The 54,616-nt window shown below is 66.8% G+C and carries 57 protein-coding genes, 1 tRNA gene and 1 rRNA gene (1 of these 59 cut by a window edge); 35 read left to right on the top strand and 24 right to left on the bottom strand.

Annotated features, from left to right (window positions below; translation table 11 throughout):
- On the top strand, positions 1–869 hold the 3' portion of the coding sequence (locus NK718_RS02585; RefSeq protein ID WP_254738343.1) for a DUF1259 domain-containing protein. It extends 16 nt beyond the left edge of the window; only the last 869 of its 885 coding nucleotides appear in the window; its start codon lies off the left edge, out of view; it ends in the stop codon at positions 867–869.
- A 13-nt stretch (positions 870–882) separates the two neighbouring features.
- Positions 883–1,857, top strand: a complete 975-nt coding sequence (locus tag NK718_RS02580; RefSeq protein WP_254738341.1) for a YncE family protein — start codon at positions 883–885, stop codon at positions 1,855–1,857.
- Positions 1,858–2,013: 156 nt separating this feature from the next.
- Here NK718_RS02580 and NK718_RS02575 read toward each other — a convergent pair whose 3' ends face one another.
- The 4 genes from NK718_RS02575 to NK718_RS21865 are packed head-to-tail and all read right to left on the bottom strand — an operon-like array spanning position 2,014 to position 3,209.
- On the bottom strand, positions 2,014–2,274 hold the full coding sequence (locus tag NK718_RS02575; RefSeq protein WP_254738339.1) for a hypothetical protein: 261 nt from the start codon (positions 2,272–2,274) through the stop codon (positions 2,014–2,016).
- Positions 2,275–2,320: 46 nt separating this feature from the next.
- Entirely contained in the window at positions 2,321–2,761 is a 441-nt protein-coding gene (locus NK718_RS02570) for a DUF6481 family protein (protein WP_254738337.1), read from the bottom strand.
- Positions 2,762–2,802: 41 nt separating this feature from the next.
- Complete coding sequence (locus tag NK718_RS02565) at positions 2,803–3,048, bottom strand: hypothetical protein (protein ID WP_254738335.1); 246 nt, start codon at positions 3,046–3,048, stop codon at positions 2,803–2,805.
- A 32-nt stretch (positions 3,049–3,080) separates the two neighbouring features.
- Positions 3,081–3,209, bottom strand: coding sequence for a hypothetical protein (locus tag NK718_RS21865; RefSeq protein WP_256515259.1), 129 nt, complete (start codon positions 3,207–3,209; stop codon positions 3,081–3,083).
- A gap of 369 nt (positions 3,210–3,578) precedes the next feature.
- Between NK718_RS21865 and NK718_RS02560 the strand changes: the two genes are divergently transcribed.
- From NK718_RS02560 to NK718_RS22055, 3 genes are all read left to right on the top strand, one after another.
- Positions 3,579–3,782: a hypothetical protein gene (locus NK718_RS02560; RefSeq protein ID WP_254738333.1), complete on the top strand. Its 204-nt coding sequence runs from the start codon at positions 3,579–3,581 to the stop codon at positions 3,780–3,782.
- Between the two features lie 699 nt (positions 3,783–4,481).
- Complete coding sequence (locus tag NK718_RS02555; protein ID WP_254738331.1) at positions 4,482–4,715, top strand: hypothetical protein; 234 nt, start codon at positions 4,482–4,484, stop codon at positions 4,713–4,715.
- Positions 4,716–6,966: 2,251 nt separating this feature from the next.
- Positions 6,967–8,016, top strand: coding sequence for a FecR family protein (locus NK718_RS22055; protein WP_371877201.1), 1,050 nt, complete (start codon positions 6,967–6,969; stop codon positions 8,014–8,016).
- 187 nt (positions 8,017–8,203) lie between these two features.
- Here the strand turns inward: NK718_RS22055 and NK718_RS02545 are convergent, their stop codons facing one another.
- Complete coding sequence (locus NK718_RS02545; protein WP_254738329.1) at positions 8,204–8,434, bottom strand: hypothetical protein; 231 nt, start codon at positions 8,432–8,434, stop codon at positions 8,204–8,206.
- A 312-nt stretch (positions 8,435–8,746) separates the two neighbouring features.
- On the opposite strand from NK718_RS02545, the gene NK718_RS02540 reads away from it, so the two are divergent.
- Positions 8,747–9,355, top strand: coding sequence for a CDP-archaeol synthase (locus NK718_RS02540; RefSeq protein ID WP_254738327.1), 609 nt, complete (start codon positions 8,747–8,749; stop codon positions 9,353–9,355).
- On the opposite strand, the gene NK718_RS02535 is transcribed toward NK718_RS02540, so the two are convergent.
- The 3 genes from NK718_RS02535 to NK718_RS02525 all read right to left on the bottom strand — a co-directional run bounded on the left by NK718_RS02535 (position 9,349) and on the right by NK718_RS02525 (position 11,646).
- The gene (locus NK718_RS02535) at positions 9,349–10,299 is read right to left on the bottom strand and encodes a metallophosphoesterase (protein WP_254738325.1); all 951 of its coding nucleotides are present in this window, start codon (positions 10,297–10,299) and stop codon (positions 9,349–9,351) included. The two genes, NK718_RS02540 and NK718_RS02535, sit on opposite strands and share 7 nt — an antisense overlap.
- Positions 10,300–10,381: 82 nt before the next feature.
- On the bottom strand, positions 10,382–11,026 hold the full coding sequence (locus tag NK718_RS02530) for a DedA family protein (protein WP_254738323.1): 645 nt from the start codon (positions 11,024–11,026) through the stop codon (positions 10,382–10,384).
- Positions 11,023–11,646, bottom strand: a complete 624-nt coding sequence (locus NK718_RS02525; RefSeq protein ID WP_254738321.1) for an undecaprenyl-diphosphatase — start codon at positions 11,644–11,646, stop codon at positions 11,023–11,025. Before NK718_RS02525 ends, NK718_RS02530 begins: the two co-directional genes overlap by 4 nt.
- Positions 11,647–11,700: 54 nt before the next feature.
- Between NK718_RS02525 and NK718_RS02520 the strand changes: the two genes are divergently transcribed.
- The 3 genes from NK718_RS02520 to NK718_RS02510 all read left to right on the top strand — a co-directional run bounded on the left by NK718_RS02520 (position 11,701) and on the right by NK718_RS02510 (position 14,067).
- The gene (locus tag NK718_RS02520; protein WP_254738319.1) at positions 11,701–12,441 is read left to right on the top strand and encodes a phosphatase PAP2 family protein; all 741 of its coding nucleotides are present in this window, start codon (positions 11,701–11,703) and stop codon (positions 12,439–12,441) included.
- Between the two features lie 310 nt (positions 12,442–12,751).
- Positions 12,752–13,693, top strand: coding sequence for a DUF535 family protein (locus tag NK718_RS02515; protein ID WP_254738317.1), 942 nt, complete (start codon positions 12,752–12,754; stop codon positions 13,691–13,693).
- Positions 13,690–14,067: a hypothetical protein gene (locus NK718_RS02510; protein ID WP_254738315.1), complete on the top strand. Its 378-nt coding sequence runs from the start codon at positions 13,690–13,692 to the stop codon at positions 14,065–14,067. Before NK718_RS02515 ends, NK718_RS02510 begins: the two co-directional genes overlap by 4 nt.
- A 140-nt stretch (positions 14,068–14,207) precedes the next feature.
- Here NK718_RS02510 and NK718_RS02505 read toward each other — a convergent pair whose 3' ends face one another.
- Positions 14,208–15,530: a cytochrome c peroxidase gene (locus NK718_RS02505; protein ID WP_254738313.1), complete on the bottom strand. Its 1,323-nt coding sequence runs from the start codon at positions 15,528–15,530 to the stop codon at positions 14,208–14,210.
- A gap of 9 nt (positions 15,531–15,539) precedes the next feature.
- The gene (locus tag NK718_RS02500) at positions 15,540–16,358 is read right to left on the bottom strand and encodes a 4-helix bundle domain-containing protein (protein ID WP_254738311.1); all 819 of its coding nucleotides are present in this window, start codon (positions 16,356–16,358) and stop codon (positions 15,540–15,542) included.
- Positions 16,359–16,530: 172 nt separating this feature from the next.
- On the opposite strand from NK718_RS02500, the gene NK718_RS02495 reads away from it, so the two are divergent.
- Together NK718_RS02495 and NK718_RS02490 are read left to right on the top strand one after the other, a co-directional pair.
- Complete coding sequence (locus NK718_RS02495) at positions 16,531–17,190, top strand: Fe2+-dependent dioxygenase (RefSeq protein ID WP_254738309.1); 660 nt, start codon at positions 16,531–16,533, stop codon at positions 17,188–17,190.
- 427 nt (positions 17,191–17,617) lie between these two features.
- On the top strand, positions 17,618–18,736 hold the full coding sequence (locus NK718_RS02490; protein WP_254738307.1) for a glycosyltransferase family 4 protein: 1,119 nt from the start codon (positions 17,618–17,620) through the stop codon (positions 18,734–18,736).
- 1 nt (position 18,737) lies between these two features.
- Here the strand turns inward: NK718_RS02490 and NK718_RS02485 are convergent, their stop codons facing one another.
- Complete coding sequence (locus tag NK718_RS02485) at positions 18,738–19,538, bottom strand: UDP-2,3-diacylglucosamine diphosphatase (protein ID WP_254738305.1); 801 nt, start codon at positions 19,536–19,538, stop codon at positions 18,738–18,740.
- Between the two features lie 121 nt (positions 19,539–19,659).
- Here NK718_RS02485 and NK718_RS02480 point away from each other — a divergent pair, with 121 nt between their 5' ends.
- Both NK718_RS02480 and NK718_RS02475 read left to right on the top strand, forming a co-directional pair.
- The gene (locus NK718_RS02480; RefSeq protein WP_254738303.1) at positions 19,660–20,808 is read left to right on the top strand and encodes a glycosyltransferase; all 1,149 of its coding nucleotides are present in this window, start codon (positions 19,660–19,662) and stop codon (positions 20,806–20,808) included.
- Between the two features lie 177 nt (positions 20,809–20,985).
- Complete coding sequence (locus NK718_RS02475; protein WP_254738301.1) at positions 20,986–21,375, top strand: hypothetical protein; 390 nt, start codon at positions 20,986–20,988, stop codon at positions 21,373–21,375.
- Here NK718_RS02475 and NK718_RS02470 read toward each other — a convergent pair whose 3' ends face one another.
- The 3 genes from NK718_RS02470 to NK718_RS02460 all read right to left on the bottom strand — a co-directional run bounded on the left by NK718_RS02470 (position 21,376) and on the right by NK718_RS02460 (position 23,845).
- Positions 21,376–22,404: an alpha/beta fold hydrolase gene (locus tag NK718_RS02470; RefSeq protein WP_254738299.1), complete on the bottom strand. Its 1,029-nt coding sequence runs from the start codon at positions 22,402–22,404 to the stop codon at positions 21,376–21,378. It abuts the gene before it with no gap.
- 114 nt (positions 22,405–22,518) lie between these two features.
- Positions 22,519–23,217 (bottom strand): DUF1045 domain-containing protein, encoded by a 699-nt coding sequence (locus tag NK718_RS02465; RefSeq protein WP_254738297.1) that lies wholly within the window; start codon positions 23,215–23,217, stop codon positions 22,519–22,521.
- A gap of 13 nt (positions 23,218–23,230) precedes the next feature.
- Entirely contained in the window at positions 23,231–23,845 is a 615-nt protein-coding gene (locus NK718_RS02460; RefSeq protein WP_254738295.1) for an LbetaH domain-containing protein, read from the bottom strand.
- A 174-nt stretch (positions 23,846–24,019) separates the two neighbouring features.
- Here NK718_RS02460 and phnC point away from each other — a divergent pair, with 174 nt between their 5' ends.
- The 12 genes from phnC (at position 24,020) to phnN (ending at position 34,103) form a co-directional block, all read left to right on the top strand.
- Positions 24,020–24,823, top strand: a complete 804-nt coding sequence (gene phnC / locus NK718_RS02455; protein ID WP_254738293.1) for a phosphonate ABC transporter ATP-binding protein — start codon at positions 24,020–24,022, stop codon at positions 24,821–24,823.
- 68 nt (positions 24,824–24,891) lie between these two features.
- The gene (gene phnD / locus NK718_RS02450) at positions 24,892–25,830 is read left to right on the top strand and encodes a phosphonate ABC transporter substrate-binding protein (RefSeq protein WP_254738291.1); all 939 of its coding nucleotides are present in this window, start codon (positions 24,892–24,894) and stop codon (positions 25,828–25,830) included.
- 71 nt (positions 25,831–25,901) lie between these two features.
- Positions 25,902–26,786 (top strand): phosphonate ABC transporter, permease protein PhnE, encoded by an 885-nt coding sequence (gene phnE, locus NK718_RS02445; protein ID WP_254738805.1) that lies wholly within the window; start codon positions 25,902–25,904, stop codon positions 26,784–26,786.
- A 29-nt stretch (positions 26,787–26,815) separates the two neighbouring features.
- Positions 26,816–27,673 (top strand): phosphonate ABC transporter, permease protein PhnE, encoded by an 858-nt coding sequence (phnE, locus tag NK718_RS02440; protein ID WP_371877208.1) that lies wholly within the window; start codon positions 26,816–26,818, stop codon positions 27,671–27,673.
- A gap of 51 nt (positions 27,674–27,724) precedes the next feature.
- On the top strand, positions 27,725–28,201 hold the full coding sequence (phnG, locus tag NK718_RS02435; protein WP_254738287.1) for a phosphonate C-P lyase system protein PhnG: 477 nt from the start codon (positions 27,725–27,727) through the stop codon (positions 28,199–28,201).
- Positions 28,201–28,794 carry a phosphonate C-P lyase system protein PhnH gene (gene phnH, locus NK718_RS02430; RefSeq protein WP_254738285.1) on the top strand — a complete coding sequence of 198 codons (594 nt, stop codon included), beginning with the start codon at positions 28,201–28,203 and terminating at the stop codon, positions 28,792–28,794. The genes phnG and phnH overlap by 1 nt, the downstream gene beginning before the upstream one ends.
- A 13-nt stretch (positions 28,795–28,807) precedes the next feature.
- Positions 28,808–29,914 carry a carbon-phosphorus lyase complex subunit gene (locus NK718_RS02425; RefSeq protein WP_254738283.1) on the top strand — a complete coding sequence of 369 codons (1,107 nt, stop codon included), beginning with the start codon at positions 28,808–28,810 and terminating at the stop codon, positions 29,912–29,914.
- Positions 29,911–30,798 (top strand): alpha-D-ribose 1-methylphosphonate 5-phosphate C-P-lyase PhnJ, encoded by an 888-nt coding sequence (locus tag NK718_RS02420; protein WP_254738281.1) that lies wholly within the window; start codon positions 29,911–29,913, stop codon positions 30,796–30,798. Before NK718_RS02425 ends, NK718_RS02420 begins: the two co-directional genes overlap by 4 nt.
- A 29-nt stretch (positions 30,799–30,827) precedes the next feature.
- On the top strand, positions 30,828–31,604 hold the full coding sequence (phnK, locus tag NK718_RS02415) for a phosphonate C-P lyase system protein PhnK (protein WP_254738804.1): 777 nt from the start codon (positions 30,828–30,830) through the stop codon (positions 31,602–31,604).
- A gap of 2 nt (positions 31,605–31,606) precedes the next feature.
- On the top strand, positions 31,607–32,329 hold the full coding sequence (phnL, locus tag NK718_RS02410; RefSeq protein WP_254738279.1) for a phosphonate C-P lyase system protein PhnL: 723 nt from the start codon (positions 31,607–31,609) through the stop codon (positions 32,327–32,329).
- A 9-nt stretch (positions 32,330–32,338) separates the two neighbouring features.
- The gene (locus tag NK718_RS02405) at positions 32,339–33,484 is read left to right on the top strand and encodes an alpha-D-ribose 1-methylphosphonate 5-triphosphate diphosphatase (protein ID WP_254738277.1); all 1,146 of its coding nucleotides are present in this window, start codon (positions 32,339–32,341) and stop codon (positions 33,482–33,484) included.
- Positions 33,477–34,103, top strand: coding sequence for a phosphonate metabolism protein/1,5-bisphosphokinase (PRPP-forming) PhnN (phnN, locus tag NK718_RS02400; protein WP_254738274.1), 627 nt, complete (start codon positions 33,477–33,479; stop codon positions 34,101–34,103). Before NK718_RS02405 ends, phnN begins: the two co-directional genes overlap by 8 nt.
- Here the strand turns inward: phnN and NK718_RS02395 are convergent.
- Positions 34,089–34,646, bottom strand: coding sequence for a CorA family divalent cation transporter (locus NK718_RS02395; RefSeq protein ID WP_254738272.1), 558 nt, complete (start codon positions 34,644–34,646; stop codon positions 34,089–34,091). The genes phnN and NK718_RS02395 overlap by 15 nt on opposite strands.
- A 1,027-nt stretch (positions 34,647–35,673) precedes the next feature.
- On the opposite strand from NK718_RS02395, the gene NK718_RS02390 reads away from it, so the two are divergent.
- Entirely contained in the window at positions 35,674–36,504 is an 831-nt protein-coding gene (locus NK718_RS02390; RefSeq protein ID WP_254738270.1) for an RMD1 family protein, read from the top strand.
- Between the two features lie 191 nt (positions 36,505–36,695).
- Here the strand turns inward: NK718_RS02390 and NK718_RS02380 are convergent, their stop codons facing one another.
- From NK718_RS02380 to NK718_RS02370, 3 genes are all read right to left on the bottom strand, one after another.
- Entirely contained in the window at positions 36,696–37,088 is a 393-nt protein-coding gene (locus tag NK718_RS02380) for a hypothetical protein (RefSeq protein WP_254738268.1), read from the bottom strand.
- Positions 37,089–37,498: 410 nt separating this feature from the next.
- Positions 37,499–39,142 (bottom strand): copper resistance CopC/CopD family protein, encoded by a 1,644-nt coding sequence (locus NK718_RS02375; protein ID WP_254738266.1) that lies wholly within the window; start codon positions 39,140–39,142, stop codon positions 37,499–37,501.
- Between the two features lie 3 nt (positions 39,143–39,145).
- Positions 39,146–39,682, bottom strand: coding sequence for a YcnI family copper-binding membrane protein (locus tag NK718_RS02370; RefSeq protein WP_254738264.1), 537 nt, complete (start codon positions 39,680–39,682; stop codon positions 39,146–39,148).
- A gap of 245 nt (positions 39,683–39,927) precedes the next feature.
- Between NK718_RS02370 and NK718_RS02365 the strand changes: the two genes are divergently transcribed.
- The 6 genes from NK718_RS02365 to NK718_RS02345 all read left to right on the top strand — a co-directional run bounded on the left by NK718_RS02365 (position 39,928) and on the right by NK718_RS02345 (position 46,074).
- A complete protein-coding gene (locus NK718_RS02365; RefSeq protein ID WP_254738262.1) occupies positions 39,928–40,566 on the top strand; it encodes a DUF1007 family protein in 639 nt (212 codons plus the stop codon).
- On the top strand, positions 40,557–41,606 hold the full coding sequence (locus NK718_RS02360) for a nickel/cobalt transporter (protein ID WP_254738260.1): 1,050 nt from the start codon (positions 40,557–40,559) through the stop codon (positions 41,604–41,606). Before NK718_RS02365 ends, NK718_RS02360 begins: the two co-directional genes overlap by 10 nt.
- A 642-nt stretch (positions 41,607–42,248) precedes the next feature.
- Positions 42,249–42,455: a helix-turn-helix domain-containing protein gene (locus tag NK718_RS22125; RefSeq protein ID WP_371877199.1), complete on the top strand. Its 207-nt coding sequence runs from the start codon at positions 42,249–42,251 to the stop codon at positions 42,453–42,455.
- A 142-nt stretch (positions 42,456–42,597) separates the two neighbouring features.
- Positions 42,598–44,373, top strand: coding sequence for a site-specific integrase (locus NK718_RS02355; RefSeq protein WP_254738258.1), 1,776 nt, complete (start codon positions 42,598–42,600; stop codon positions 44,371–44,373).
- Between the two features lie 44 nt (positions 44,374–44,417).
- Complete coding sequence (locus NK718_RS02350) at positions 44,418–45,464, top strand: tyrosine-type recombinase/integrase (protein ID WP_254738256.1); 1,047 nt, start codon at positions 44,418–44,420, stop codon at positions 45,462–45,464.
- A 127-nt stretch (positions 45,465–45,591) separates the two neighbouring features.
- Positions 45,592–46,074 (top strand): Ros/MucR family transcriptional regulator, encoded by a 483-nt coding sequence (locus NK718_RS02345; RefSeq protein WP_254738254.1) that lies wholly within the window; start codon positions 45,592–45,594, stop codon positions 46,072–46,074.
- A gap of 49 nt (positions 46,075–46,123) precedes the next feature.
- On the opposite strand, the gene NK718_RS02340 is transcribed toward NK718_RS02345, so the two are convergent.
- Genes NK718_RS02340 through NK718_RS02330 form a run of 3 tightly spaced genes read right to left on the bottom strand, consistent with a single transcriptional unit; the run spans position 46,124 to position 48,773 of the window.
- The gene (locus tag NK718_RS02340) at positions 46,124–46,912 is read right to left on the bottom strand and encodes a MetQ/NlpA family ABC transporter substrate-binding protein (protein WP_254738252.1); all 789 of its coding nucleotides are present in this window, start codon (positions 46,910–46,912) and stop codon (positions 46,124–46,126) included.
- A 33-nt stretch (positions 46,913–46,945) separates the two neighbouring features.
- Positions 46,946–47,611 carry a methionine ABC transporter permease gene (locus NK718_RS02335; RefSeq protein WP_254738250.1) on the bottom strand — a complete coding sequence of 222 codons (666 nt, stop codon included), beginning with the start codon at positions 47,609–47,611 and terminating at the stop codon, positions 46,946–46,948.
- The gene (locus NK718_RS02330; RefSeq protein ID WP_254738248.1) at positions 47,601–48,773 is read right to left on the bottom strand and encodes a methionine ABC transporter ATP-binding protein; all 1,173 of its coding nucleotides are present in this window, start codon (positions 48,771–48,773) and stop codon (positions 47,601–47,603) included. The genes NK718_RS02335 and NK718_RS02330 overlap by 11 nt, the downstream gene beginning before the upstream one ends.
- A gap of 549 nt (positions 48,774–49,322) precedes the next feature.
- Between NK718_RS02330 and NK718_RS02325 the strand changes: the two genes are divergently transcribed.
- Complete coding sequence (locus NK718_RS02325) at positions 49,323–50,048, top strand: hypothetical protein (RefSeq protein ID WP_254738246.1); 726 nt, start codon at positions 49,323–49,325, stop codon at positions 50,046–50,048.
- Positions 50,049–50,468: 420 nt separating this feature from the next.
- Entirely contained in the window at positions 50,469–51,242 is a 774-nt protein-coding gene (xth, locus tag NK718_RS02320; protein ID WP_254738244.1) for an exodeoxyribonuclease III, read from the top strand.
- Positions 51,243–51,302: 60 nt separating this feature from the next.
- Here xth and NK718_RS02315 read toward each other — a convergent pair whose 3' ends face one another.
- Positions 51,303–52,520 carry a DUF763 domain-containing protein gene (locus tag NK718_RS02315; RefSeq protein WP_254738242.1) on the bottom strand — a complete coding sequence of 406 codons (1,218 nt, stop codon included), beginning with the start codon at positions 52,518–52,520 and terminating at the stop codon, positions 51,303–51,305.
- Positions 52,521–52,758: 238 nt separating this feature from the next.
- Here NK718_RS02315 and NK718_RS22120 point away from each other — a divergent pair, with 238 nt between their 5' ends.
- A complete protein-coding gene (locus NK718_RS22120) occupies positions 52,759–54,408 on the top strand; it encodes a recombinase family protein (protein ID WP_371877207.1) in 1,650 nt (549 codons plus the stop codon).
- Here the strand turns inward: NK718_RS22120 and NK718_RS02305 are convergent.
- Together NK718_RS02305 and rrf are read right to left on the bottom strand one after the other, a co-directional pair.
- A tRNA-Met gene (locus NK718_RS02305) sits at positions 54,365–54,441 on the bottom strand. The genes NK718_RS22120 and NK718_RS02305 overlap by 44 nt on opposite strands.
- 99 nt (positions 54,442–54,540) lie before the next feature.
- A 5S ribosomal RNA gene (gene rrf / locus NK718_RS22235) occupies positions 54,541–54,616 on the bottom strand; the annotation flags it as partial.

Raw genomic sequence — 54,616 nt, 5'->3', positions numbered from 1 at the left:
CAATCCTTGTAGCGTCCGCATCCCTTACCCTGGGGCCTGCCGCGCTCGCTCAGACCGACTGGACGCCAGTGGGGCAGGCCCTCGGGCGCGACGGAACCTTGCAGGGCGACATCTACCGCGTCGGCCTGCCGAGGACCGATCTCAAGGTCAGCGTGGACGGCGTCGACATCAAGCCGACGCTGGCGCTCGGCGGTTGGCTCGCCTTCCGGTCCATGGGCGCCGACGCCATGGTGATGGGCGACCTCGTGCTGACCCAGCAGGAGTTGAACCCCGTGATGGCGAGGCTCGCCCAGGACGGCATCGAGATCACCGCCATCCACAACCATCTGCTGCGAGCCGAACCCTTCACCCTCTACATGCACGTTTCGGGGCGCGGCGACCCGGTCATGCTCGCGACCCACCTGCACGACGCGCTGTCGCTCAGCGCCACCCCGCTCACCCTCACCACGGCGTCGTCGCCGCCCGCCACGCTCGACCTCGACCAGAACGGCATCGAACGGGCGCTCGGTCGAAAGGGCAAGGTCAATGGCGGGGTGCTGCAGTTTGGGATAGCGCGCGGCGAACCGGTCAAGGACGAGGGAATGGAGGTGCCCGAGGCCATGGGCTCCGCCATATCCATCAACATGCAGCCCACCGGCGGCGGCAAGGTCGCAGCGACCGGCGATTTCGTGCTGACCGCAGGCGAAGTGAATCCGGTGCTCAGGGAGTTGCGAAGCCACGGGATTGAGGTGACGGCACTGCACAACCACATGCTCGCCGACGAACCGCGACTGTTCTTCATGCACTTCTGGGCGCACGACGACGCGGCGAAGGTGGCCGCTGGCCTGCGGGCGGGGCTCGACAAGGTCAGCCTCGCACCAGCTCGCTGAAATGGATCACCACATGCGCGAGGCAACGTCCACCGTCCTGGCTCTCGCCGCAGCGCTGGCCTGTGCCCCCCTGCCGGCTCCAGCCGCCGAACTCACAGTGGAAGCGCATATGCCACTCGGCGCGGTCAAGGGGCGTATCGACCACCTCGCGGTTGACGTGGAGGGTCGCCGCCTCTTCGTAGCGGAACTCGGGAACGACAGTGTGAGCGTGGTGGACCTTCGCGCCGGCAAGGTGGTCCATCGGATCGAAGGGTTGGCCGAACCGCAGGGCGTCGGCTGGGAACCTGGCGCTCGCACTCTGTGGATCGCCAATGCTCGGGATGGGTCCGTGCGCGTCTTTGAGGGAGCGAACCTGGCCCCTCTTGGCCGGGTCGACCTGGGCGATGACGCCGATAATGTCCGGATCAGCGAAGGCCGGATTTTCGTCGGATATGGATCAGGAGCCATTGCCATCGTCGACAAGTCCTCGCGCAAAGTGATCGAGACGTTGCCCTTGAGCACCCATCCGGAAGGCTTCCAGATCGCGCCTGGCGCCGGGCAGGCGTTCGTCAACCTGGCAGATGCGGGTTCTATCGCCGTCCTCGACATCGCGAGCCACAGGACGCTCGCAAGCTGGCGAACGGACGGCGTTCGCGGAAATTTTCCGCTGGCGCTCGCACCTCAAGGAGAGTGGCTCGTCGTGGCGTCGCGCCGACCCGCGACCCTCCTGCGCTACAGTTCGGACGGGGCTCTGCGCTGGCGCGCACAGACCTGCGAGGACGCCGATGACGTGTTCATCGATCCACGTCGCCCGCTGATCTACGTCGTGTGCGGAGAGGGGCTGGTGGCCGTTCACAACGCCGGTGATGGCAACACATTGGAGCGCGTGAAGACGTCGCCGGGCGCGCGCACCGGGCTTTACGTCCCTGAAATGGACAGGCTATTCGTGGCGGCGCCGACGCGCGAGCGCGAGGCCGAGATCCTCGTGCTGAAGCTGGCAGACAAATAAACGGCCGGTCCGCCGCTTCGACCTACCGAATGGTTCCGCCGGGCAGGTTTCGCCTGATGGCCACGCCAGCCACCCTGAGATCGTCGCTGGCTGCAATCGGATCCAGAGTGACCTTGCTCGAAGCCGGGCAGCCGTGCGACCGGGGACCAACCCGGGTCAGCCCGGCGTGGATTTCTTCTTAGGGCCCGCCGACGTGGTTTCCGCGGCCCTCCGCTCTGCCGCCTCCCGGACCAGAAGCTCGTCTCGTTCGAGCCGGAGCGAGCGCAATCGCTCCGTCTTGGCGGCGAACTGCCGCTCGGCGACGCGCTGTGCCTCGACGCGCCGGTCGGCTTCGAGCTGGCGCTGCGCAGACTTGTCGAAGAAGGCGGACGCCTTGCGGCGGGCGCTCCGTTGCGCTTCGGTTCCTGTACTCGACATCGGATGTCTCCTCCCCGGGCGTCGACAACGCCCTGTTCGTGTCCGTTCAGCGGGCTCGCGCCTTGCGGGCGCTGTAGCGAGCGTCGCGTGCGGCCTTTTGCTTGGCTGCAAGCTCCACTGCGTCGGCTGCCCTCGCTTCGGCCAGCAGCGCGGTCTCGCGCTCGCGGCTGGCCTTCTGCTCGGCTTCCTCGGTCTCGCGGATCGCGCGCAGGCGCGCCTTTTCCTCGGCGCGGAGGGCGCGTGCCTGTTCCCGCTCACGCAGAACGGCCCCGCGCGCTTCCACCGCGGCCGGATCGCGGGCCGGGTTGTGCTGGAACGCGGAGAGGGTCTGCTTGCGCGCGGCCGCGGCCTGATTGGCGCGGGCTTGGTGGTTCGGTTCCTTGAAAGAGGGCATTCTGATTCCTTGCAGTTTCGTCAGATCGTTCTTGAAGGGAACGGCCGTGTCGCACAGAGAGATCCTGTCGCGTTTGGACAGGCCTTGGTGCAACGCGTTGCCTCCGGCGCGTCAGGGTGCCGGGTCTACCCGGGCTACTCGTTCCCCGAGCCTGCCTTTCGCCGGCAGACACCGCGCGTGCGTCGTTCGATGGCCGCGAGCGCATCGTCCACCGACACATACGGTCCCGGCGTGAGCCCGGCCATGGCCTCAATGGCGAAGCCCTCGGGCCGAATCGTGAAGGCGCCAGGCTTGTTTTCGACAATCACCCCCATCGTCCGCCCGAGCAGGTCGGTGAGGCGCCACTGTCGTTCCTCGCCGCGGGCGACAATCAGGTCCATGGCGGGCGCTCCGCCGTTCTGGGTCCGGTCACCTATGGCTTTCCGCCGGATGGCTTCTGGATGACCAGGCCCTTGGTCGAAGGCGCCGCCGCGATGGTCTTCGGCTTTTCCTTCTTCGGTTTCTTGGCTTCGCGATTGCCGCGCTGCTGGCCATTTGCCATGTGGTCCTCCGGATTGCGCCGCGTGCGGCGACGCTGGTTTAGATCGACAGATGACTCATTTGTCCGGGAATTCGCGCGCGCCCGCTAGCGGGGGGCAGCGCGCATCGCGGCTTCAATGATCTTGCGGGCCTGCCCGGCGTGATGTGTGAGCACCGAAAAGCGCTCTGGAACACGGGCTGCACTGCTGCCGAAAATAGGCTGCCCATTGGCTGCGCTTTTCGCAACCTTCCTCTTCATATCAGAACCGGCTTCTGAACGAACGATATATTTCGATCGCAACCGGCAGCAAACGCGTCAACACCTCAAGATCCACCAGGAGATCAACGCGACGCGGGCCGACGCCACGATCGAGCGCCAGCGCAAAGGCGAGTGCAGCGGCAGCTCGATGGCCTCATCACGGCGGTGGCCGAGGGTTACCGCGCGCCCGGCCTGCAGGCGCGCCTCGACACGCTGGAGGTCGAGAAGACGCAGCTGGAGCGAACTCGCGGGCCCCGCCTCCCTCGCCTGTCCGCCTGCACCCCAACCTCGCCGACCTGTACCGCCGCAAGGTGGAAGCGCTGCACGAGGCCCTGAACCGCGACGAGACCCGCGCCGAGGCCTGCGAGCACCTGCGCAGTCTGATCGACGGGGTCGCGGTGCGCCCGCGCGCGGGCGGCGGCTACGAGGTGGAGGTGGTGGGCGAAGACCGCCGCAATGGTGGAGGCGGCGCAGGCGTCCACAAACGCCAACGCCGCCCGGGAGGGGGCGGCGCTGGGTGAACGCGAGGCGTTCGGTCGTTTGGTTGCGGGGACGCGAAACCACCGAGAGTTGACTCTTCACTGTGCGGTTTGACGCTCGGAGAAGGTGGCTGCGAACCGTTGTCGCCGCGCTCAACGAGGCCGGCGACGGACATTTTGTGAGCGCCCCCGCCTTCTCTTGTGGAAATGACGACCGCTCCTCGTCTTGGTCGGCGACGTCTCCTTAGTGCCGAAGTAGGTTTCATCGGCTTCGACGCTCGGGCCTTCCCCACCCAGCGGGCCGGTAGGCGCGTCGCCGCGCAATGGCCTCACGGATGTGATGGATCCCGTCCACTTCGGATCCGAACTCCCCTCTCGGGGCAACTAAGGCCGCCGCCCGTCGGCGGCCTTTTCTTTCGACCGCTCGGACACCTGACGTCCATCCCGAGTAATGTGTAGGTGCCGGCCTGTGTCTTACCGAAATTTGAGCTCGACCATCCTCGTTTCTGCCCAATCCCGCGTTAGGTGTCCTCCATCGTTCATCTCGGAGGCCATCATGAACCGGAATCTCGTCGCGCTCGTTTCCTCGATCGGCTTTGCCGTGCTGCTGACACCGAGTCTCGCCTCGGCGCAGTCTCCGCTGGCGCTCCAGGCTGCCGACATCATCATCCAGAACCGCCTGTATGACGCCGTCTGCGACGACGGCGACGCGATCGCTCCGCTCAAGGGATTCGATCTTGCGACGACCGCTCAGGCATGCCAGCTCATTGATGACGGTGATGAGGACTGAGCGGCGTGCGCCCTCTCCTTTCCGTGTAATGCCGTTACTGGGTCACCTTTGGCGCAAGCGGCGCTATCGGTCGCAGGTCGAGGCTCGGGGAGAGAGGCAGTGCTAGCGTGGTGCGGCGCCTTGCCCGCCATTAAGCGGCCCGCCTGTTGTCAGAACGAGCCCCCACACGAGTGCAACCGTGATGTGAGGCTTCTAGGGCTTTGCCGGCGCCGGGTTCCGCGACAAAGTAGACGCGTATTGGGCGAGTCGCCCGATTCGTTCGTATACTCTCTAGGTTGACTTACGGCGGCTTCGGCCGCCGTCTTCGTTTCCCCCTTGGCCGATTGCGTTCCGGCTGCGGCCGGGCAACAGGTCTAGGAGGGGACTGTGGATGAGCGTTAGTGCTGGACAAGTGCCCCCCTGCTAATCAAGCTCGGCAGCAACGGCAGTTTGTCGTGAGGGGCCCGATGACTTGGCTGATTCTCGCGCCGTTCGGCGTTGCCGCGCTCGTCTTAAACCTTCTCATGCTTGTTGCCGCACTCGTGAGACTGGCAGCAGGTGAGATCGTCCAAGGCGACGTCGGGGTTCGGCTAATCAGTAAGCCGTCCACAGATTGATCCCGGCCCCCGCCCGCCCGGCTGCACTGTCCCATGGGACACGCGTAAGAGACGTCGCGCGGGACATTCTTCGAGGGACGAGCGGTCTGGCGCGGCCGTCGATCGCCAGCCCAATGGCAACCCTTCTCAGAATTGCACGTTTTCGCACCATCCGGCCCACTTGGGTTGCGCTTGTCCTGACCAAACCTTGCGGCGGCTCCCTGGCTTGTGGGGCCGCCGCTTTTCTTGGTGAAGGAGCACCGTGAACCTTCCGAGTGCAGCCGCCGTTTCGATTTCGCCGATCAAATCAGATCGGCGCGAATGGCCATGACTTGACGGCGGTCCGCGTCCCCTGGCCGCCGTACTTTCGGCGACTGGCGCGCAAGGCATCCGGCGCTAGACACCAGTGGAACCATGGCGCCCTTTCTTGGTTCTCCGGTCATCGAGGATGCTTGTCCCGATGGCCTGACCACTGGCCCAGACGGCGGTCGCGACGAGGCGGCCGCCGTCCTCTTTTCCACCCAGCCGCGATCCTAGCGTCGGAACAACATCCGACGACCAGCATTTCCGAACTCTTGGCTCACGGGGAAGCCGAGCCTTTCGAGTTCGGCCTCATTGGTAGTGTGGACTAGGTCGCTGGCCGAACGAGTGTTGCTGCACGCCATGGCGGCCAAGGACGCCGCCGAGCGCGATCGTTTGATGCGGATAGCCTCCCAGCTCGAGGAATTCGCTGCAAATGCGGAGGCGGCTTGCACTCGGCAATCAGTCGCGGAACACGAGTATGGACCGAGCAGCCCGAACGCATGCGCCCGCTTGTGGGGCCCCGGATTCCAAAGGGCGTTTTCACGGACATTGGAAGAACCGCTGCCTGAAGCCCTTCTCCAGGCGTTGAGCCGACTCGAACGGGTCGAACGTGAGCGACGCCGTGATTTTAATCAATTCTAGCCATCACCATGCCGGTGCGTCGGATCAGTTGATCACCCCGAGTTCATCTCTGCGCTTACTTCGTGCGATTGCACTCCCCGACTTTTTCGGAAGACGCGTCCGATGGTCTTGGCAGGTCGCAGCTTCCATGTGCACGAGGCTTCTCCTCTCCGCGAAGTTGGTCGTCAGGAGGAGCCAACAGCTCGTCCTGATCGAATTGGTTCAGAAAGAACTGCCCGAACTGCTGCTGAACCAAGTCAGCCGACGCCACGCCATCTCCGATGACCATCGCGACGCAAACGCACGGGATGAAGATCGCGGACATCATGGGAATGCCCTCTCAGGAACGGAGAGCGTAGTTCAGGCTGGCGAGGTCCGGCATGCGAAGCAGCACGTCGCAATGCACAGGAAGGCAATTCCATCATGGACGGCGAAGGTCCGGACAGGGGCGCCGAGGCATCCCGAGGCGGCGCGGGAAGAGGCGCGGTATCGTCACCCCGGAACGCCGAACAGGTGGGATGAGGGACCAAACGCCCCGGTCTTGCGCGCCAGCAACCGCACCGCTGGGCTTCGTTCATGATTGGGTCGTCGCAGGTCTAAAGCGCTGAATTGCATTCTGTCATTGAACGCGACGAATTTATGACACTGAACGGGTGCGCTAGTGCACCTATTCGAACTGAATCATGCCTCGGCAAGGCCAGTACAATGTGCTAACGAAAGTTAACATTGTTAAACATGAGCGGAGTGGGTCTGTGGGCGGGAGTGGGCACAGGCTGCGCGCCGGACTGCTGGGCGCGGCCTTCCTCGGGCTGGCGGGAACGGCGGTCCAGGCGCAGGACGTGAGCGGGCGCGCCGTCGAGGTGCTGCCGGACGTCGCCGCCGCGCGGGCGGGCAACGTCCGCAACGTCGTGGCGATGCAGCCGGTGTACATGGGCGACCGCATTCAGACGGGTCCGGTCGGCCAGGCGCAACTGCTCTTCAGCGACGAGACCCGGCTGGTGGTCGGCCCGGGCTCCAGCCTGATGCTCGAGCAGTATCTGCTCCAGAGCGCCAGCACCAACACGGTGAGCCGCTTCTCGATCAACGCGCTGCGCGGCACCTTCCGGTTCATCACCGGCGACAGCCCCAAGCCCTCCTACGCCATCAAGACGCCGACGGCGACGATCGGCATCCGCGGCACGGAATTCGATCTCAACGTCCGACCCAACGGCCAGACGCAGTTCGTGCTGCTCAGCGGCGCGGCGACGATCTGCGGCGCGGGCTCCTGCATCGAGGCGACGCAGGCCTGCAGCATGGTCGAGATCCCGCGCGGCGGCGCGCCGCGCCAGATCACCTCGATGGAAGACCGCGACCGGCGGTTGAAGGCGGACTTCCCCTACGTCAGCAACCAGAACGCCACGGTCCGCCAGGATTTCCGGGCGCAGACCTCCTCGTGCTCAGACCAGCGCGCTGTGCTCGAAGGCAAGCCGATCGCCCCGCCGGCCCCGGTCGTGGCGGCCGTGCGCGTGCCTCCGCCCCCGCCGCCTCCGCCGCCGCCCGTGGTGACACCGCCGGGAAATCCGGGAAATGGAAAGCCGGTGGGAAACTCCGGTGAGAATCCGGGGAAAGGCAATTTCGGCAATGATGGCGTCAAGGGAAAGGGTGGCGGGGGTACCGGGGGCGGTGGCAATGCCGGCGCATCGATCGGACTGGACGCCGGAGGCGGGGCTGGAGGATCCAGCAACCCTGATGCCGGCAACAATGGCCGCGGTGGCGGGAACGGGAACGCCGGCGGAAACGGAAATGGAAATGGTCGGAAATAAAGTTCCGCGACGGTGCCCCGCTTACAAGTGCCGAGGACACGCGTAACCGACAATTGTGCAGGCGTCCGTGAATTGTGGCAGACACAGCTCGGCACCGGCGCGACTTTGGCTCAACCTCGGATCCGCTTGGGGCACACTTGCTCAAGCGGCTACCGATGGTCTGATCTCGTCGAACGGCCCGACCGCCTCATGCCAAGAGGTTCGGAAGCGCTAAAGCCCAGACCACGATTGCGATAATGGATAGCGCCGCTGCTGCCCCGATGGCGATTCGATCAGCGGGCGACCACTGGCGCCAAGCGCGCAAGGCGCCAGCGAGCACCACATCGAAAGACGCCCCTTCGGCGGCCTTGGATTTCGGCAACGCAAACGTCGAACGCGTAAGCGGGATATTTGTTTGAGCAGGGGCGACCTTCGCCATGATCAATCTCCTCGTCGCGCAACTAATTAATGTAGTCAAAAGTACCCGCATTTAAATCACTACTCCGCATTAACGTTTATAACCACAAACTAAATCTCGTCTTTTTTTATTTCAATCAATTAGCATTTACATACCACGCATAATCCATATTTTTATCTATAAAATACTCTGTATTATCTGCCACTCAATAAAGTCGACTACAAGGCCCGTACATCTTGTGGTCGAGGCGGAACTCGAAACTCGGTTCTATGCTGATTAGGCAACCGCGACGATCGCGTCCTTATAGGGTCGGCTCATCCGCCTGATCTCCCCATGTCGGGCACCCACCGCATTCACGCCGGCCCATTAGACTGTGATCTCGCTCAAGAACGCTCGAAACTCAGATTGGTTGTGGTTTCAAAATGTTTCTCAGGGCTGCTCGGAATGGAGAATGTTCACCTCACTCAACTCTTCCAAGGGCTCCTCCTGGCGGCTGTGGCCAACGGAACGCCGATTTTAACGAAGTGGGTGCTCGGCGACCGCTGGGCGCAATCGCTCGACGGAGGCGTTCTCCTCTGGGACGGGGCGCCGCTGCTCGGGCGGTCGAAGACGATCCGCGGGCTCGTGTTGGCGGTCGTCATGACCGCGCTTGCGTCCAGTCTCATGGGGCTGCAGCTCACGACTGGTGCAATTGCGGGGGCAGCCGCAATGGTTGGTGACCTGATTTCCAGCTTCACAAAGCGCAGGCTTGGACTTCCTCCCAGCAGCAGGGCCCCGGGGCTTGACCAGATCCCCGAGGTGTTTCTTCCGTTGGTGACCATCGCGGGCAGGCTCGGATTAAGCGTGGTGGACATCACGGTTGGCGTCGTGGTCTTTTGGATCGGCGAGATGATCCTGTCTCGTCTCCTGTTCGCCATGAAGATCAGGGACCGTCCTTACTGAGCAGGGCCGCAACGCAACTCGTGAAGCGTGATCTCAGGCAGGCAATTGAGACGCACCGCGACCACGCTGGAGCCGGCCCCGACAGAGGTGTAGCCCGCCATCCCGTGATAGCGCCACGCCCCCGCTCCGAAGCGGCGTGGCAGGTCGGAACTCAGGGTCAACGGAACTTGCCCAGGCAGGCAAATCTGGCCGCCGTGGGTATGGCCGGCCAACATGAGATCAAAGCCTGCATGGGCCGCCTGACGGTAGATTTCTGGCGTGTGCGCAAGCAGGATCGAAAAGGCTTCGTCCGGGATGTCGGCCGCCGCCTTCTCGATGTTGTCAGCCCGGAAGAAGTGCGGGTCATCAACGCCGGCGACGTGGATGCGCGCGTTGCCACGCTCGACGAGGGCGCATTCGTTCATGAGCATGCGCACCCCCATTGCCTCCAGACGAGGCACCATGCGCACCGTGTCGTGGTTGCCAAGGACGCCGAAGATCGGCGGTCTCAGCGCGGCCACGACCTCCTCGACCGTGTCGAGGGCGGCCTTGAAGGGCCCGAAGGTCTTGCCGCGGTAGTCGCCCGTGAGCACGCATAGATCATAGGGCAGGTCGCAAACCAACTGCCGGACGCGCTTCATGGCGCCCCCACTCATGTCGGCATGAAGGTCGGAGAGGTGCAGAATGCGAAACCCGTCGAAGTCGGACGGCAGTCTATGAGACGCGACCCTGTTCGTGGTCAGTCGAACGTGGGCGGCGTTGCGACGTCCGCGGCCGTAAAGACCCGTCAGCTGTAGCACCGCCCGGATCACGGCGTGGGATGAATACCAGTTCTCGATGTGGAAGAAGTTCAGCCCTTGCCCGAAGACCTGCGCTTCGTGCGCATCCTCGATGCCCAGGCGCTGTCGGGCATGCACCTTGCCCAGACGCCGCTCCAAGGCAGCCACGTCAGTGTCTTTGCTCATCGCGGGCCTTCATCCGAGCCGCACGTTTTTGAAGCGTGCGTGTGAGCGGGAGCTGGCCAACATCGCCATCTGCCGGGCACGATCAAGGCCTTGGCAGAGGGCCGGGCAGAGCGCGCACGGCCTCCTCCTCCAATGCTTGTTCGCGTTTCTTCAATACCATGGCCGACGCGACCAGAGCGGCGGCGGCGAAGACCACAGCAGCCAGTCCCACCGGCCGGGCCACGCGGTGGACGGCTTCTCCCAACGCAAAGGCAGCCATTCCATAGGCGGAAGCCCACAGGACCGCCCCGAAGAGGTTGGCGACGACGAACCGGCCCCAGGGCATGCGGTTCACGCCAGCCATGAGGGCCGCAAGTGCACGCAGCACGGCCACGAACCGACCGAAGAACACCACCTTGCCGCCATGACGGAGGAACAGATATTGCCCCAATTTGATCTTGCGTTCCGACAGGCCAAAGCGGTCGCCGTAGCGAAACAGCAGGCGGTACCCGACCTTATCGCCAACCCAGTACCCGATATTGTCGCCAATCACGGCCCCCGCCACTGTGGACGCGATCACCAAGACGATGTCCAGCTCGTGGGTCGCGCCCGCATAGGCGCTGGCGCCAAGAAGGATGGTCTCTCCCGGCAAGGGAATCCCCATGCTCTCCAGCAGAACCACGGCCGCTATCAGCCAGTAGCCATAGGCGTGCAGCAGATCTGGCAGCTGCTCGAAAAGCTGCGTCACGCCCGGTTCCGTGTCCGCGGGAACCAGGCGGGGGGGAACCGAAGGAGATCGAGGCTCTGGTCGTAGATCCGGTTCGCAAAGGGGGCGAAGTGGCCCACGGGACGCCGGAAGGCAGCGGCCAGACCCGAACAGGCGCCGGCCACCACGGCCGAGGACAGCATGTCGATGGGAAAATGCAAACCGAGGTAGATGCGCGCCCAGGCGACGGCTACTCCGACGGCGGACACCAGGACGCCCCAGCGCCACGAGGCGCCCGTCGCAATCAGGGCGAGGCCGACGGTGAACACGAAGGTGCCGTGGTCGCTCGGGAACGAGTTCTCGGGCGCGTGCGCGGCGAGCGTGTGGCCCAGCCCGACCATAAACGGTCGCGGTTCGTACCAAAGTTGGCCCAACAGCTGGTTGACGCCGAGGGCCACGACGGTGGCCGCTGCGGTCGCGAGGAGTGCCGCCCTTTTGTCGTGATTTCCCCAGGCCCACAGTGCGACCAGCAACAGCGCGACGCCGAGCACCAGATCGGATGACACGAAGTTGGCGAGCGAAACCGTAGCGCCCTGCGGGTGGGCGCTCGCGTTGAGAAGGAGGAATATCCGCTCGTTCAATGCCAACATCGTCACCGTCACCTTGTGGGGCGCCGCTGCGGAACGTGCGTTCGCCGGCGGTCGTGAGGATATCTGATGAGCATCATGGCTGAAGTGAGAAGCAGCGCCGCCGCTCTTCGCGGCCGTTTGGAAGAGATCGCACCGCTCTGGCTCCTGCTGGTCGGCCCGGTCCTGCTGCTTGCCTTCATGAAACTCGCCGTCGACGTGGAGGAGGGTGACACCAAAGCCTTCGACCGCTACGTCCTGCTTCTGTTTCGGCGACCAGGCGACCCGTCAACGCCTATCGGGCCTGCCTGGCTCCAGGAAATGGCCCGCGACGTCACGAGCCTCGGCAGCGTCGCCATGCTTGGCTTCGTCTTTTTCGCTGTGCTGGGCTATCTCGTCTTGGCTCGCAGGCGGGCAGCCGCACTTCTCATGATGGTCGCTGTCGGCGGCGGGCAGGTACTGAGCTCAGTGCTGAAAGTGAGCTTCGAACGCGCCCGCCCGGAGATCGTCCCTCATGCCGCACGCGTATTCACAGCGAGCTTTCCAAGCGGTCACGCCATGCTCTCGGCGGTCACCTACCTCACCATCGGCGCGCTCTTGACGCGATTGCTGAAAAATCGACGCGAACGGATCTACGTGCTCTCGCTCGCAGTCTTGCTCACCGTTTTGGTTGGGACGAGCCGAGTTTATCTGGGCGTCCACTGGCCAACCGACGTTCTTGCCGGCTGGTTCGTCGGAGCTTCGTGGGCCTTAATCTGCTGGACGATGGCGCTTTGGCTTCAATCGCGCGGCAAGATCGAAAACCCGGCGCGGGATTCTGACCGCAATTGAGACCAGATACATCTCGCAGCTGAGGTACTCGGCAGACTCAGTTTTCAGTGACTTCCACCGGCCGGTGGCGACGGGTCGATTGTAACAGCTTAGCGTTCGCACTCTGCTGAGTCAGAATCAAGCAGGGTGAGTTCTCGCCGATCTCAAGGGCGAGTATGCGCCTTACAAGATCGTGACGTTACTACAATGTAATTCTGCAATCGTGATACAAATAAGTAATTTACGTAGATGTATGCGCAAGTGACGGTAACCGAACATAGTATGCACCGCTGACGCGCCAACATGATTGGCAGCGCGCAGCGAGGATTATATGCTCGATCTTGTCTCCCAAGTTGCCGCGCCGATGTGGCGCGCCTATTCTTCTTTCCGCGCCGAGCTGACCCCCGGAAAGGCATGGTTCGTGGTGAGCCGGGCCTGCCTTCGCCCCGGGCCGACTGCCGAGTGGATCCGCTACCTGGAAACCGCGCACGAACGGCGGGCCCTGCCCTATCCCAGCCGCGCACTACTACAGAAACCACTGCAACCTTATCTCCGGCACAAACTGCCCACGCGCGAGCGCGTACGTCTGCTGGTGTCGCACTACGACGCCCTCGCCGACCTCCCGACCGATATCGCGAAGGCGCTCTGGGCGCTCGATCGGCCCATCTGCCTGGCCATGCTGTCGGGCCGCGAGGCGGAGTACGGGCTGATGCTGGGCCGGTCCAATCGGACGCGGCAGGAAGGCGAAGCGTGCCTCTGGCTGGAGGACCTGGCCGATGGCGTCGTGCTCGCGCGGCTGACCTTCTCCATCGTCGACCTGGACGGCGCGCGGGTCATCGCGATCGGCGGGTTGCAGGGCCAGCAACGCGGGGAAGACAAGGCGCGGATCGTCCGTGCGACGCGCCGCCTGAGCGGACTGCGGCCCAAGGCGGCGCTGCTGGCGGCGACGCAGGCCCTGACTGTCAACGTCGGCGCATGCGAGATTCATGCTGTGTCGCGCGCCACCCATGTGCTCAACGCCAAGAGCCGGGCCTATCAGCGCGGCGTCCATGCCGACTACGACGGCTTCTGGCGCGAACGCGGCGGCGCTCCCCACGCCGCCCTTGGATTCTCACTGCCCGTGGACCCGTTGCCGCGCACGAAACCCTCGTCGGCGCAGGATGCCCGAAAGGCCGCCCATCTGGAGGCGATCGTTCAGGCCCTGAACCGCCGCTTCGGACACGGAGCCGATCACGCCGACGGCGATGCGACATTCCGTGACCTGGCGGCATGAGAAATCAGGTGCGGCGTCGAGATTTGGCGTTTGCTCCGATCGTCCTTCTCGTGGGTGGATGGCAATTCATCGGCGGGCTCATGATGGGATCGGCGTCGGCAGGCCAGCCGCCCGACTGGCGCTATTGCCTGGGCGTCGCCGCGGACGACGGCGAGGTGTTCGTATCGGACGTTTACACCTCCAATGCCGGTCTCGATGCTCAGGAGAAGGCGTTCTCGGATTGGCTGGAGGCCAGAAATAGCCCGGCGAAGCGTACGCTATGCCCGCGCGCCGACAATCGCGACGCGGTCAACCGGGCGCGCGACGAGGCGATACGCTACAACGTGTCCCGGGGTCTCCATGCCGTTCCAGTCGCCTGGCGCTACTCCCCGTAGCCACCTTAGGGCCAGATTTGCGGGGCGCGCGTCGACGCGCGGTCTCGTCGGGCCAGCCGATTTTCTTCAGCGGCTCTGAATCCCGCAGCCCGGAAATCGGTCGGGAAGTCGCGTCACCGGCGAAGTGCTGCGCAGGAGCGTCAGGGCATCACTTCGACCGCGAGTTGCATCGCCGGGTGGATGCCGCAGTAGACGCGATAGCTCCCGGAGTGGCGGAAGTGAATTTCGGCCGACTGGCCCGGCTCTTGCGCGCCGGTGTCGAAGGCACCGTCGGATCCGTCCATCCGAACGTTGTGAGTGCGACGGTCGTCGTTGACGACCGTCAGCGTCTCGCCTTCCCTGATCCTTACGGCGAGCGGGCTGAACTGCTTGTCCTTCTGCGTCACCCGCAGCACGGCCTCTCCGACGACGGCTGGTTGTTCGCGGAGACGCTCCAGGGGTGTCGGAACCGGCGGCGTTTCACTCGACAGCGTGTCGAGGAAGGCGAGCAGCGCGTCGCGCTCGTCGGCCGAGAGGTGGATACGCGGCAGATCGGCCGACACAGACGGCCGTTCCACGATGCCGTTCTCATAATGGTCGAGGACGCGCTCCAGCGTGTGGAGCGAGCCGTCGTGCATGTACGGCGCGGTCCAGGTGAGTTCGCGCAGGCTGGGCGTCTTGAAGGCGTGGTCCGCCGCGCCGAGGCCGAGCTGCCCGAAGCGACCCCAGTCGTCGCCGGGCAATCCGATGTCATGGTAGGCGCGGTCGGAGAACGCCCAGCCGCTATGGCAATTGGAGCATCCCGCCTTGCCGGTGAACAGGGCGAAACCGGCCTTCTCCTCGGGGCTCAGCGCGGCGGCGTCACCGGCGACCCACTTGTCGAAGCGGGTACGCGGGGAGACGAGCGTCCGTTCGTAGCTGGCAAGCGCGCGGACAAGCTGGTCCGCCGTCATGCCGCGCTCACGAGGAAAAGCCTGCCGGAACCTGGCCGCCATCTCCGCGTCGGCGCCGAGCCGCGCGGTCGCCTCGGCGACCGAGCCGGCCATCTCGAGCGGGTGCTCGATGGGCCCGCGCGCCTGCTGCTCCAGCGTGTCGGCGCGACCGTCCCAGAAATAGCTCTCGCCCCAGGCGAGATTCCATAGCGCCGGCGTGTGCCGCGCGAGCGGCTTGCCCGCCGCTCCGCGCCCCAACGGAACGCCGTCGGTGAACGCGAGCGAAGGGTCATGGCAGGTCGCGCAGGAGATGGTTCCCGGCCCGGACAGGCGGGTGTCGCGGAACAGCGCCTCGCCGAGCGCGATACGCTGGGTATTGGGCAGGTCCGGGTCGTAGGGCAGCGCATCCGGCCGGCGGAAAGCCTGGGCCTGCGCCCATAGCGCATCGTCTCCCGCCCGGCTGGCGTCGCCGGCGCCGAACGCGAGCAGCGCGGCAGCGGCCGCGGCGCAGCCCAGGGCGGCGGCATAGAGCGCTTTTGCCGAACGGTTCATGCGTGGGTCTCAGAGAAAACGGCCGGCGTGAAGCTCGACGCGGGCAACGTCGCCCAGCACGCCGCCGAGATCCTTGACGGGCTTGGCGGGCGGCATCGCCGACGGCCAGGCCGCCTTCAGCGCCGTCATGTCCGCCCTCAACGACTCCAGCGCCTCGGCGTCCTTCGCCTTCAGCGCGTCCGCGATACTTTCGATGAGCCTGTCGGCCTCCCACACGAAGCCGCGCGCGTCCTGGTACTCGACGACCTTGGCGAACCGGCCCCCCTCGATCGCCTCGCCATACTCGTCAGTCGCCTGGCGCAGCACCTCAAGCGCCGTCTCGACGACGAACCGCGTCCAGTCCTTCTCCATCTTGCGCAGGCCCTCGTCGGCCGGGGCGATCTGTCCGCGCACCAGCTCGATGGCCGCACCGTAGGGCTCGGCGCGCTTGGCCTTCACCGTCTGGGCCAACGACTTCAGCCCGCTCTCGAAGGGGCGCAGACCGTAGGCGCGGAGGTCGCCCTTGATCGTCGGGTAGATCTCCTCCCCGGGGTGCAGGAAGTGCGGCAGGGCCTCGGCCCAGCGCCCCGCCTTCACCAACTCATCACCGACCAGCAGGTGGCCGCGGATCAGTGCGATAGCGCGATAGAACTTCAGATTGGCGGACAGCGATTGCGCACGGGCGGCACCAGCTTCCCCGCCTTCCCCGCCCTCGCCCCCGGCGGTTGGCTTGGCGGGCGCGTCATGAGCGTGGGGAGCGGGCTTGGTCTGCGCTTGCGCCAGCGGCGCGATGGCCGCGCCGGCCGCGAACGTGCTGAGACCCATCCAGACTGTGCGTCGTGTCTTCATCGTGTCCTCGTTGCAGTTCAAGGCTGCAAGTTCGGGAAGGGGGAACCGAGCCGGGCGTTGCCTGACCCTGCCGCTCCGCGTACAACCAGCGCCACCCGGCCGTCAATACGATGGCCGAACATTGGAACATTTACAAACTGAGACCAAAGCCAAGCAGCTCAGCGGTATTCATATGATCATCACCATCCAGGACGTGCTCAATACTGACGATCTCCAGACCATCATGGGCGTTGTCCCCCAATTGGCCTATGAAGACGGCCGCGCGACCGCCGGTTGGGCGGCGCGAGAGGTCAAGGACAACGAGCAGGCGTCCCCTGGACGCGCCCTGGATGCGCTGCGGTGCATGATCTCCCAGCGCATATTGGCCAACGAAGTCTTCGCGCTGGCCGTGCGGCCCAAGGCCCTGACGCCCCTCATCATCAGCCGCTACGGAGCGGGACGGCGCTATGGCGCGCATGTCGACGACGCTTTGATGAATGGCATGCGGACCGACGTGTCTTTCACGCTCTTCCTGGTCGACCCCGATGCCTACGACGGCGGCGAACTGGTCATCGAAACGACGTCGGGCGAGGAGAGCTTCAAGCTCCCGGCCGGCTCGATGGTCACCTATCCTTCGACCACCTTGCATCGCGTCGAGCCTGTCATCCGGGGGGAGCGCTGCGCCGTCGTGGGATGGGCGCGCAGTTACGTCCGCTCGCCGGAGAAGCGCGAACTGCTGTTCGACCTTGACCGTGCCCGGCGCGCGCTCCACGAACGAGAGGGACCTTCGACCGAGTTCTCGCTGCTGTCCAAAACGCACGCGAACCTGCTCCGCATGTGGGCGGAGGATTGACGCGAGTCGATTTGCAACGAGGGGAAAAACAAGGCGCTGAACGTCGGCGCGAGGCGTCGGCTGGGCGGATGTCCCCCAGGTCCTCTGCTCGTGGAGGCGCAGGGCCTGGAGGGGAACGTTAGGGCGAGCCAGTCTCATACGGGCTCGTGGGCCACGGATATGCCCAGCGCCAAAGGCCGGACCTATCGGCGGGCCGCCCGAGGCTACTACGTTGGCTTTTGGCGCGAACCCGGTGCAGTGTCCCGCCGCCCTTGGGTCCCGTTGGACGTGGAGCAGCTGCCGCGCACGGAGCCGTCGTTTGCGCAGGATGTCCGGAAGGGGGCCTTCTGGACCGATTTCGCAGCCGTCGACGCGCCGCGTCGCCGGCGAAAGTCATCGAACTGCAGCATGAATGTGGTTGATGCTCTTGCATCCGCAAGAGGCCGCCATGACTGCAGCGCAGACCGTCGACGCCTTCCCCTACTGGCGGCTGTCGCGCCGGGCGGGTCCGCCCGGAGATCGCGAGATCGACGCACGGCCGTTTCGCGTGCTCGTCGCCACCGACGCCTGGCGCCCGCAGGTGAACGGCGTCGTGCGGACGCTGGAGGCGCTGGCCGGCGAGGCGCCCTGGCATGGCGCCGAGCTGCGCTTCCTGACGCCGCAGGGCTTTCGGACCCTGCCGATGCCGAGCTACCCCGAGATCCGCCTGGCGATGGCGACGCCCGCTTCCGTCGCCCGCGCGATCGAAGCCGCGCGGCCGAACGCCATCCACGTCGCCACCGAAGGACCGATCGGGGCGATGACGCGGCGCTACTGCCTGCGGCATCGCCTGCCGTTCACCACCTGCTACCACACGCGTTATCCGGAATATCTGGCCGCGCGCGCGCCCATTCCGCTCTCTGCGGCCTATGCCGTGCTGCGCCGCTTCCACAATGCCGCGGCCGCCACCATGGTCGCGACCGACACGCTCCGGCAGGAACTCGCGGGCCGCGGTTTCGACCGGCTGGTGCGCTGGCGGCGCGGCATCGACGTCGACGCCTTCACCGGCGGCCGCTCGGACGCGCTGGAAGGTTTGGCGCGCCCGATTTTCCTGTGCGTCGCGCGGGTCGCAGTCGAGAAGAACATCGAGGCGTTCCTGAAGCTCGACCTTCCGGGCACGAAGGTGGTGGTGGGCGACGGCCCCGCGCGGGCGGAGCTGGCGGCGCGCTACCCTCGGGCGCGCTTCCTCGGCTTCCTGTCCGGCGCGGCACTGGCGGACGCCTACGCCTCCGCCGACGCTTTCGTGTTCCCCAGCCTCACCGATACGTTCGGGCTCGTGGTGCTGGAAGCGCTCGCGGCGGGCCTGCCCGTCGCCGCCTATCCGGTCGCCGGCCCTCGGGACATCCTGGCCGGGTCGGGTTGCGGGGCGCTTGATAAGGACCTCGCCGCCGCGGCGATGGCGGCGCTCGCCATTCCCCGGAGCCGCTGCCGAAACTTCGCGGCGGGCCATTCGCTGGCCGACAGCGTGCGCTCGTTCCTCGACAACGTCCGCGCCGCGCAAGGAGCGGCGGCGCTCCCGGCCGGCTGAGTCAGGCTGCCGTGGCCAGCCGGCGCGGCGGGCGCAGCGTCGCTTCGACATGCGCTGGAGACGTCCAGCGGATCAGCTCCAGCCGCCCGTCATGATGCTCGGCGACGGCGGTGCACGATTCCACCCAGTCGCCGGTGTTGATGTACTCGACGCCGCGAATGCGCTCCATGGCGGGCTGGTGGATGTGGCCGCAAAGCACGGAGGTGACGCCGTGGCGCTCGGCATCCGCCACGACGGCGTCCTGGAACGCGCTGATGAAGTTGACGGCGCGCTTCACCTTGCCCTTGCTCCAGGCGGAGAACGACCAGTAGGGCAACCCCATGCGCCGGCGCGCGCGGCTGACATGGGCGCTCAGCCAGATGGCGAGGTCGTACGCCACGTCGCCGAACTTCGCCAGCCACGGCGCGTGGCGGATCACCATGTCGAACTTGTCGCCGTGCAGCACCAGGATGCGTTGTCCCGCCGCCGTGACGTGGACCGCCTCCTCGACGATTTCGATGCCGCCGAAATTCGAGCCGACATAGTCACGCAGGAATTCGTCGTGGTTGCCCGGCACGTAGATCACGCGCGCGCCCTTGCGCACCTTGCGCAGCAGCTTCTGCACGACGTCGTTGTGCGACTGCGGCCAGTACCAGCCCGCCTTGAGCCGCCAGCCGTCCACGATGTCTCCCACGAGATAGATCGTGTCGGCGTCGTGGTGCTTGAGGAAATCCAGCAGAAGATCGGGCTGGCAGCCGCGCGTGCCGAGATGGATGTCGGACACGAAGAGGGTCCTCACGTGGCGGGTGGCGGTGTCGTCCATGCCGGTTCCTTTCGCCGTGCGCGACATGGATGTCCTTTGGGCAGAGTCGCGTTGCACCTTTATGACAGGACGCCGGCGGATGCGTCGCCGCATTGTCACGCGAAGCAGCTAAGGCCGCTGCATGACCTTCCTCGCCGCATCGGCGGGCGCGTTCGCCGCGCTCGCGCTCCTCGCCCATCTCGGTTCCTGCGCGGCCGTGGCGCTGCGCTTTCGGCGCGCTCGCGGAGCCCTGCCGCCTCCCCTCGACGCGCCGGAGATCGTCCTCGTGCGGCCTGTGTGCGGCCGCGACCACCGCATCGACGAAACGCTGGGGTCGAGCTTCGACCTCGATTACCCGAACTACGAGATCGTGTTCTGCGCGGCGTCCGAGAGCGACGAAGCGGCGGTCGTCGTCCGGCGGCTGATGGCGACGCACGGCGGGCCGAAGGCGAGGCTGCTCGTCAGCAATGACAGGCTGAACGGCAATCCGAAACTCAACAACATGGCCAAGGCCTGGGGAGCGACGGAGGCCGCGCGCGTGGTCTTCGCCGACAGCAATCTCCTCCTGCCCCGCGACTATCTGCAGCGCCTGCTCGCCGTCGAGACTGACGGTGTCGGCATGGTGTCCGCCCCGCCCGTCGGAGTGGCGCCGGCCAACTTCGGGGGCGAGCTGGAATGCGCCTTCCTCAACACTTGGCAGGCGCGGGTGCAATACACGGTGGATCTGCTCGGCGCGGGCTTCGCGCAGGGCAAGACGCTGATGTTCCGTCGCGACGTGCTCGATCGCGAGGGCGGCATGGCCGCGCTGGCGCGCGAGCCGGCCGAGGACGCGGCCGCGACCAAGGCAACCCGCCGGCAAGGACTCGCCGTGGCGCTCGCCACGGGAGAGTTCGCGCAGCCGATCGGCCCGCGCAGCCTGCGCGCGGTGTGGTCCCGGCAGTTGCGCTGGGCGCGCCTGCGCCGCGCCACCTTCCCCCTGCTCTACCTCCCGGAGGCGCTTGCGGGAGCTGTCCCGCCGGCCCTAGCGGCGGGTTGGGCCGGCGCCGCGGCCGAGCTCGATCCCGCTGCGCTCATGCTGGCGAGCCTCGGACTTTGGTACGCCGCCGAAGCCGGTCTCGCGCGCGCGGCGGGCTGGCCCCTGACCTGGGCAAGCCCGATCGCCTTACTCTTGCGGGATCTCCTGCTGCTGCCCTTGTGGCTCGGCGGCTGGGGAACGGGCGCCGCCAGATGGCGGGGGAACGCCGTTCCAGTGACGCTCGAGGCGTCGTCCCCAGCCGGCGGCGGGACCTAGCCTGGCCTCGCGGGCATTCGGCCCGCCAGCGAACCCTGCCCGTGCCCCGTCGAACCGACGGCCCCTCCCGGACTGTCACGAGAGTGTCGCAGGGGACGCCTATGGCTCGGGCGAAGCTGAGCATTTCCGTTGTCGCGCGGGGCGCGCCATGCGGGGGATCGGGGTGGAGACGAGACGATGGCGAACGCCGACGTGAAACAGTTCGACCTGCTGCGGAAGGCCTACAAGGACGCCGGCAAGGCCCGCAAGGAAGCCGCGCGGGCGGTGAAGGCCGTGAAGGGTCTCGGCGGACCGCGCAGCGGCATGGAAGCCATCGCCTCCAGTCCCGGCAAGCGCGCCGTCAACGCCGAACTCGATGCGCTCCGTGACCAGGCTCTGGCGCTCGAGAAGATGCTGGCCTTCGCCATCGCCCGCGTGAATGACACGGCGGACGAGCCCGAAGGCGGGAGGGCTCTCTCCAAGGGCAAGAAGGCAAAGGCCGAGGAGATCAAGGACGTCGGCAAGAGCCCAAGCGGGCCAGGGTCGAAGAAGAAGAAGAAGAAGAAGAAGGCCGGCAAGGCCGTCTGATCACAGGTCGGCGACGAACCGGTCGAAGGCTTGCCAGAAGCGCGCGCGGAGCCCATCGCGCTCCATCAGCACGTCATGCGCGCAACCCGGCAGAACGAGCATCTCGCCGCACGGCAGGCGCGCGACAAATCGCGCCGCGGCTTGCGTGTGCGTGACGCGGTCGTCCTCGCCGGCGACGCAGAGCAGCGGGGTGGCGAGCGCGGCGGCAAGGGCCGGGTCGCGCAGACCGGCCATGCCCGCGAACGCCGCGTGCAGCCAGCCGATGGTGGGCTTGCCGACGGCGAGTTGCGGCCGGGCGGCGAGCACATGGTGCGAGCGCAGATAGCGTCGCGCGTCGGACGTGAGCAGATTGTCGGGCGTGAAGACCGCGCCCGGCATGCCCTTGGCCGAGGGGCCCGGGATGGTCCGCGCGCCAAATCCGGCCGCGTGCGCAAGCCGCGTGAGGCCGGCGGCGAAGGGCGGGCGCAGCTGCGGCGCGATGGCGATCATCGGCGCGGTGACGACCGCGCGCTCCACGAGGCCCGGCTCGCGCGCCAGCGCGGTCAGCAGAACGGCCGCTCCCATGGAATGGGCGAGGCCGATCGCGGGGCCGGGCAGATCGAGGCGGTGCAGCTCCGCCCGTAGGGCGGCGAGGTCGAGCCCAAACGCAGCGAAGCCGCTCGCGTGATTGCGCAGCGGGTCCGGCAGCAGGCGCTGCGAGCCGCCCTGCCCGCGCCAGTCGAACGCGAGGACGGCGAAGCCGCGCGCATTCAGCTCCGCGATCACCTCAGCGTATTTCTCGATGAAGTCGGCGCGTCCCTGCAGCAGCAGCACGCTGCCGCGCGGGCGGCCGGCGGGCCGGCTCGCCGCGATCCGAAGTCCGACGCCATCGGCCGTGCGCAGCACGCCTGCGGACAGCCCCGGCGGCAGCGGGTTCTCGGGGACGGCGACCAGCTCGCCGAAGGCAGGACGGCAGGCGGCGGCCCGCGCCGGAGCGCGGCCCCTCTGCCATGTTCTGTCCAAGCGCCCGAAGGCGAGCGGCGACGCCATCGCGACCCATCCTGCGTCCCGCACCATGCGGGGGCAGGCAAAATCGCAGTCGCGACGCTGTCATACAAGCGTAATCAGCGTCATACAGGATGAAGAGTTTCGTGACACGGCGCGTCAGCCGGCCAGCTCGACACTCGCCAGGATGCGGAAGCGGTCTTGCGGCGTCTCCTGCCGGAACACGGCGATCCGGTCGATGCGGGCCGGCCTCGCCGGAACGGCGTGGCGGAAGGCGCGGTCCAGCACGTCGGCAAGCGCGCCCGCCCCCTCGCCCACGGGGCCGGAGAGCGTCATGTGGAAGCGGAAGCGCTCCCGCACATAGGGGTAGCCGTAGCGCGCAAGGTACTCCTGCTCCCGTGGCGAAAGGCCAGCGGCGAGGCGCCTGGCCAGCTCGGCCTCCGTCGGCGGCGCGCGGAAGGGCTCGAACGCCTCGACCACCTCCGCCGCCAGTTGCTGCAGCGCCTCGGACGGGGCGGCGGGAATGAGCGCGACGAAACGCCCCAGCGGGCGAGCGGCGAGCCCGTCCAGCGTCACGGCCGACCGGCGCGCGGCGAAGGCCGCGACGGCGGCGAGCAGGGCCGCCTCGTCCTGCCCGGCGGCGAGGCGCATCGGGGCCTTCAGCGTGGCGTGGAAACCGTAGCGGCGCGGCTCGTCCGACGCGGCGCGCCAGCTGGGCTCGTCCCACCCCGCGGGGACGGCGAGCGGCACATCCGCGCCTGTCGCCGCGTCATAGCCGATCACGGACGATCCGAAGCGCCAGAGCGGCGCCTCCGGCGCGGGGGCGTAGTAGAGCGCGTAGCGCGGCGCGGAGGTCATCGCGGCCTCCATCTCAGCCCCCGTGCTTCTCGAGGAAGGCCTCGACGGACAGCGCGCGGAAATCCGGCAGGGCGGCGCGCAGACGCTCGTGGTCCCAGTCCCACCAGGCCAGCGCCTGCAACCGTTCGGCGATGCGCGGCGCGAAGCGCGGGCGCACGGGGCGCGCCGGGTTTCCGGCGACGATCGTGTAGGGCGCGACGTCCTTCGTGACGATCGCGCCCGCCGCGACCACCGCGCCCGTGCCGATGCTTCGGCCCGGCAGGATCACCGCCCCATGGCCGATCCACACATCGTGGCCGATGGCGACGGCGTGGGAGCGCCGCCAGTCGAAGAAGGCGTCGTCGTCCTCCACGCCCTCGAAATAGGACGCGGCGCGATAGGTGAAATGCGCCTGGCTGGCGCGCTGCATCGGGTGGTTGCCGGGGTTGATGCGCGTCATCGCGGCGATGGAGGTGAATTTGCCCACGGTCGTGTAGATGATGTCGCCGTCGTTCACGACATAGGAGTAGTCGCCCATGCACGTCTCCACCACCTTGGTGCGCGCGCCGACCTCCGTGTAGTAGCCCAGCACGCTGTCCTTCACATGGGCGGTGGGGTGGATGAGCGGCTCCGGGCCGAGCTTGGTCATGCGCAAAGACTCCCTCGAGAAAGGCGAGCCCGCCGCCTCGCACGCGCCGATGACGCGGCTGTGACAAACCCCTTCGCGCCGTCCACCGCTGTCACACACAAGTTGGCGGCGCGTCACGAAACCGTTGCGCGGGATTGGTAGCGACTCCGGCGAAGTCACCACCCGGAGTTGGCCATGCTCGTCGTCGAAGACCTGTCCCGCCGGTTCGGCGCCAAGACTGCCGTCGACCGGGTGTCGCTGGAGGTCGCGCCCGGCTCGTTCGTCGGCGTCATCGGGCGGTCCGGCGCGGGCAAGTCGACGCTGCTGCGCATGATCAACCGGCTGCAGGAGCCCTCCTCCGGCCGCATCATCGCCGACGGCGTGGACGTGACCGCGCTCAAGGGCCAGGAGCTGCGCGACTGGCGCGCCTCCTGCGCCATGATCTTCCAGCAGTTCAACCTGGTGGGCCGGCTCGACGTGCTCACCAACGTGCTGATGGGCCGGCTCAACCGCGTCGGCACGCTGAGCTCCGTCCTGCGCCTGTGGAGCGAGCAGGACCGCGCCGTCGCGCTCTCGGCGCTGGAGATGCTCGACATCGCGCCGCTGGCGGCCCAGCGGGCGGACAGCCTCTCCGGCGGCCAGCAGCAGCGCGTGGCCATCGCCCGCGCGCTGGTGCAGGAGCCGCGCATCATCCTGGCCGACGAGCCCATCGCCTCGCTCGACCCGCGCAACACCAAGGTGGTGATGGACGCGCTGCTGCGCATCAATCGTCATTTCGGCATCACCGTGCTGTGCAACCTGCACTCGCTCGATCTCGCCCGCACCTATTGCGACCGCCTCGTCGGCATGGCTGCCGGCAAGGTCGTGTTCGACGACGCGCCCGCCGCCCTCACCGGGGACGCTGCGCGCGACCTCTACGGCTTCGAGGCCGGCGAGGTGATGGAGCTTCCCGAAACTTCGCCGGAGCCCGCCTTCGCGGCTTCCGTCGCAGCCGCCTGACCGCCCGCCTCCCCGGGCCGGTCAGGCCCCACTCCCCGAACCCGATCCCCACCGAACGGAGCAGTCCCATGTTGTCCCGTCGTTCCATGATCGCCGCCTGCGCTTCGCTCGCGGCCATCGGTGCCACCGGTTCCGCCTTCGCGCAGGACTGGAAGGCGAAGTATCCGGAGCTCACCTTCGCCGTCGTCCCCTCCGAGAACGCCTCCGGCGTTCAGGAGCGTTTCGCGCCCTTCCTGTCCTACCTCACCAAGCAGCTCGGCGTGCCGGTGAAGCTGCGCATCGCGCAGGACTACGCGGCCGTCATCGAGGGCCAGCGCGCCGGCAACGTCCACATCGCCAATTACGGCTCGGCCTCCTTCGCCCGCGCCCGCATGACCGGCGTGAACACGGAAGCCTTCGCCACGGACGTCAGCGGCAATGGCTCGAAGGGCTATTACTCGGTGTTCTTCGTGCTCGCCAAGAGCCCGTACCAGAAGGTCGAGGATCTGAAGGGCAAGAATCTCGGCCTCGTCGATCCGAACTCGACCTCGGGCAACAACGTGCCGCGCTTCCTGCTCGACAGGAAGGGGATCAACCCTGACCAGTACTTCTCGAAGGTCGTCTATGCCGGCAGCCATGAGAACGCGATCCTCGCGCTCGTCCAGGGCCAGGTCGACGTCGCCGCCAACCAGTGGACCTCCGACACGGATTCCACGCTGCAGCAGATGCTCACCAAGGGCATGCTGAAGAACGCCGACGGCACGGCGATGAAGAAGGAAGATTTCCGCATCATCGGCAAGTCGGACGAAATCACCAACGGGCCGTACACCGTGCTCGCCGACATGCCGGCCGACCTGAAGGCGGCGATCGCCAGGGCGTTCCTCGACGCGCCGAAGAACGACAAGGCCGCCTTCGACAAGCTGTCCGACGGCCAGCGCCCGTCCTTCGCGCCGGCGGAGACGAAGGACTACGACAGCTACATCGAGCTCATCAAGTTCGTCGACAGCCTGCGCAAGAAGTCGTCCTGATCGGACGGAAGGGGAGCGCCCGCGCGGCGCTCCCTTTTTTTGCGCCTTTCCGCAACCAGCTGTCGGACGCGATCTTGGCCGCCATTCCCCACCTGCCCGAGCACCAGCTCGCCGCCCATGCGGCCGCCTACGCCGCGGCCGTCGTTGAGAAGCGCCGCCGCCTCGTCGGCGGGCTGATCCTGCTGGTCGCGCTCGTCTGGGCCGCGGGGTGGATGGGCGACGTGCGCCCGGCGGTCTTCGTCGACAATCTGGGACGCTTCGCCAGCTATTTCGGACGCCTCGCCCATCTCGACAGCGGCGCGCTGGTGCTGAGCGATCCGGCCGAATGGTTCTGGGGCGCGAAGAAATGGCTGCGCCTCATCGGCGAGACCGTCCTCATCGCCTATCTCGGCACCATGCTGGGCGGCGTCGGCGCGTTCCTGCTGTGCTTCCATGCGGCGCGCAATGTCGCGCGGACGCGCTGGAGCGCGTTCCTCGCCCGCCGCTTCCTCGAATTCTGCCGCACCGTTCCCGAACTCGTCTTCGCGCTGATTTTCGTCGTGGCCTGGGGCCTCGGCCCGCTGCCGGGCGTGCTGGCGCTGGCCATCCACACCATGGGCGCGCTCGGGAAGCTCTTCGCCGAGGTCTTCGAGAACATCGACATGAAGCCGGTGGACGGCATCGTCGCGTCGGGCGGAAACTGGGTGCAGGCGATGCGCTTCGGCGTGCTGCCGCAAGTCACCTCCAACCTCGCTTCGTACGCGCTGCTGCGCTTCGAGATCAACGTGCGCGGCGCGGCCATCATGGGCTTCGTCGGCGCGGGCGGGATCGGGCAGGACCTGCTCGAAGCCGTGCGAAAATTCTACTACTCGGACGTCAGCGCCATCCTCGTGCTGATCCTCGTCACGGTCGCCCTCATCGACATCGCCACCGAGCGCCTGCGCCACGCCCTGATCGGACGGGAGACCCGCGCATGAGCACGCCCGTTGCCACCGGCATCGCCGCCATGCTGGCCGGAACCGCCGAGTCGCGCGCCGCGCTCGTCGCGCGCTACCCGGCGCAGTTCCGCGCCGATGTGAAGGCTCGCGCCGCCGCGATCGGCTTCGTAGTCATCCTCGTCGCGCTGTTCTTCGGCGGCTTCGCCCTGCTCGACATTTCCTGGGTGCGCGTGGTCGGCGGCATGGGCCGGCTCGGCGAGTTCGTCGAACTGATGCTGCCGCCCTCGTTCGGCGCCACCGCGCGGCTCCTCGCCTGGCTGCATTCGCTGGCCGAGACGCTGGCCATCGCCTTCCTCGGGACGCTGCTCGCCGCGACGCTGGCGCTCCCCTTCGGGTTCCTGGCGGCGCGCAACGTCATCCCGTCCTGGGCGATGCGCTTCGTGACGCGCCGCTTCCTCGATTCGGTCCGTTCCATCGACACGCTGATCTGGGCGCTCATCTGGATCAATGTCGTCGGGCTCGGTCCCTTCGCCGGCATCCTCGCCATCATGACCTCGGATTTCGGGGCGTTCGGCAAGCTGTTCTCCGAGGCCATCGAAGCGGCCGACGGCAAGGCCGTGGAGGGCGTGCGCTCGACCGGCGGCCATGCCATGCACGGCGTGCGCTTCGGCCTGGTGCCGCAGGTGCTGCCTGTGATGGCGAGCCAGGTGCTGTACTTCTTCGAGTCCAACACGCGCTCGGCCACCATCATCGGCATTGTCGGCGCGGGCGGCATCGGCACGCATCTCTACGAGCAGATCAAGGTGCTCGACTGGCAGGCCGTGTCCTTCCTCGTCCTCATGGTGCTCGTCACCGTGACGCTGATCGACCAGATCTCCTCGCGCCTGCGCTTCGCCGTTATCGGCCGCGCACACGGTTCACACTGACGTCGGCGAAACGTCATTCGCCCGTCATCCAGCTTGCCTAGGTCCAACGTCATGACACACGCATCCCCTTCGCCGGGCCGCGCGGACGCAGAGCCCGTTGTCGTCGCCCGCCGCCGCGCCGTGATGGCGCTCACCAGCCGCGCGACCGAGGCCGAACTGGCCGCCGCCCTGGACCGCGTGGGGCGCCCCGCCTTCGACGACATCCGCGCGCCGCAGACCGGGCTCGTCATGCTGCGCGGACGCACCGGCGGCGACGGCGCGCCCTTCAACCTGGGCGAAGCCACCGTGACGCGCTCGGCCGTGCGCCTCGCCTCCGGCGAGGTCGGCATCGCCTACGCGCTGGGCCGCGACGCCGCCAAGGTGCGCCTGGCCGCCGTGCTCGACGCGCTGGCCCAGCAGGACGCGCCGGGCCTGGACGAGGCGCTCGCGCCCGTCGCCACGCGCCTCGCCGGCCAGCAGGACCTCGCGGAAGCCCGCTCGGCCGCGACCCGCGTCGACTTCTTCACCCTGGTGCGCGGAGAAGACTGATGTCAGCCGCTTTGAAGATCGGTTTCGAGAACCCCGTGGCGCAGTCGCAGGCCGTGTTCCGCGCCGTCATGATGGCGCTCGCCCGGCCGGGCACGGTGCGCAGGCTGGACGTGCCGGTCGATGCGGTCCCCGCGCTAGATCCCGCCGCCGCCGCCGTGGCGCTGGCGCTGTGCGACTACGAGACGCCCGTCTGGCTGGACCCGGCGCTCGCCGCCGACTTGCAGGTGCAGGAATTCCTGCGCTTCCACACCGGCGCGCCGGTGACGGAGGCGCGGGCGCTGGCGAGCTTCGCCTTCGTGCCGCTCGGCGGCGAGGTTCCGGCGCTGGACGACTTCGCGCAGGGCTCGCTCGACTATCCCGACCGCTCCACCACGCTCGTGGTCGCGGTGGAGGCGCTGGCCGAGGGAGAGGGCTGGCGGCTGACCGGACCCGGCGTGGCCGGCGAAGGCCGCTTCATCGCCCGCCCCCTGCCCGCCGACATGCTCGACCGGCTGCAGCGCAACCACGCCCTGTTCCCGCGCGGGGTCGACCTCGTTCTCACCTGCGGCGACCGCTTCGCCGCGATCCCGCGATCGACGCAGGTCGACGCCTGAGGAGACACAGCCCGTGTATGTCGCCGTCAAGGGTGGCGAAGCCGCCATCGACAACGCCCACGCCCTGCTCGCCCATGAGCGGCGGGGCGATCCGTCTATCCCTGAGATCACGCCCGACCAGATCCGCGAGCAACTGGCGCTGGCCGTGGACCGCGTCATGGCCGAAGGCTCGCTGCACGACCGCGACATCGCGGCCCTCGCCATCAAGCAGGCGCGCGGCGACCTGATCGAGGCGATCTTCCTGGTGCGCGCCTTCCGCACCACCCTGCCGCGCTTCGGCGCTTCGGAACCGCTCGACACCAGCGCCATGAGCGTCCGCCGCCGCATCTCGGCCACCTACAAGGACCTGCCCGGCGGCCAGGTGCTCGGCCCCACCTTCGACTACACGCACCGCCTGATCGACTTCACGCTGGCCGGTGGCGCCGCGCCGCCGGCGCCGGCGACCGCGACGCAAGGCGAGGCCGCGCCACACGTCACGACGCTGCTGGACGACGAAGGGCTGATCGAGCGCAACCCGTCCGCCGCGCCCGACGCCCCGGTCGGCGACCTGACGCGCGAGCCGCTGGCCTTCCCCGCCTCGCGCGACCTGAGGCTGCAGAACCTGGCGCGCGGCGACGAGGGGTTCCTGCTGGCGCTCGGCTACTCCACCCAGCGCGGCTATGGCCGCACGCACCCCTTCGTTGGAGAAATCCGTTTCGGCACGGTTCAGGTCGGATTCCACGCCGAAGATCTCGGTTTCTGCGTCGATCTCGGGACGATTTCCGTCACCGAGTGCGAGATGGTGACGCAGTTCAAGGGCTCGGCCGAGGCCGCCCCGCATTTCACCCGCGGCTATGGTCTGGTCTTCGGCCAGTCCGAGCGCAAGGCCATGTCCATGGCCCTCATCGACCGGGCCCTGCGCACGGCCGAGTTCGGCGAGGATGTCGTCGCCCCCGCCCAGGACGAGGAATTCGTCCTGTCCCACTCCGACAACGTCCAGGCGACCGGCTTCGTCGAGCACCTGAAGCTGCCGCATTACGTGGACTTCCAGGCCGAACTCGGCCTTGTCCGCCAGCTGCGCAGCGAATTCGCGGCCAGGCAGGCCGATCTGGACGCCATGCGCAAGGAGGCCGCGGAATGAACGCGCCCCTCACCTCCGGCTACAACTTCGCCTATCTGGACGAGCAGACGAAGCGGATGATCCGCCGGGCCATCCTGAAGGCCATCGCGATCCCCGGCTACCAGGTGCCGTTCGCCTCGCGCGAAATGCCCATGCCCTATGGCTGGGGCACCGGCGGCGTGCAGGTCACTGCCGCCGTGCTGGGCGCCGACGATACCCTGAAGGTGATCGACCAGGGCTCCGACGACACCACCAACGCGGTGTCGATCCGCAAATTCTTCGAGAAGACGGCGGGCGTCGCCACCACCACGGTCACCTCCGAAGCGACCGTGATCCAGACTCGCCACCGCATCCCGGAGACGCCCCTGAAGGAGGACCAGATCCTCGTCTACCAGGTGCCGATCCCCGAGCCGCTGCGCTTCCTCGAGCCGCGCGAGACCGAGACGCGCACCATGCACGCGCTCGAGGAATACGGGCTCATGCATGTGAAGCTCTACGAGGACATTGCCCGCCACGGCCACATCGCGACCACCTACGCCTATCCGGTGAAGGTCGCCGGCCGCTACCTGATGGACCCCTCGCCCACCCCGAGATTCGACAATCCCAAGATGCACCAGTCGCCCGCCCTGCAGCTCTTCGGCGCGGGCCGCGAGAAGCGCATCTACGCCGTGCCGCCCTACACGGACGTCGTGTCGCTCGACTTCGAGGACCACCCCTTCGAGGTGAACAAGTTCGACAAGCCCTGCGCGCTGTGCGGCGCGGAGGGCGTCTATCTCGACGAAGTGATCCTCGATGACCGGGGCGGACGCATGTTCGTGTGCTCCGACACGGACCATTGCGAAACCCGCCGCGCCGACGGGAATCGCGGCGAGATGTCTCCCGACAGCTCGGAGAACCGGCCATGAGCGCCGCACGCGAACTCCCGGCCGCCGAGATGCCGGAACTGCCGCTCCTCTCCGTCGACGGGCTGAGCAAATTCTACGGCGCGCGGCTCGGCTGCATCGACGTCGGCTTCGACCTCTATCCCGGCGAAGTGCTCGCCATCGTGGGCGAATCCGGCTCCGGCAAGTCGACGCTTCTGTCGCTCCTGTCGGGCCGTCTCGCCCCGTCCGCCGGCCGCATCCGCTACCGCATGCGGGATGGCGAACTGCGCAATGTGCTTGGCCTCACCGAGGCCGAGCGCCGTCTGCTGATGCGCACGGACTGGGGCTTCGTGCACCAGGACCCGGCGCAGGGCCTGCGCATGGCCGTCTCCGCCGGCGCCAATGTCGGCGAGCGGCTGATGGCCGTGGGACAGCGTCACTACGGGGATATCCGCGCCACCGCGACCGACTGGCTCGGCCGGGTCGAGATCGACTCCGACCGCATCGACGACGCGCCGCGCGCCTTCTCCGGCGGCATGCGCCAGCGCCTTCAGATCGCGCGCAATCTCGTCACCCATCCGCGCCTCGTCTTCATGGATGAGCCGACCGGCGGCCTCGACGTGTCGGTGCAGGCGCGCCTGCTCGATCTGCTGCGCGGGCTGGTGGACGACCTCGGCCTGTCGGTCGTCATTGTGACGCACGACCTGGCCGTCGCGCGGCTGATCTCCCATCGCCTCATGGTCATGCGCCAGGGTCGCGTCATCGAAGCCGGCCTCACCGACCAGGTGCTCGACGATCCGCGCGAGCCCTACACCCAGCTCCTCGTCTCCTCCGTCCTGCAGGTCTGATCATGGCCGCCGCGCACGCTTCCCCCGCCGCCCCCGCCCTGGTCCTCGACCGGATCGGCAAGACCTTCACCATGCATCTGCAGGGAGGCGCCCGCCTGCCCGTGGTGCGCGACGTCTCCTTCTCCGTCGCACCCGGCGAGTGCGTGGTGCTGGGCGGCCCGTCGGGCGCCGGCAAGTCTTCCGTGCTCAAGATGATCTACGGGAACTATCGCTGCGACCAGGGCGCCATCCTCGTGCGGGACGGGTCCGAGCTGGTCGACGCGGCCGCGGCCGAACCGCGCCGCATCATTCGGCTGCGCCGCCAGCGCGTCGGCTATGTCAGCCAATTCCTGCGCGTCATCCCCCGCGTGTCGGCGCTCGCCGTGGTCGCCCAGGCGGCCGTCGCGTTCGGGCTTCCGGAGGGCCTTGCCGGAGCGCGGGCCCGCGACCTGCTGGCCCGCCTGAATTTGCCGGAGCGCCTCTGGTCCCTGCCGCCTGCCACCTTCTCGGGGGGCGAGCAGCAGCGCGTGAACATCGCGCGCGGCTTCGTCGCCACTCACGACATCCTCCTGCTCGACGAGCCGACGGCGTCGCTCGACGCGAAGAACCGCGCCGCCGTGGTGGACCTCATCCACGAGCGCAAGCGCGCCGGCAGCGCCATCGTCGGCATCTTCCACGACGACGACGTGCGCGAGCGCGTCGCCGACCGCATCGTCGACATCACCCGCTTCGCAGCCGCCGCCTGAGGCCCGCTAATGAACCCCAAGGATTTCCTCATCCACAACGCCCGCCTCGTCTTGCGCGACCGCGTGATCGAGCAGGGCTGGATCGCGGTCGCCGACAGACGCATCGCGGAAATCGGCGATGGCGCGGCGCCCGAGAGCGGTCTCGATGCCGGCGGCGCCACCCTGGCCCCGGGGCTGGTCGAACTGCACACGGACCACCTGGAGCTGCACTACACGCCCCGCCCCGCCGTGAAGTGGCCGGCCCTCTCCGCCGTGCTCGCCTATGACGCGCAGATCGCCGCGTCGGGCATCACCACCGTGTTCGACTCGCTGCGCGCCGGCCTCGAGGATCGGCGCGACGCGGTGACCAGCAGCCTCGACGTGCTCGCCGAGGCGATCGACGAAGCCCGCGAGAAGGACCTGCTGCGCGTCGAGCACCTCACCCATCTGCGCTGCGAGCTCTCGACCGAGGACGTGCTGGAGGTGACGGAGCGCTTCCTGACGAAGCGGCCCGTGCATTTGATGTCCCTGATGGACCACACGCCCGGCCAGCGGCAGTTCCAGGATATCGAGAAGTTCCTCGTCTACTACCGCGGCAAGACGAACCTCACGGAAGAGCAGTTGCAGGCGCTGATCGAAAGGCGCCTGCGCGACCACGCCCTGCGCGCCGGGCCCAATCGGCGGCGTCTGGTCGACATCGCGCGCGACAAGGGAATCGCTCTGGCCAGCCATGACGACGCCACGGCGGAGCATGTGGCCGAGTCCCTTGCCGACGGCGTGTCCATCGCCGAGTTCCCGACCACGCTGGAGGCCGCCCGCGCGTCGCACGAGGCCGGCATCGGCGTGCTCATGGGCGCTCCCAATCTCGTGCGCGGCGGCTCCCATTCCGGCAATGTCGCGGCCGAGGATCTCGCCCGCCAGGGCACGCTCGACATCTTCTCGTCCGACTACGTGCCCGCGAGCCTGCTGCAGGCGGCCTTCGACCTGCCCCGCCGCGTGCCGTCCATCAGCCTGCCCGACGCGCTGGCGACCGTGACCGACAACCCGGCCCGGGCCGCCGGCCTGAATGACCGCGGCCGGCTCGAGCCCGGCCTTCGCGCCGACCTCGTCTGCCTCACCGAGGGCGCCGTCCCGGCCGTGCGCGCCGTGTGGCGGGAGGGCCTTCGGGTTGTCTGAGGCGTCCGCACCGATCCGGTCGGCGGCCTCGATCGGCCCGGGCGCGCTGGTCCTCGTCGTCGGGCCGAGCGGGGCCGGGAAGGACACGCTGATCTCGGTGGCGCGCTCGCGGCTTTCCGGCGCGCCCCGCTTCGTGTTCGCCCGCCGGATCGTGACCCGGCCGTCGAGCGCGTGGGAAGAGCACGACACGCTGACGCCGGAGGCCTTCGCGGCGGCCGAGCAAGCGGGGCGGTTCTGCCTGTCCTGGCGGGCGCACGAGCTGAGCTACGGCCTGCCGGCGCGCCTTGAGGACGATGTCCGCGCCGGCCGCGTCGTCGTCGCCAACGTGTCCCGGTCTGTGGTGGGGGCGGCCCGCGCGCGGTTCGCCCGGGTGATCTGCGTGGCCGTGACGGCCCCCCTGGAAATCCTCGCGGCGCGGCTCGCGGCACGGACGCGGGGCGACTCCGTTGGGGACCGCCTAGCGCGGGCCGATTCAGTGGCGCTGGCGGGTCTCGCCGACGAGGTGATCGAGAATGTCGGCGAGCCAGCGTCCGGCGGCGCCATGCTCGTCGAAATCCTGCAACGGGCGGCGTGGCCCGCCGAGCGGCCCGCGCCGGATCGCCTCTCAGCCCTGTCGTGACGACCGTCGAAGCGCCAGCGCGAGCAACAGGTAGACCGAGGCGGCTGCCGCCACCGCGACGATACAGGCCAGCCAGAAGCCCCAGCCGCTGCCGGCAAAGGGCAGCCCGTCGGTATTCATGCCGAATAGGCCGGTGACGAGCGTCGCGGGCAGGAACACCGCGGTCAGCATCGACAGCACGTAGAGCTGCCTGTTCGTCTGGGCCGCGCTGCGTGCGGCGACCTCGTCCTGCAGAAGGCGCGCGCGTTCCTGCGACGAATGCACTTCCTGGTGGATGGATTCGAGCCGCTGCGCCATGCGGCCCCCCGCCTCGCGGACGTCGCTCGGCAGGCGGATCCCCGGGGCGAGCTCGACTCGCCGGAACAGGCCCAGCAGCCTCGCGAGCTGGCGGTTCAGCTTCACCGCCTGGCGACGCAACGCGCCGATATCCGCGCCGGCTTCCGTCGCATATCCCTCCAGCACGCGGTCCTCGACCACGTCGACGGCATGGCCCAGGTCCGTGGCGGCAAAGGCGCGTCTGGCCATCGAAGACAGCCTCGTCATTCGTCTTTCTCCTGTTTTCCTAGCGCCCGCCAGCCCTGGCGTGGCAATAACCCCGCACTCGTAGGAGCCATGAATGACAGGCGCATGACGAGAGCCCCTCGCCCAATCGAGCTTCTCGACAGGACGTGGACTCAGTCCCGCATCGGTTGCGTGGGCGACTGGGTCAATGCGACCAGCGCCGGTAAGAGTCCCGCGAGTCCTCCGGCCGCCAAGACTAAGAGCATCGCCGCCCCGTCCGCCGTCACAAACGCCACGGGCAGCGGGAAGCTCCCGTTTGGGCGATGACCCGCGACAGCACCTTAACCACCACCAGCCCACGCATGGCCGAGAACGAGGCCGAGCGCCATCAGGCCGATGACCTCGAGCCAGACGGAGACTGCGATCGCGGGACGGGAGCGCCAAGCGCGCGCAAAGCGCCAATCTGTGGACGGCGTTGGAGGACATGCGCGGCGACCAGTAGAGGAGGGCGGCGCCGACAAGCGTGTGCGCGCCAAAGGCGACAGTGGAAGGATCGATGCGCTCATCGCTCAGCGTCCCGTAGAGCCGCGTCAGCACCTCCGCCTGGAAGGCCCAGTCTGTCCCCGCAGTGGAACCCGACCGGCGCGACAAAGGCGACAACGCGGTTTGTTCGGAGCGCGCCCGTACATCCCCCTTGAGCAGCCGCAGGCGAGCCCTGGAGAAACACCGCCGAAAGCACGAGTAGAGGCTCGCTGCCCGGAGCGCCGATCAAGAGATCGAAGGTGCGCGCCGCCCGCGCGCTGCCGAGCCGCAGACCCGATGGATGACAGGGCGGTGACTACCGGCTGCGATTTTTCAGAGCGGAGAGTACACGGAGGGCGGCAATTGCCCACGAAGCGGCTCTCCGCGTCGATGTCCACTTTGCGAGGACGTACAGGTAAGGCTTGAAACTTATTGAGCAGGGACGCCCTTCCCACAATGGACAATGGAGGCGGCGCACAGGACACCTCTGCCAGTGTGCCCATGAAGGGGTCGCGACGAACAGCCGTCGAAGATATACTGTACTGCAATGAACGAGCCGCTCTCACCTGCTCTCCCCGCGTCGACGCAGTCCGATCGAATGGTTGTTCGCGCCTTGCTGCTGGGCGACCGAATCGACACTGCGGGACTGGAGCGATCGGACATGATCTCGACCGTGCCGTTCGCGTTCCGTGTGGGCCGGGACGGCGGGTTTGTCGTGCTTTTCCGTTACGGCGTGGCTGTGCTTGGCGGCATGTCGCCGGTCGAAGAGGACGACCTCATGCGCAAGCTCGGCCCGAGGGTAATTGGGCATATTCCCCGTGGCGAGGACGAGGTCGCTGTCCTTGAGGCTCTGCCCGACAAGGAAGACCAGGTGGCGCCGGGCGGGCCCGTACAGATGCGCGACTTTTCTACCGAACGGCTGCTCATTGTTTCTGACGCGCTCGCAAAGAGCGTGGCGCTTGCTCATAACGAACGAAATGTCAGCGCCGTCTTCGACGTCATTGATCCGCTAGCGCGTGATTTGGCGCACAAGGGCCGCGTACCCGCGCACCGCAAAAACATACTCAAGCTCATCGGCGAAGCGTTGCTGGTCGATCACCGGATGTCGGGCCGGGTTGCAGTAGACGAAAAGCCGGATGTTCTGTGGGACCGTCCGGAACTCGAGCGACTTTATGCTCGGCTTGAGGACGAATATGAACTGAAGGAGCGCGCCCATGCCCTCGGGCGCAAGCTCGCCGTGGTCCAGGAGACGGCGCGAGCGCTTACTGACCTCATCGACGCGCAACGCAGCGTCCGCCTGGAGGCAACGATCGTGCTATTGATCGTCGTCGAGGTCATCGTCACGTTCTACCAGCTTTTCGCGGGGCTCAGGTTTTGACGGAACTGCCCACCCGCACTGAATAGTTTGCCTCCCAAGCCGCCACGATGAACAGCCACCGATTTACGCCGTCGTTCGTTGGCCAGTTCCTGAAGTCGAGCGCGTAGCTCCGCGTCTGCCGGCGGGGAGAACCGATAACGAACCTTCGTCCGGTCCGCCTTGCCAATATGGCACGGCCGCCGCTTTTTGGGCTATCTCGCCGCCTGCGAAACGCGCGGCCTTCCTGCTTTCTTCGAAGCAGTACCGGCCGGCTGAATGTCCAACAAGTTGCCTGCCGAGCCCTTCGACTGGCCGTCGGGCTTGGCTTTCTTGATTCTTTTCGAGTTTGCTTTCCCGTTCGGCTTGGATGCGCCGAGTGCCGCGACAGCCTTTTGAAGTCGCTTCAACGCGCGCAGTTCCAGTTTGAATGCGTCGATTTCCAGCAACAATTGTGCAGACAGGTTTTCTCCCGAAAGGAGGCCGATGCTTTCAGTCGCTCTGCTGGCGACGACGATGGGCACGGCCTGCAAGGACGAGTGCGCCTCACGCGCCTCCAAATAGTCCATATACCGCCGGCCTAGTTTTTTCTGGACTGACTTCGACATGCTCCACCCTCCCCCTGCTCAACGATGTCAGCAGTGCGCAGACCCATCGCCGTAAAGGCTAGCACGATGAGGCATGGAATGGGACATTCCGTCACAGCAAAGGCCGCCCTTCGTTGAGGAGGCATTGACACGTAATGATGTGGGTGCTTCCGTAGCAGCGAGGGTCTTGCCCTCAACTCCAGGATGTTCACTCACGTGAGATGACTTCGGCCGCCGCATTGCGGCGGCCTATTGTTACTTTCGGCCAGCAGCTGCGACGAGCACCGTACCACCGGAAGCCCGCCTCCGTCTCCTTTCCCCATAGTGGCAGGTGGCCCGCATTCCACCTGTTCAGCGTTCCGGGGTGACAGCTTGGCCGCAGTTGCGACGGATCGAACCTGCGTCCTCGCGCTCCGAGCGATGGCTGGCCCTCATTGACCATTGGCCGCAGGCAACTCGATAGCGCCCTCCACCTCGGCTTCCTCGAAGTCGGAAATGAGAACCTCAACCCTCAGTCTCCAATGGGCGACGGCCGGAAGCAGCAAGTCCCGCACCACCCAACTCCTCTTGTCGAGGCGCGCTTCGCGATCCAAGGTCCCGCCATCGTCCGAGGCCGGCGCGAAGGACAAGGTGACGCCTCGGGGATCCAGCGGCTCGCCCGAGGGCTTCGTCAGGTTTACTGACACGTTCAGCGCGTCATGCTGTCCCCTCTCGATCCGGACATGGGCCGCCACGGCAGGACCGGCGAAGTCGAACTCCCTGGCGGCCGGGGCGAGCGCGGCGAGAGCTCGGGGCGGCGGTGTGAACCGCCATCCGGCCACGAAGGCCAGCGCCAGCAGCGCCAGCACGACCTCGCCGCGGATCGAATTGGCGAAGCTCCGGCGCACGCCCGGCGACGACAAGGCCATACGGGGTGTGAAGACGAGCCGGTTGAGCGTGGCGAGCGCGGTGATGGCCAGCACGGCCGCCAACTTCGCCAGCAGCAACACGCCGTAGCTCGTCGTCCACAGATCCCGCACAGCGCTCAGTTCGAGGAGGGCAAGCGCGCACCCCGCTGCGGACAACGCAATGAAGACGGGCAGGATCGCCTTCGAAAAGCGGTTCACGACGACGGTGGCCGCCGCCCCGCCACCGCGGATCAGCGCCACGAGGGGCGCAAACGCGCCGATCCAGAACGCCAAACAAGTGACGTGGACGAACATGGCCGGCTGCACCAGCCAGGCGTGCGGGGCCGACGCGGCATGGCCGCTCAAGCAGAACGCCACGCCGAGGGCCACCATCGACAGCAAGGTGAGAACCCGGCCGCGCCCGTGCGCTGGAAAGGCCAGCGCGCCGAACGACGCGACGAAGGTCGCGCCAAGGAGAAGCACCGTTACGCCCACCGTGCTGCGCAGCCCCGCTGACCAGGGGCCTACGGCAAGTAATCCTCCCGCCGACAAGCCGAGCAGGTCTAGCCCATGGAAGCCGAGGGAAGCGACACCGCCTGCAAGCCCGATCGCGAGCGCGGCCGGCGCGCTGACGTTGCGGTGGGGCAGTTCGCTGTGTGACACCCAGAACCGGAAGAACACCGCGCCCACACCGAAGAATGCGCCGACATAGAGGCAGATGCGCGCGAGCCAGATGAGGGCTTCGAGCGGGGTCAAGTCCCCGAGTACCTCCCCATGTTCCGCCGGAGTCGCCGCCGATGCCGCGCCCACCGAGAAGGCCAGCGCGCCGGCGACCGGGTGGCCATCGGCCGAAACGACGCGCCAGCTCAGCAGCCACGTCCCGAGTTGGTCGTCGGCGGGAAGGCGGATCCGCACGCTATCGTCGGCGGCGGCAACGCCCTCGGCGTCGCGGGACTGTCCCTGGGGATCGACCAGCCGGATGACACTGGTAGCCACGGGCTCGCTGAAGGTGAACACCACGGCGTCAGGCCGATGGGCGAGCACCGCCCCATCGGCGGGTTCGGATTGAAGCAGGACGGCGTGGGCGTCGGCCTGTGGCCCGCAAAGCGTCGACATCAGCAACACGGCGAGCAGGACGAAAAGCGCTGACCGCCACCGGATTGCCGACCCCAGAGCCGGGCGGGGCATGGTTCAGTCCTTCGACTGGGCGGGAAGCAGCTTGACCGCCGGCGCGGGGGATTTCAGGTCGTGCGACGACTTGCCCTCCGCTGGGATCTCAATCCAGCGGTCGGCCTTGCCGCCCTCGCATTCCTGGACGATGGGAACATACAGCTTGGCGCCGGGCTTGAGGCTGTCGGCCACCGTGCCGCGGAACACGAACTCGTCGTAGTTCTCGTCCAGCAGCTTTCCGGTCCAGCTGATCTCGCGCACGCCTTCGGTCCCCGTCGCACCATGGTTCGTATAAGGTGTGGCGTAAGGCCCCTTGACGGTCTCCAGCGTCCAGCCGGGCTTGGGCATTGGCTTGACGCCGACGAGGCCATCTGGGATCCGCACTCGGACCTTCAACGTCGCCGCGCCGTCGCAACCGTGGCCGATGCGCACCACGCCCTTGTAGGCCGACCCGATGGTAGCTTCTCCGCTCTCGAGCGTGGCGTGGGCCATGGCCCCGGTCGCCGTGGAGCCGAGCGCGATGACGCAGGCGAGGGAACGAAGCGCAGTCGTGGACATGGGGGAATTCCGTTCATCGGGATTTATCATTGTGCCACGCCTTCCTACTGGGCCAAGCTTCCCCGAACTTTGTCTATGCGCAATCACGAGAAAACTACCCGGTGGAGTGGAGCTGCCGCGCGATCGGGGATCTCGCCAACGCTCTCCGCATCCTTAGCGAAATGTAATTGCGCGGCCACGCTTTGGCCGCATGGACTGGCGCAAATCGGCAGCCGGTCCGGATCGATTCGGCTCGGGGCTTGTCTATGTTTCGCCATCTGATTTTCAGAGCCTGTCTGATCGGCCTCGCCCTGATCGGCGCCCCGCAGATTGCTTCGGCGCATCCCCACGTGTGGGTGAGCGTGCGAGCCGAGATCGTCTACGGGACCAACGGCAGGATCACGGCCATTCGCCATAATTGGACATTCGACGAGGCCTACACGAGCTTCGCCGTGCAGGGCTTGGACGCCAACCATGACGGCGTCTATTCGCGGGAGGAGTTGGCGGAGCTGGCGAAGGTCAACACGGAGTCCCTGGCGGAGGTCGGCTTCTTCACCGTGCTGAAAGCAGACGGCAAGCGACTGGATTTCGCGAACCCGGTCGACGGCGTGCTCGACTATGACGGAAGCGGAATGACCCTGCGGTTCACGCTGCCGCTGAAGCAGCCGGCGCTTGCGAAGCGCGTGCTCACGCTGGACGTGGCCGACCCGTCCTTCTTTGTCGACTTCTCCTATCCCGAGGAGGAGAAGGTCGTCTCGCTCGCCGGCGCGCCCGCGGGCTGCGCCGTGCACGTGACCCGGCCGGACAAGCCTGACTTCGCGAAGCAGAAACTGGGCGAGGACTATTTCGCCAACGCCAACATGGGGCTGCAATTCGCCTCGAGAGCCTTCGTCGCATGCCCGTGAACGCCAGGCGCCCCGTCTTTGTCGCCGAGGCCGTGGGAGTTCACGTCCCGCCGACGTCGGTACGCATTTCCGCGACCGCGCTCGCCGCCTTGTCGGCGCTGGCGGGGGTGGCGCTCGTGCTCTACGGGCTGTCGGGACTTGTCGGCGTCGCGCCACCGCCACCGAAGAACCCGTTCGGCGTCGGCATCAGGGAAGGAGCAGCGCCTTCGAACGCCCTGGTCGCTTGGATCTTGGCGACCCAGAGCGACTTCTACCGGCAGCTCACCGCCGCCTTGCGTGAGGCTGCGGCAAGGCCGTCGCTGCCGGTTTGGCTGATTGCCCTGAGCTTCGCCTATGGCGTGTTCCACGCGGCTGGACCCGGCCACGGCAAGGCGGTCATCGGCGCATGGATCGTCGCCAACGAACTCGCCCTGCGCCGCGGGCTCGCCATGGCATTCGGCGCGGCGATGCTGCAGGCCGGCGTGGCGGTAGCGCTCGTGGCCGTTTTATCAGGACTTCTCCAAGTCACCGCGATGCGCATGACGGCCGCGACGGAATCTGTCGAGCTGGCGAGCTTCGCCTTCGTCGCCGCTGTCGGCGCGGCGCTGCTATGGCGCAAGGCGTCGGCGCTGGCGGCAAGCGCGCTCGGTGGCCTGCACTATCACGCGCAAAAGGAGACTTGCGGACCGGAGTGCGGTCATCTCCACATACCCGGGCCTGCTGCGAAGGCGGGTTCGCGCAGGGCCGCGCTGGGTGCCGTCTTCGCCGCGGGCATGCGCCCCTGCTCGGGAGCCATTATCGTGCTGGTCTTCGCGCTGTCGCAGCGCGCGTTTGGGCTCGGGGTCGCAGCGACCTTGGCCATGGCGATGGGCACCGCGCTGACTACGGGCGGCCTCGCCGCTCTTGCCGTGCTGTTCAAAGGTGCAGCGCTGCGGCTCGCGACCGGAAGAGGCCGGGTGGGTGCCTGGGTGGTCGCCACCATCGAACTGGGTGCAGCGGCGCTGCTGCTGACAGTTGGCCTCGCCCTCTTCGCGGGAGTCTGGTCGAGCGCCGGCGGTTGAAGCCTAGAGCGCGGAGACCGGCGGTGGCGCGGGATGAGGCTGAAAAAAGGGCACGGAATGAAGGGTCAGCGCAAGCTCAATTCCCGCGCGTCGCGGTCTGAGCAGAACGAATGCCGCTCTCTTCTTCGGCATCTCGACGACGAGGTGATTAACGACAGCCTAACTCGCGCCGAAGCCGAACGATTGAAAGCGATCGGCAATGTCGCGAGGACATTGGAAAGCACGAATTCGGGCTTGTGTGCGTACACGATCTGTTCTATGGAGTGGCCACGGCCAAGCTGTCGCCTTCGCCGCCATCACGCGCTGTGATGGCTTGACCCACTGCTGATCGAACGCGGCGCTCGCGGGAGACAGCTCATTCGCCGACCAATTTCGCCCCTATACGGGGGCGCTTGGTGTTGCGCGATCGAGCCTCCCGATGACGAGATTCCGCAATTCCGCTCCCTCGAGCGCTGATCAAGCAGATAGCGGCCGACCTCCTCAACCCATCTCGGTCGAACCCCGGCGTGCGCGGCCATCGCCGAAGCCGCCGGATGGCCAGCCCGCGCCAGGGTCTTTCCGGCAACTCGTCCGGCTGCTCGCGCGGCAACTCGCCGCCGAGATCACGGCGAGCGAGAACAACCCCTTGCGCGACGAGGAGGCATGCTGATGGCCTCCCCTTCCACGGTCGCGGCCCCTCTCGAAGCTCTTCTCAGCGTCGGGCAGGTCGCCGAGATCTGCCAGGTCAGCGACCGCACGGTTCGCCGGTGGATCGCAGATGGTCAGCTGCCCGTCTGCCGCCTCGGCCGAAGTGTCCGCATCCGCCCAGCTGACCTTGCCGCGATGATCGATAGGGGACCGGTCAAATGATGACAGTTTATGACAGGAACGGACAGCTGGTTTTATGTCAGTCGAGCTCGTTATTACATTGGTTAGTGAACTGCATTCGTTCGAAGTACGGTGTAATAACTATTTTGTACGCCTGTCATACTGTGTCATAACGAGTCATCGCATGTCAACGCCATCGCCATCACGAGCCACCCTCCAGACCGTCCTCGACGCCCTCGCGGCGGCGGACCTGCCCTCGCGACGCCGGCAGGACATGGCCTCGGCGGTCCGCACCGTCGCCAAGGTCCTGGGGCGCGCGCCGGCCGAGCTGGCCGCCGATCCCCCGGCGCTGCGGCGCAGGCTGGAGACCGTCGCGCCCGCGGCCAACGGCATGTGCCCGCAGCGCTGGAAGAATGTCCGCTCGCTCCTCAACGCCGCCCTGGCGCAGGTGCGGCCCATGCTGCCCGGACGAAGCGTCGAGCCGATCGGTCCCGAGTGGCTCACCCTTCTCGAGCACGTGCCCGAGGACCGCCGCATCAGGTTGCAGCCGCTGCTGCGCGTGCTGACGCGCGACAACATCGCGCCGGCGGACGTGACCCTGGTGCATCTGGAGGCCTATCGCGACAGTCTCCGGGCAGACAGCCTGCGGCGCGATCCGGAAGGGGCGTGGCGAGCGCTGGTGTGGCACTGGAATTTCTGCGCGCGGGAGGTCGCCGGTTGGCCGCAACTGCAGGTCGAGCTGCCCCAGCGCCGCGAGACCTACACCAGGCCGTGGTCCGACTTTCCCGCGTCACTGAAGGCAGAGGTCGATGCCTGGCTGCGGCGCATGAGCGGCGACACGTTCGAGGACGACGGCCCGCCGCGGCCGGCGAGGCCGGAGACGCTCATCCAGCGGGAATACCAGCTGCGCGCGTTCGCCTCCATCCTGGTGGAGCAAGGGCGCCCGGCGGCGTCGCTGGAGCGACTGGCCAACCTCGTCTCGTTCGACGCCTACAAGCTCGGCCTCTCCTTCCTGCTCGACCGGAAGCGAGCGCGCGAGGCGCGGCAGGCGGCAGAGGATGGCGATCAGGCCCCCACCTCGCTCGCCTCCTCCCAGATCTGGGGCATGGCGACGTTCCTGACGTCGGTCGCGCGCCACTGGGTCAAGGCGGACGCCGAGACGCTCAAGGCCATGAGCCGCATCAGCGCCAAGTTCGCGCCGACCACGCGCGGCATGACGCCGAAGAACCGCGAGCGCATGCGCCAGTTCGACGACGACAGGTCGGTCTCGATCTTCCTGGAAGCGCCGTGGCGGATGAAGGCCGATGCCGACTCCGGCAAGCTCAACCCGCACCGCTCGGCCATTCGCGCCCAGATCGCCGTCGCCATCGCAATGCTGCAGTACTGCCCGGTGCGCAAGAAAAACCTCACCGAGATCGATCTCGAGCGCCATTTCAAGCGGCTCGGCGACAAGGTGTATCTCCTGTACCGCGGCCATCGGGTGAAGAACGGCGAGGCGCTCGACTTCGAACTCCCGCAGGACCTCGTCGACCTGCTCGACTGGTACCTGGCCAAGCACCGCCCTGCCCTCCTCGACGGCCCCTCCAACGCGCTGTTTCCCGGCAAGGGCGGCAAGGCCAAGAGCAAGCACACGCTGGGCCTGCAGATCGGCGAGGTCCTGTTCGAGTACACGGGCCTGAAGCTGAGCCCCCACGGCTTCCGACATGCGGCGGGCAAGCTCTTCCTCGATATCATGCCCGGTTCGCACGTCATCATGCAGCAGGTGCTGGGCCACAGCAGCCTCAAGACGACGCTCGACAACTACACCGGCGAGGAGAAGAAGCGCGCCAGCCGGCTCTTCCAGGAGACGGTGATCGCCCGGCGTGAACGGCTCATGGCCTCCAGGGGAGGCAAACCCGGCCAGAGCCCGCGCGGAGCTGGCGTCGCCGGTCGGCGGACCCGAACGGGGACGAAGTCATGAGCGGGGGACCTTACGGTCGCGGCAAGGCGCCGGAGCGCACCTGCATGAAGGTCGAGGCGTGGCCCGAGCCGGACAAGATCCTGTGGCGGGCCGCGCTCGAGCCCGTCGGCGTCTTCGACGAGGGCGGCAGCCGTGCACACCATCGCTCCCGGTCCAATGCCAAGGTCGAGAAGGGCTACGGACGATGGCTGACCTACCTCGCGCTCGCCTCACCGGAATCGCTCTCTGAAGCGCCCGCGGCGCGCATCACGCGGGAGCGGGTCGGCGCCTACGTCCAGCACCTCGAGAGCCTCGGCAACAGCACCCAGACTCTGCAGTGCCGCCTCCAGGAGCTCGGCGAGATGGCGAAGGTCATGGACTCTGACGGCGACTGGTCGTTCATCAGCCGCATCGCCGCCTCGATCCGCGCGCGCCATGTGCCGGCGCGCGACAAGGACGCCAAGCTGGTCGGCTCGGACGAGCTGCTCGATGTGGGGTTGGCGCTGATGGACGAGGCGGCCACGGCCTCCACGCCACGTCGGCGCGCCAGCCTCTATCGCGACGGCCTGCTCATCGCGGCGCTTGCGCTCGAGCCCCTGCGCCGGCGCAACATCGCCCAACTGGAGCTGGGGCGGTCACTTCGCCAGCACGGTGATCTGTGGTTCATCATCCTCGACCACGAGGACGACATGAAGACCCACACGCCGCTGGAGTGCCTCTGGCCTGAATCCCTGGCCGCGGCGCTCCAGCACTACCTGGACGTGCACCGCCCCTACCTGGCAGGCCTGACGGGACGCTGGTCGGCTCCCGTGGGCAACGCGCTGTGGGTCTCCACCGACGGCTCGCCCCTGACCGAGATGGCGATCTATGACCGCGTCGCCCTGCACACGAAGGAGCGCTTCGGCATCAGCGTCAACCTGCACGCCTTCCGGCACAACGCCGCCACGACCCTCGGCATCGAGCGGCCGGACGAGGTCCGCGCAGCCGCCCCTCTCCTCGGACACCGCGATTACGCGACGACGGAGGATTACTATGTCAGGGCGAAGCGGCGTCAGGCGCACCAGCAGTTGACAGAGGTGCTGGAGAAACGGCGAAAGGGGTCGCCGACGTGAACGCCCGCGACAATGAGGATCCGCTTCGGCGAGCAGAATGGCGGTGACCCACCCCGGCCAGCGTTGACATGGCAGGGCAGCGGATCGATCAAGGTTCAGAAAACGCCGGAGCAAGGGACCACCGACCATGGGCGACGACGGCCAGCACATCGACCTTCTCGCGCTCACGGCGAACTTGGTCGCCTCCTACGTCGCGAAGAACGCGCTCGGCCCGGCCGACCTCTCCAGGGTCATCAGGGATGTGCATGCTGCCCTCGCCCGCGCCGCGGCTCCCTTCATCGAGATGCCGGTTGAGCACCCCACCCCTCCGATCTCGATCAAGAAGTCGATCACCAGGGACTACCTGATCTCGTTCGAGGATGGTCGGCACTACAAGACGCTGACCCGGCATTTGGGGGTGCGGGGCATGACGCCCGATCAGTATCGGGCCAAGTGGAGCCTGCCCAAGGACTACCCGATGGTGGCCGCCAGCTACGCCGCTCGTCGCTCGGAGATCGCCAAGGAACTGGGGTTGGGGCAGATGCGGAAAAAGGTGGTGGCGCAGGAGCCGAAACCGGCTCCCGCGCGCAAATCGTCGACGACGCGGCGCAGGGGGAAGACGTCTTCCTGATCAGGAACGCGGCGCGAAGCTATCTCACGTTGTACGGGTCGATAGTCCCTCACCAGCCGGCCAGGACGGTCCCCTTGAACTTCTCCTCCACGAAGGCCTTCACCTCGGGCGAGTGGTAGGCCGCGAGCAGGTCCTTCACCCATGGCTTGTCCTTGTCCGACAAGCGGACCGCGATGACATTGACGTAGGGGCCCTTCGCGTCCTCCCGCAGGATGGCGCTGGCCGGATCGATGCCCGCGTCTACGGCGTAGTTCGTGTTGATCGCCGCGGCTGCCACGTCCGGCAGCGAACGCGGGGTTTGGGCGGCTTCGATCTCGACAATCTTCAGCTTCTTCGGGTTCTCGACAATGTCGACCGCCGAAGGCTTGAAGCCGACGCCCGGCTTCAGCTTGATCACGCCCTTCTCCTGCAGCAGCAGGAGCGCGCGCCCGCCATTGGTTGGATCGTTGGGAATGGCGATCGTCGCGCCATCCGGCACCTCGTTCCAGGACTTGTGCTGCGACGAATAGATCCCCAACGGGAAGTTGACGGTGAGGCCGACGCTCTCGATCTTGTAGCCGCGATCCTTGACCTGGTTGTCGAGGTAGGGCTGGTGCTGGAACGAATTGGCGTCGAGTTCGCCGGCGTCGAGCGCCTGGTTGGGAATGACGTAGTCGGAGAACTCGAGCACCTTGAGGTCGAGCCCCTTCTTCGCGGCGATCGGCTTGACGACCTCGATAATCTGGGCGTGCGGCCCCGGCGTGACGCCGATGCGCACGACTTGCGACTGCGCCAAGCCGGGCGTCGAAAGGGCGAGCGCCAGGGTGGCCAGCGCGAGGCGGCGGTTCAGGATGGACATGACTTGACTCCGTTGGAAGGCCCGACGCGATCGTCAGGCGGTTCGCAGCCTTTTGTTGAGGCGGCGGGCGAGGCGGTCCCCGACGGTCTGCACCGCCTGGACAAGGATCACGAGAACGGCGACTACGACGAGCATCACGTCGGGCATGAAGCGCTGGTAGCCGTAGCGGATTCCTAGGTCCCCCAGACCGCCGCCGCCGACCGCGCCGACCATTGCCGAAAAGCCGAGAAGGCTGACGATCGCCAGCGTGAGGCCGAGGACGATGGCGGGAAGCGCCTCCGGGATAAGCACCTTGCGCACGATGGCGAGCGGCGTTGCGCCCATCGCCCTGGCGGCCTCAACGAGGCCGTGATCGACCTCGCGGATGGCGCCCTCGACAAGACGCGCGATGAACGGCGTGGCGGCCACGGTGAGCGGCACGATGGCGGCGCCGGTGCCGATCGAAGTGCCCGCGATCAGCCTTGTGAAGGGAATAATCGCGACCACCAAAATGATGAACGGCGTCGAGCGCGTCACATTCACAAGCATGCCGAGCCCGAGGTTCAGCCGGGGCGCCGCCAGCAATTCGCCGGTCCGGCTCGTGGCGAGAAAAACGCCGATCGGCAGCCCGAGAAGCGTGCCGAGGCCGGCGGCGGCGGCCACCATCGCGAGCGTGTCGAGCGTCGCTTGCGCGATCAGGCGGATGATTTCAGGCGACATGGCCAAGCTGCTCCGTTTCGAGGGCGAGACTTCGCAGCGAGGCCTGCACCGCGGCGAGCGCCGGGCCATGGGAGGGAACGGCCACCACCAGCACGCCAAACGGCCGCTCGCCGATGCTGTCGATGCGCCCCGCGAGGATGTTCAGGTCGACGCCGACCACGGTGCTGATCCGGCTCACGACGGGCGCGGTGGCGTTCTCGCTGGTGAAGGAGATGCGCAGCACGGTCCGGCCGCCCGGGACGGGCATCGGAAGCAGGCTGTCCGCCACGCTTTTCGGCAACTCGACGCCGACCACCGAAGACACCAGCGCGCGTGTGGCAGGATGTGCGGGCCGCGTGAGCACCTCAAATACATCGCCCTGCTCGACGATGCGTCCGCCCTCGATCACCGCGACCTGGTGGCAGATCTCCTTGATGACGGGGATCTCATGCGTGATGAGCAGGATGGTGACGCCCAGCTCCCGGTTGACGCGGGCCAGCAGCGCGAGAATGGAGCGGGTGGTCTCGGGATCGAGGGCCGAGGTGGCCTCGTCGCAAAGCAGAAGCCGCGGCCGCGTGGCGAGCGCGCGGGCGATGCCCACCCGCTGCTTCTGGCCGCCGGACAGTTCGGCTGGGTAGCGACCCGCCTTATCGGAAAGGTCGACGAGCGCCAGCAACTCCTTTACGCGAGGGGCGACCTCGCCGCGGGACGCGCCAGCGATCTCGAGCGGGAGTGCCACGTTGTCGAACACCGTGCGCGAGGACAGCAGGTTGAAGTGCTGGAAGATCATGCCGATGCCGCGCCGCGCCTGCCGCCAGGCGGATTCCGGCTGAGCGGTCACGTCGACCCCATCCAGCAGAACCCGGCCGGAGGTGGCCTGCTCCAGGCCATTGACGAGCCTGATCAGCGTAGACTTGCCGGCTCCAGAACGGCCGATTACCCCGAGGATCTCGCCGTCCGCAACGTTAAGGTCGATGTCCTCTAGAGCGGCGACCGGAGATTGGCCGCGCCGCCCAGCAAACACCTTTCCAACGCCTTCCAAGGCCACGAGCGTGCGGATTTTGCGAGTCGGCGCCCGATCGGAGATGGCGGGCGCAGGGCTCGCGGACAATGCGGAGACAGCCCGGTCCGGCGTGACCGAAAAGAGGTGGGCCGGCGGGGCCGTGGAGGCCAAGGCAGACATAGCGAAATGGATCCAGGTTCGGCGGGACGCTGCCAGAGCAGGCCCATTCCTCGGGATTGTTGCCCCAACATCTAATCCGGACGTCCGGTATGTCAACCTATTCGTTCGTTTTTTCGAACGACGAAGAGCTCGCGTCCACGGCTCACGCTGGCGGTCAGGAGTCTACCTGGCGCCAGAAGAAGACGTTCACGTCAAGCCGGATAGCTGACGTAGCAGTTTGGAGTTTCTCCTCAAGTGGTGGACTATGAAGCAAACCGGGCCGGGTAAATGGCAGCGCTCGCACAGGGTGCCTTGGGAGCTGGCCAGCGAGGTGCTTATAGAGCGAAACTTGCCTGAAGGCGGCGTTATTGTTGTCCTTCCGCCTTGCGCCCTACATCAATTGTTTCCATCATGCTCGAGACCGTGCCGATTCAGACTGTCGCCAGCTTCCAGCATAAGTCACCTGAGATGATCTCAGCCAATACGGGGCTTCTGCCACAGCCATCGAAGACCGTATTATGAGCGCTCGCCCGCGCTGTGAGCGGCGCGGCGGTATAGGTGGATTCCCAAATGGCCATTGAGACTCGGAAGACTGTAGACCGGTACATCGCCTTTAAGATTGAAAGCGAAATTATTGACCGGATTGCCGAGCTGTTCGCACGCGACGGCCTTCAGCCGTCTATCGTGTTCAACATGTCCGACGACACCGAGATCTCGACAAATAGCTTCGACGAGTTGAAAAAATTTCCAAACACAAAGGAGCGGCGGATCGAAGAGGTTAAGGCCTCTTCGCTCTATTCCCAGTCCCCAAGGATCGAATTGACTTTCCGAGATGCCGAGGAATACGGAGGCAAGGTCTCATACACGGTAACTGGTGAAGACAGGACGGTGCTTCACCTCACGTCAGAGATTGACTCAATCATATCTGCCGCGCGGATGTGGTGGACTCCGATAGTCTCGCGCACGCCATACTTGAAAGGGGTAGAAAGCGGCAGTCAGGGAGCGTTGCTGATACTATCTAGCGTTTGCATGCTGATGACAATGTCGGGAAGCCTCTCGGACGCAACGAGGGCCTCTCTTACAACGGCGTGGCAGACAATGGCCGGTGTCTTCCTTGTCTGGTCAGGCATAAACTGGACCGCCCGCTTTATCTTTCCGGCGGCGTCGTTCGCCACTGGCCAGGGTGTCGGTCGATTCAAAATGCGCGAGAACTGGCGTCTCCTCGTTCTGCTCGCGACGGTGGTCGGCGTCGCCGGCGGCCTAATCACATTGAAGCTTGAATGGCTGGTGAAGTAGCCAATGGTTTGGCTGGTTAGAGTTTCTGTCTTCGCCGACAGGTGCCGTCGCGGGTCGTGTTGGAAAATGGCGTGAGGTCGCCTCCGGTGGGTGTAGACCGGCGTGCAAATTTTGCGCGCCGATCAGGAGTCAAAGTTCAACGCCGTTTGACACCCCACTTGGCTACGGCGCGAATAGCTTGCGGCACCGCAACCCCCGTCAGCCCACGTGCGAAGGGCTCGGCAAGCAAGGAGACGATCCCCCTTCGCCGCGCGCAGTTTCGAGCAGGGGAGATCTAAGGGGATGTAAGTTTTCCTGGCGACCACCCGAGTTGGTGCAGTTGGGCCGCGCCCTAGGCTGAGTTGCCTCCTGGCGGCCGGACGGAACGACACGGCGACGGAGCCATTCTCCGTGGGATCGACTGGTTCCGGAGGCATTAGATTGAAGCTCGCGACCTTCAACGTGAACGGTGTGAATGGACGGCTGCCTGTCCTCCTGCGCTGGCTTGAAGACGCAAAGCCCGATGTGGTCTGCCTGCAGGAGCTCAAAGCCCCTCAGGAGCGGTTTCCGGTGGACGCTCTGGAAGAGGCGGGGTACGGCGCGATCTGGCACGGTCAGAAGAGCTGGAATGGTGTCGCGTTGCTCGCGAAGGGCGCCGTACCGCACGAACTGCGCCGCGGACTGCCAGGCGATCCTAATGACGTGCAGAGCCGGTACATTGAAGGCGTCGTAGGTGGCGTGATCGTGGGCTGCATCTATCTGCCCAACGGCAACCCGGCTCCCGGGCCGAAGTTCGACTACAAGCTGCGCTGGTTCGACAGACTGAAATCTTATGCGTCCGACTTGCTTTCGGACGATCTTCCGGCTGTGCTCGCCGGAGACTTCAATGTGATGCCGACCGACCTCGACGTGTATAAACCGGAGCGATGGCGCGATGACGCCCTCTTCCGCCCGGAGGTCCGCGACGCCTACGCCGAACTCGTCGCTCAAGGATGGACGGATTGCCTGCGGACGCTTCATCCCGGCGAGCGCATCTACACATTCTGGGACTACTTCCGAAACGCATACTGGCGCGATGCTGGGCTTCGGATCGACCACCTGTTAGCGGCCCCCGCATTGCATAACCAAGTCCGGGACGCGGGCGTTGATAAGCACGTCCGCGGCTGGGAGAAGGCTAGCGATCATGCGCCGGTCTGGATTCAGCTGGCAGATTAAGCGGTTGCCCAACATTCAACCTCGACAGCGCCGATTGCGCGCCTGCTCTGATCTCGTGCTTCAGACCGTTCGCCCGTCATAATCAGCCGATGCTTCTTTCTCCCGGTCCAGGAAGCTTTCGAAAGTCGGACCTGATGCGGTGCGCTCGAGCTTGCGGGCCTGCTCGTCCAATCGTTGCAAAGCGGCCAGCTTGTCGGAATTATCGAGCCGAGCCTGTGAGACTGCGGACTTCATCACCCGGATCGTCTCGTCAAAGACCTTGAGCGGTACAGGAAAGGGATGCCCGTCCTTTCCGCCATGGGCCAGCGAGAAACGGGCCGGGTCGGCAAAGCGGTATGGCGTCCCGTGGACAACTTCCGCCACCATCGCGAGCGCCTCCACCGTCCTTGCGCCGACGCCGGGCGTGAGCAGCAAGTCAGCGAAGTCTCGCGGTCCATTCTCGGCAGCGGCCGCCAGTGCCCCGTGCAGGCGTCGGAGGATGACATCACCGCTTCGTACGTCGTGATGGCTTGGCATGACGAGGTGCGGCAGCAGAAGTTGGCTGGAACTCGCCGGCTCCGGCGCCGCGCGATCGGCTAGGGCCGCGACCTTCCGTGCGATCCCGTCAGGACCCAGTGTACCCAGGATGTCGATTTGGGCGCGCCTTGAGTGGCTGGCGCGCTTGTCCGTGAGGTTGACGATATTTCCGCTGCTGCGGCCTTCAATGGCCGCATGTGGCGCGTCGACAAAGCTGGTCAGTCCTTCAGACTGCCAATGATAGCGCCTTGCCTGGCGCAGCGCGCCGTTCATCCCCTGCTGGACGACAACCCAATGCCCGTCATCCGTGACGATAAATCCGTGCAGATAAAGCTGGAAGCCGTCCTGTACGGCCGCGCTATCCACCTTGGCGACCAACCGGCTTGCTCGCGCCAGCTCCGACCCTTCAAATCCTACGCTGTCCCCGATGGCCGAGAGTTCGGCTGGCGTCTTGCGAGAGTGCGAGCCGCGCCCGCCACAGACGTACAGACCCAGCTCCCTCGACCGTGGTGAGAGTCCCGTTTTCAGGGCACCGATCACGCTGGTGGTGATGCCCGAGGAATGCCAGTCCATTCCCATCACCGCGCCGAAGGATTGGAACCAGAATGGGTTGGCCAGCCGGCGCAGGAACTCGTCGCGACCGTAATGCAGGATAATGGCTTCGCCGATGACCGCGCCCAGGCGTGACATGCGTTGGCCCAACCAGGCCGGCACCCTGCCGCCGTGCAATGGTAGATCCGCGCGGCCGCTTCGCTGGGCCATACACCCCCCGTGATTCCCGTTGGATTGGGCGCCATTTCCACGAAGGCTGGCGCGCTCTTGATTCCGCGCCTTTATATCATCCCGGGCACGGCTGAATGCATCTCAACTGGCTTCGACCAGCGCAAACACTCGAGCGCACATCCTTGCAGCCGCAGATTCCAGCACCCCGCCGGCAGCCCCTTCCCATCAACTTACCTTCCGGCCAGACTCACTTCGTTGATTCCAGCGGAGCGCGACGATGCGCGCGGTGATCTACGCGAGGTACTCGAGCGACTTGCAGCGCGAGGCCTCGATCGAGGACCAGCTCGAGGTGTGCCGCAGGTTCGCGGCGGCGCAGGGGTGGGTCGTGGTTGGGGCGTACACGGACGCGGCGCTGAGCGGGGCGAGCCGGTTCCGGCCCGGCTTCCAGAAGCTGGTGCACGACGCCGCCCGCAAGCCCTTCGATGTGGTGATCTGCGAGGCCGTCGACCGGTTGGGTCGCCGGCTGGCGGATACGGCTGACCTGCAGGACCAGCTCGCGTTTCACGGGGTGAAGCTGTTCACCCCCTCGCTCGGCGAGATCACCCCGATCCATATCGCCGTGATGGGCATGATGGCGCAGATGGGGCTGAAGGACCTGGGCGAGAAGACGCGCAGGGGCCAGCTCGGCCGCGTGCTGAAGGGCAAGGTCGCGGGCGGCCTCGCCTACGGCTACCGAGTCGTGGAGACGGGAGACGGTGGCGGGGCCAGGCAGATTGAGGCTGACGAGGCCAGGATCGTCGAGCGGATTTTCCGCGAGTTCGCCGGCGGCAAGAGCCCCGAGGCGATCGCGAAAGACCTGAACAAGGAAGGCGTTCCCGGTCCCGGTGGCCGGGCGTGGTCCAACACGACCATCCGCGGCCAGGCGAACCGCGGCACCGGGCTCCTCAACAACGCCGCCTATCGCGGTGTGCTGGAGTGGAACCGCTGCAGCTACGTCAAGGACCCGCGCACGGGCAAACGCGTCGCCAGGCCGAACCCGCCAGACCAGTGGGAAGTGCAGGCGGTTCCGGAACTGCGCATCGTCGACGACGCGCTCTGGGACAAGGTGAAAGCCCGACAGGCCGAGGTGCGGCCGGACCACATAGGCTCCGCCGCGGGCGCGTCGCTGAACGAGGCGCACCGCAGCCGCTTCCTTCTCTCCGGCCTCATGCGCTGCGGCTGCTGCGGCGGCGGGTACACCATCATCGGCAAGGACCGCTATGGCTGCGCCACGCGCCGCCAGAAGGGCCTCTGCGACAATTCCCGCACCATCACCCGCCAGCAGATCGAGGCGCGCGTGCTGGAGGGCCTGAAGGAGCGGCTGCTCGCCCCCGATCTCGTCGCCGAGTTTGTCACGACCGTTCAGGAGGAACTCGGGCAGGCCCGCAAGCGCCGCGAAGCCGACGACCGCCAGCGCGACAGGAAGGTGGCGGAGATCGACCGCAAGATCGCCGGCATCATGCGGGCCATCGAGGACGGGTTCTACGAGCCCGTGATGAAGGAGCGCATGGCGGCGCTGAAGGCCGAGAAGGCCGCGCTCGAGCACGGGGCTGATGCTGACCACGAGCCCGAACTCGCCGTCCTGCTCCACCCTCGCCTGCCGGAGCTCTACCGGCGCAAGGTGGAGGCGCTCGAGCGCGTGCTCGAGGGGCCGGACCGCGCCGAGGCGATGGAGCTCATCCGCTCCATGATCGAGCGCGTCGACCTGACGCCGCGCGCCGACGGGCACGGGCTCGACGCCGTGCTGCACGGGGACCTCGCGGCGATCCTGGCGGCGTGCGCTGAGGCAGGGCCCAAAAGCAAACTCCCCGGAGCCCAAGGGCGTCCGGGGAGTCAACTATCGGTGGTTGCGGGGACAGGATTTGAACCTGTGACCTTCAGGTTATGAGCCTGACGAGCTACCGGGCTGCTCCACCCCGCGGCAGTTTGGGACCGGTTTCGGGGCTTTGGGGCCTCGGGTTCCGGCGCGGCGGGGATGGGTGGCGGGGTTCGTCGAGATGTTCACAACTGTCCTTGGCAGGCCTGGCGGCGACCTACTCTCCCATGTCTTGAGACATAGTACCATTGGCGCGGAGGAGTTTAACGGCCGAGTTCGG

The organism is Alsobacter ponti (assembly GCF_024294805.1).
GTDB lineage: Bacteria > Pseudomonadota > Alphaproteobacteria > Rhizobiales > Beijerinckiaceae > Alsobacter > Alsobacter ponti.
The sequence above is the reverse complement of the archived record's forward strand: the minus strand, read 5'-3'. Positions and strand labels throughout refer to the sequence as shown.

Bases quoted from the DNA above. Each gene is read 5' to 3' on its own strand.
- NK718_RS02485 (WP_254738305.1), bottom strand. From the start codon at position 19,538: ATGGACGACACCGCCACCCGCCACGTGAGGACCCTCTTCGTGTCCGAC.
- NK718_RS02365 (WP_254738262.1), top strand. From the start codon at position 39,928: ATGTTTCGCCATCTGATTTTCAGAGCCTGTCTGATCGGCCTCGCCCTG.
- NK718_RS02340 (WP_254738252.1), bottom strand. From the start codon at position 46,912: ATGTCCATCCTGAACCGCCGCCTCGCGCTGGCCACCCTGGCGCTCGCC.
- NK718_RS02375 (WP_254738266.1), bottom strand. From the start codon at position 39,142: ATGCCCCGCCCGGCTCTGGGGTCGGCAATCCGGTGGCGGTCAGCGCTT.
- NK718_RS02405 (WP_254738277.1), top strand. From the start codon at position 32,339: ATGAACCCCAAGGATTTCCTCATCCACAACGCCCGCCTCGTCTTGCGC.
- NK718_RS02565 (WP_254738335.1), bottom strand. From the start codon at position 3,048: ATGGACCTGATTGTCGCCCGCGGCGAGGAACGACAGTGGCGCCTCACC.
- NK718_RS02505 (WP_254738313.1), bottom strand. From the start codon at position 15,530: ATGAACCGTTCGGCAAAAGCGCTCTATGCCGCCGCCCTGGGCTGCGCC.
- NK718_RS02460 (WP_254738295.1), bottom strand. From the start codon at position 23,845: ATGACCAAGCTCGGCCCGGAGCCGCTCATCCACCCCACCGCCCATGTG.
- NK718_RS02510 (WP_254738315.1), top strand. From the start codon at position 13,690: ATGAGAAATCAGGTGCGGCGTCGAGATTTGGCGTTTGCTCCGATCGTC.
- NK718_RS02465 (WP_254738297.1), bottom strand. From the start codon at position 23,217: ATGACCTCCGCGCCGCGCTACGCGCTCTACTACGCCCCCGCGCCGGAG.
- NK718_RS02315 (WP_254738242.1), bottom strand. From the start codon at position 52,520: ATGGCCCAGCGAAGCGGCCGCGCGGATCTACCATTGCACGGCGGCAGG.
- phnC (WP_254738293.1), top strand. From the start codon at position 24,020: ATGCTCGTCGTCGAAGACCTGTCCCGCCGGTTCGGCGCCAAGACTGCC.
- NK718_RS02360 (WP_254738260.1), top strand. From the start codon at position 40,557: ATGCCCGTGAACGCCAGGCGCCCCGTCTTTGTCGCCGAGGCCGTGGGA.
- NK718_RS02475 (WP_254738301.1), top strand. From the start codon at position 20,986: ATGGCGAACGCCGACGTGAAACAGTTCGACCTGCTGCGGAAGGCCTAC.
- NK718_RS02355 (WP_254738258.1), top strand. From the start codon at position 42,598: ATGTCAACGCCATCGCCATCACGAGCCACCCTCCAGACCGTCCTCGAC.
- NK718_RS02545 (WP_254738329.1), bottom strand. From the start codon at position 8,434: ATGGCGAAGGTCGCCCCTGCTCAAACAAATATCCCGCTTACGCGTTCG.
- NK718_RS02535 (WP_254738325.1), bottom strand. From the start codon at position 10,299: ATGAGCAAAGACACTGACGTGGCTGCCTTGGAGCGGCGTCTGGGCAAG.
- NK718_RS02555 (WP_254738331.1), top strand. From the start codon at position 4,482: ATGAACCGGAATCTCGTCGCGCTCGTTTCCTCGATCGGCTTTGCCGTG.
- NK718_RS22125 (WP_371877199.1), top strand. From the start codon at position 42,249: ATGCTGATGGCCTCCCCTTCCACGGTCGCGGCCCCTCTCGAAGCTCTT.
- NK718_RS02330 (WP_254738248.1), bottom strand. From the start codon at position 48,773: ATGTCTGCCTTGGCCTCCACGGCCCCGCCGGCCCACCTCTTTTCGGTC.
- NK718_RS02490 (WP_254738307.1), top strand. From the start codon at position 17,618: ATGACTGCAGCGCAGACCGTCGACGCCTTCCCCTACTGGCGGCTGTCG.
- NK718_RS02390 (WP_254738270.1), top strand. From the start codon at position 35,674: ATGAACGAGCCGCTCTCACCTGCTCTCCCCGCGTCGACGCAGTCCGAT.
- NK718_RS02515 (WP_254738317.1), top strand. From the start codon at position 12,752: ATGCTCGATCTTGTCTCCCAAGTTGCCGCGCCGATGTGGCGCGCCTAT.
- phnK (WP_254738804.1), top strand. From the start codon at position 30,828: ATGCCGGAACTGCCGCTCCTCTCCGTCGACGGGCTGAGCAAATTCTAC.
- NK718_RS02495 (WP_254738309.1), top strand. From the start codon at position 16,531: ATGATCATCACCATCCAGGACGTGCTCAATACTGACGATCTCCAGACC.
- NK718_RS02370 (WP_254738264.1), bottom strand. From the start codon at position 39,682: ATGTCCACGACTGCGCTTCGTTCCCTCGCCTGCGTCATCGCGCTCGGC.
- NK718_RS02420 (WP_254738281.1), top strand. From the start codon at position 29,911: ATGAACGCGCCCCTCACCTCCGGCTACAACTTCGCCTATCTGGACGAG.
- NK718_RS02345 (WP_254738254.1), top strand. From the start codon at position 45,592: ATGGGCGACGACGGCCAGCACATCGACCTTCTCGCGCTCACGGCGAAC.
- NK718_RS02350 (WP_254738256.1), top strand. From the start codon at position 44,418: ATGAAGGTCGAGGCGTGGCCCGAGCCGGACAAGATCCTGTGGCGGGCC.
- NK718_RS02520 (WP_254738319.1), top strand. From the start codon at position 11,701: ATGAGCATCATGGCTGAAGTGAGAAGCAGCGCCGCCGCTCTTCGCGGC.
- NK718_RS02325 (WP_254738246.1), top strand. From the start codon at position 49,323: ATGGCCATTGAGACTCGGAAGACTGTAGACCGGTACATCGCCTTTAAG.
- NK718_RS02470 (WP_254738299.1), bottom strand. From the start codon at position 22,404: ATGGCGTCGCCGCTCGCCTTCGGGCGCTTGGACAGAACATGGCAGAGG.
- NK718_RS22120 (WP_371877207.1), top strand. From the start codon at position 52,759: ATGCGCGCGGTGATCTACGCGAGGTACTCGAGCGACTTGCAGCGCGAG.
- NK718_RS02500 (WP_254738311.1), bottom strand. From the start codon at position 16,358: ATGAAGACACGACGCACAGTCTGGATGGGTCTCAGCACGTTCGCGGCC.
- phnG (WP_254738287.1), top strand. From the start codon at position 27,725: ATGACACACGCATCCCCTTCGCCGGGCCGCGCGGACGCAGAGCCCGTT.
- NK718_RS02575 (WP_254738339.1), bottom strand. From the start codon at position 2,274: ATGTCGAGTACAGGAACCGAAGCGCAACGGAGCGCCCGCCGCAAGGCG.
- NK718_RS21865 (WP_256515259.1), bottom strand. From the start codon at position 3,209: ATGGCAAATGGCCAGCAGCGCGGCAATCGCGAAGCCAAGAAACCGAAG.
- NK718_RS02380 (WP_254738268.1), bottom strand. From the start codon at position 37,088: ATGTCGAAGTCAGTCCAGAAAAAACTAGGCCGGCGGTATATGGACTAT.
- NK718_RS02335 (WP_254738250.1), bottom strand. From the start codon at position 47,611: ATGTCGCCTGAAATCATCCGCCTGATCGCGCAAGCGACGCTCGACACG.
- NK718_RS02480 (WP_254738303.1), top strand. From the start codon at position 19,660: ATGACCTTCCTCGCCGCATCGGCGGGCGCGTTCGCCGCGCTCGCGCTC.
- phnL (WP_254738279.1), top strand. From the start codon at position 31,607: ATGGCCGCCGCGCACGCTTCCCCCGCCGCCCCCGCCCTGGTCCTCGAC.
- phnH (WP_254738285.1), top strand. From the start codon at position 28,201: ATGTCAGCCGCTTTGAAGATCGGTTTCGAGAACCCCGTGGCGCAGTCG.
- NK718_RS02580 (WP_254738341.1), top strand. From the start codon at position 883: ATGCGCGAGGCAACGTCCACCGTCCTGGCTCTCGCCGCAGCGCTGGCC.
- NK718_RS02395 (WP_254738272.1), bottom strand. From the start codon at position 34,646: ATGACGAGGCTGTCTTCGATGGCCAGACGCGCCTTTGCCGCCACGGAC.
- NK718_RS02540 (WP_254738327.1), top strand. From the start codon at position 8,747: ATGTCGGGCACCCACCGCATTCACGCCGGCCCATTAGACTGTGATCTC.
- phnD (WP_254738291.1), top strand. From the start codon at position 24,892: ATGTTGTCCCGTCGTTCCATGATCGCCGCCTGCGCTTCGCTCGCGGCC.
- phnE (WP_371877208.1), top strand. From the start codon at position 26,816: ATGCTGGCCGGAACCGCCGAGTCGCGCGCCGCGCTCGTCGCGCGCTAC.